General features: G+C 61.8%; 46 protein-coding genes (2 of these 46 cut by a window edge). 33 read left to right on the forward strand and 13 right to left on the reverse strand.

Going from position 1 to position 57,671, the window contains the following annotated elements; translation table 11 throughout:
* Positions 1 to 180, forward strand: the 3' portion of a protein-coding gene (locus HWX48_RS00490) for a chorismate mutase (RefSeq protein WP_175953581.1). It extends 156 nt beyond the left edge of the window; 180 of the gene's 336 nt are visible here — the last part of the coding sequence; the start codon falls outside the window, past its left edge; it ends in the stop codon at positions 178 to 180.
* Between the two features lie 244 nt (positions 181 to 424).
* Here the strand turns inward: HWX48_RS00490 and HWX48_RS00495 are convergent, their stop codons facing one another.
* The 3 genes from HWX48_RS00495 to valS all read right to left on the reverse strand — a co-directional run bounded on the left by HWX48_RS00495 (position 425) and on the right by valS (position 7,545).
* Positions 425 to 2,284, reverse strand: coding sequence for a phosphoenolpyruvate carboxykinase (GTP) (locus HWX48_RS00495; RefSeq protein ID WP_175953583.1), 1,860 nt, complete (start codon positions 2,282 to 2,284; stop codon positions 425 to 427).
* Between the two features lie 231 nt (positions 2,285 to 2,515).
* Positions 2,516 to 4,555 (reverse strand): long-chain fatty acid--CoA ligase, encoded by a 2,040-nt coding sequence (locus tag HWX48_RS00500; protein ID WP_254872887.1) that lies wholly within the window; start codon positions 4,553 to 4,555, stop codon positions 2,516 to 2,518.
* A gap of 263 nt (positions 4,556 to 4,818) precedes the next feature.
* Positions 4,819 to 7,545 (reverse strand): valine--tRNA ligase, encoded by a 2,727-nt coding sequence (gene valS / locus HWX48_RS00505; protein WP_175953585.1) that lies wholly within the window; start codon positions 7,543 to 7,545, stop codon positions 4,819 to 4,821.
* A 930-nt stretch (positions 7,546 to 8,475) separates the two neighbouring features.
* On the opposite strand from valS, the gene HWX48_RS00510 reads away from it, so the two are divergent.
* Positions 8,476 to 9,276, forward strand: a complete 801-nt coding sequence (locus HWX48_RS00510; protein WP_175953587.1) for a sulfite exporter TauE/SafE family protein — start codon at positions 8,476 to 8,478, stop codon at positions 9,274 to 9,276.
* Between the two features lie 362 nt (positions 9,277 to 9,638).
* Here the strand turns inward: HWX48_RS00510 and HWX48_RS00515 are convergent, their stop codons facing one another.
* The 3 genes from HWX48_RS00515 to HWX48_RS00525 all read right to left on the reverse strand — a co-directional run bounded on the left by HWX48_RS00515 (position 9,639) and on the right by HWX48_RS00525 (position 13,971).
* Positions 9,639 to 10,988 carry a Na+/H+ antiporter family protein gene (locus HWX48_RS00515; protein WP_175953589.1) on the reverse strand — a complete coding sequence of 450 codons (1,350 nt, stop codon included), beginning with the start codon at positions 10,986 to 10,988 and terminating at the stop codon, positions 9,639 to 9,641.
* 75 nt (positions 10,989 to 11,063) lie between these two features.
* Positions 11,064 to 11,873 (reverse strand): pyrroline-5-carboxylate reductase, encoded by an 810-nt coding sequence (proC, locus tag HWX48_RS00520; protein WP_175953751.1) that lies wholly within the window; start codon positions 11,871 to 11,873, stop codon positions 11,064 to 11,066.
* A 145-nt stretch (positions 11,874 to 12,018) separates the two neighbouring features.
* Positions 12,019 to 13,971, reverse strand: a complete 1,953-nt coding sequence (locus HWX48_RS00525) for a helicase HerA-like domain-containing protein (RefSeq protein ID WP_175953591.1) — start codon at positions 13,969 to 13,971, stop codon at positions 12,019 to 12,021.
* Positions 13,972 to 14,137: 166 nt separating this feature from the next.
* On the opposite strand from HWX48_RS00525, the gene HWX48_RS00530 reads away from it, so the two are divergent.
* From HWX48_RS00530 to holA, 3 genes are all read left to right on the forward strand, one after another.
* Positions 14,138 to 14,941, forward strand: a complete 804-nt coding sequence (locus tag HWX48_RS00530; RefSeq protein WP_175953593.1) for a helix-hairpin-helix domain-containing protein — start codon at positions 14,138 to 14,140, stop codon at positions 14,939 to 14,941.
* A 108-nt stretch (positions 14,942 to 15,049) separates the two neighbouring features.
* Positions 15,050 to 16,657, forward strand: coding sequence for a ComEC/Rec2 family competence protein (locus tag HWX48_RS00535; RefSeq protein WP_175953595.1), 1,608 nt, complete (start codon positions 15,050 to 15,052; stop codon positions 16,655 to 16,657).
* A 7-nt stretch (positions 16,658 to 16,664) separates the two neighbouring features.
* Positions 16,665 to 17,657 (forward strand): DNA polymerase III subunit delta, encoded by a 993-nt coding sequence (holA, locus tag HWX48_RS00540; RefSeq protein ID WP_175953597.1) that lies wholly within the window; start codon positions 16,665 to 16,667, stop codon positions 17,655 to 17,657.
* Here the strand turns inward: holA and HWX48_RS00545 are convergent.
* Positions 17,654 to 18,799, reverse strand: a complete 1,146-nt coding sequence (locus tag HWX48_RS00545; RefSeq protein ID WP_175953599.1) for a LacI family DNA-binding transcriptional regulator — start codon at positions 18,797 to 18,799, stop codon at positions 17,654 to 17,656. The genes holA and HWX48_RS00545 overlap by 4 nt on opposite strands.
* Positions 18,800 to 19,216: 417 nt before the next feature.
* On the opposite strand from HWX48_RS00545, the gene HWX48_RS00550 reads away from it, so the two are divergent.
* The 7 genes from HWX48_RS00550 to HWX48_RS00580 all read left to right on the forward strand — a co-directional run bounded on the left by HWX48_RS00550 (position 19,217) and on the right by HWX48_RS00580 (position 27,267).
* Positions 19,217 to 20,731: a sugar ABC transporter ATP-binding protein gene (locus HWX48_RS00550; protein WP_175953601.1), complete on the forward strand. Its 1,515-nt coding sequence runs from the start codon at positions 19,217 to 19,219 to the stop codon at positions 20,729 to 20,731.
* Positions 20,728 to 21,810, forward strand: a complete 1,083-nt coding sequence (locus HWX48_RS00555; protein WP_175953603.1) for an ABC transporter permease — start codon at positions 20,728 to 20,730, stop codon at positions 21,808 to 21,810. The genes HWX48_RS00550 and HWX48_RS00555 overlap by 4 nt, the downstream gene beginning before the upstream one ends.
* Positions 21,807 to 22,859 carry an ABC transporter permease gene (locus HWX48_RS00560; RefSeq protein WP_217701562.1) on the forward strand — a complete coding sequence of 351 codons (1,053 nt, stop codon included), beginning with the start codon at positions 21,807 to 21,809 and terminating at the stop codon, positions 22,857 to 22,859. The genes HWX48_RS00555 and HWX48_RS00560 overlap by 4 nt, the downstream gene beginning before the upstream one ends.
* 13 nt (positions 22,860 to 22,872) lie before the next feature.
* Positions 22,873 to 23,955: a rhamnose ABC transporter substrate-binding protein gene (gene rhaS, locus HWX48_RS00565; RefSeq protein ID WP_254872888.1), complete on the forward strand. Its 1,083-nt coding sequence runs from the start codon at positions 22,873 to 22,875 to the stop codon at positions 23,953 to 23,955.
* 127 nt (positions 23,956 to 24,082) lie between these two features.
* Positions 24,083 to 24,451 carry an L-rhamnose mutarotase gene (locus HWX48_RS00570; RefSeq protein ID WP_175953605.1) on the forward strand — a complete coding sequence of 123 codons (369 nt, stop codon included), beginning with the start codon at positions 24,083 to 24,085 and terminating at the stop codon, positions 24,449 to 24,451.
* 44 nt (positions 24,452 to 24,495) lie between these two features.
* Entirely contained in the window at positions 24,496 to 25,674 is a 1,179-nt protein-coding gene (gene rhaI / locus HWX48_RS00575) for an L-rhamnose isomerase (protein ID WP_175953612.1), read from the forward strand.
* Positions 25,675 to 25,773: 99 nt separating this feature from the next.
* On the forward strand, positions 25,774 to 27,267 hold the full coding sequence (locus HWX48_RS00580; protein WP_175953613.1) for a rhamnulokinase family protein: 1,494 nt from the start codon (positions 25,774 to 25,776) through the stop codon (positions 27,265 to 27,267).
* Between the two features lie 19 nt (positions 27,268 to 27,286).
* Here HWX48_RS00580 and HWX48_RS00585 read toward each other — a convergent pair whose 3' ends face one another.
* Complete coding sequence (locus tag HWX48_RS00585) at positions 27,287 to 28,396, reverse strand: class II aldolase/adducin family protein (protein ID WP_254872889.1); 1,110 nt, start codon at positions 28,394 to 28,396, stop codon at positions 27,287 to 27,289.
* A gap of 410 nt (positions 28,397 to 28,806) precedes the next feature.
* The gene (rpsT, locus tag HWX48_RS00590; RefSeq protein ID WP_124872143.1) at positions 28,807 to 29,067 is read right to left on the reverse strand and encodes a 30S ribosomal protein S20; all 261 of its coding nucleotides are present in this window, start codon (positions 29,065 to 29,067) and stop codon (positions 28,807 to 28,809) included.
* 302 nt (positions 29,068 to 29,369) lie between these two features.
* Between rpsT and HWX48_RS00595 the strand changes: the two genes are divergently transcribed.
* From HWX48_RS00595 to HWX48_RS00660, 14 genes are all read left to right on the forward strand, one after another.
* Entirely contained in the window at positions 29,370 to 30,476 is a 1,107-nt protein-coding gene (locus HWX48_RS00595; RefSeq protein ID WP_175953615.1) for a tetratricopeptide repeat protein, read from the forward strand.
* A gap of 304 nt (positions 30,477 to 30,780) precedes the next feature.
* Positions 30,781 to 32,640, forward strand: a complete 1,860-nt coding sequence (lepA, locus tag HWX48_RS00600) for a translation elongation factor 4 (RefSeq protein ID WP_175953617.1) — start codon at positions 30,781 to 30,783, stop codon at positions 32,638 to 32,640.
* 7 nt (positions 32,641 to 32,647) lie between these two features.
* Positions 32,648 to 33,571, forward strand: a complete 924-nt coding sequence (gene trmB / locus HWX48_RS00605) for a tRNA (guanosine(46)-N7)-methyltransferase TrmB (RefSeq protein WP_175953619.1) — start codon at positions 32,648 to 32,650, stop codon at positions 33,569 to 33,571.
* A 5-nt stretch (positions 33,572 to 33,576) separates the two neighbouring features.
* Entirely contained in the window at positions 33,577 to 34,896 is a 1,320-nt protein-coding gene (locus HWX48_RS00610; protein ID WP_175953621.1) for a coproporphyrinogen-III oxidase family protein, read from the forward strand.
* A gap of 162 nt (positions 34,897 to 35,058) precedes the next feature.
* A complete protein-coding gene (locus tag HWX48_RS00615; protein ID WP_175953623.1) occupies positions 35,059 to 35,490 on the forward strand; it encodes a cupin domain-containing protein in 432 nt (143 codons plus the stop codon).
* 315 nt (positions 35,491 to 35,805) lie between these two features.
* Positions 35,806 to 36,891: a LacI family DNA-binding transcriptional regulator gene (locus tag HWX48_RS00620; RefSeq protein ID WP_175953625.1), complete on the forward strand. Its 1,086-nt coding sequence runs from the start codon at positions 35,806 to 35,808 to the stop codon at positions 36,889 to 36,891.
* A gap of 37 nt (positions 36,892 to 36,928) precedes the next feature.
* Entirely contained in the window at positions 36,929 to 38,230 is a 1,302-nt protein-coding gene (locus HWX48_RS00625; protein ID WP_217701563.1) for an extracellular solute-binding protein, read from the forward strand.
* Positions 38,231 to 38,323: 93 nt separating this feature from the next.
* Positions 38,324 to 39,229: a carbohydrate ABC transporter permease gene (locus HWX48_RS00630; protein WP_217701564.1), complete on the forward strand. Its 906-nt coding sequence runs from the start codon at positions 38,324 to 38,326 to the stop codon at positions 39,227 to 39,229.
* A gap of 2 nt (positions 39,230 to 39,231) precedes the next feature.
* Positions 39,232 to 40,158 (forward strand): carbohydrate ABC transporter permease, encoded by a 927-nt coding sequence (locus HWX48_RS00635; RefSeq protein ID WP_175953627.1) that lies wholly within the window; start codon positions 39,232 to 39,234, stop codon positions 40,156 to 40,158.
* 30 nt (positions 40,159 to 40,188) lie between these two features.
* The gene (locus HWX48_RS00640; protein WP_175953629.1) at positions 40,189 to 41,148 is read left to right on the forward strand and encodes a glycosyl hydrolase family 32; all 960 of its coding nucleotides are present in this window, start codon (positions 40,189 to 40,191) and stop codon (positions 41,146 to 41,148) included.
* Between the two features lie 179 nt (positions 41,149 to 41,327).
* A complete protein-coding gene (locus tag HWX48_RS00645) occupies positions 41,328 to 42,221 on the forward strand; it encodes a DUF3097 family protein (protein WP_175953631.1) in 894 nt (297 codons plus the stop codon).
* Between the two features lie 179 nt (positions 42,222 to 42,400).
* Positions 42,401 to 43,417 (forward strand): heat-inducible transcriptional repressor HrcA, encoded by a 1,017-nt coding sequence (gene hrcA, locus HWX48_RS00650; RefSeq protein WP_175953633.1) that lies wholly within the window; start codon positions 42,401 to 42,403, stop codon positions 43,415 to 43,417.
* Between the two features lie 31 nt (positions 43,418 to 43,448).
* Entirely contained in the window at positions 43,449 to 44,561 is a 1,113-nt protein-coding gene (gene dnaJ / locus HWX48_RS00655) for a molecular chaperone DnaJ (RefSeq protein WP_175953634.1), read from the forward strand.
* A 78-nt stretch (positions 44,562 to 44,639) separates the two neighbouring features.
* On the forward strand, positions 44,640 to 45,416 hold the full coding sequence (locus tag HWX48_RS00660; RefSeq protein ID WP_175953636.1) for a 16S rRNA (uracil(1498)-N(3))-methyltransferase: 777 nt from the start codon (positions 44,640 to 44,642) through the stop codon (positions 45,414 to 45,416).
* Between the two features lie 42 nt (positions 45,417 to 45,458).
* Here HWX48_RS00660 and HWX48_RS00665 read toward each other — a convergent pair whose 3' ends face one another.
* Complete coding sequence (locus tag HWX48_RS00665) at positions 45,459 to 45,728, reverse strand: hypothetical protein (protein WP_175953638.1); 270 nt, start codon at positions 45,726 to 45,728, stop codon at positions 45,459 to 45,461.
* Between the two features lie 351 nt (positions 45,729 to 46,079).
* Here HWX48_RS00665 and HWX48_RS00670 point away from each other — a divergent pair, with 351 nt between their 5' ends.
* From HWX48_RS00670 to HWX48_RS00700, 7 genes are all read left to right on the forward strand, one after another.
* On the forward strand, positions 46,080 to 47,453 hold the full coding sequence (locus tag HWX48_RS00670; RefSeq protein WP_175953640.1) for a UTP--glucose-1-phosphate uridylyltransferase: 1,374 nt from the start codon (positions 46,080 to 46,082) through the stop codon (positions 47,451 to 47,453).
* Positions 47,454 to 47,782: 329 nt separating this feature from the next.
* Entirely contained in the window at positions 47,783 to 48,859 is a 1,077-nt protein-coding gene (locus HWX48_RS00675; RefSeq protein WP_175953642.1) for a PhoH family protein, read from the forward strand.
* Positions 48,859 to 49,308, forward strand: a complete 450-nt coding sequence (gene ybeY / locus HWX48_RS00680; RefSeq protein WP_175953643.1) for an rRNA maturation RNase YbeY — start codon at positions 48,859 to 48,861, stop codon at positions 49,306 to 49,308. Before HWX48_RS00675 ends, ybeY begins: the two co-directional genes overlap by 1 nt.
* Positions 49,309 to 49,378: 70 nt before the next feature.
* Positions 49,379 to 50,722: a hemolysin family protein gene (locus HWX48_RS00685; protein ID WP_175953645.1), complete on the forward strand. Its 1,344-nt coding sequence runs from the start codon at positions 49,379 to 49,381 to the stop codon at positions 50,720 to 50,722.
* Positions 50,706 to 51,956 carry a GTPase Era gene (era, locus tag HWX48_RS00690; protein ID WP_175953647.1) on the forward strand — a complete coding sequence of 417 codons (1,251 nt, stop codon included), beginning with the start codon at positions 50,706 to 50,708 and terminating at the stop codon, positions 51,954 to 51,956. The genes HWX48_RS00685 and era overlap by 17 nt, the downstream gene beginning before the upstream one ends.
* Positions 51,957 to 52,036: 80 nt before the next feature.
* Positions 52,037 to 53,092 carry a permease gene (locus HWX48_RS00695; protein WP_217701565.1) on the forward strand — a complete coding sequence of 352 codons (1,056 nt, stop codon included), beginning with the start codon at positions 52,037 to 52,039 and terminating at the stop codon, positions 53,090 to 53,092.
* Positions 53,082 to 53,957, forward strand: a complete 876-nt coding sequence (locus tag HWX48_RS00700) for a TIGR03943 family protein (RefSeq protein ID WP_175953649.1) — start codon at positions 53,082 to 53,084, stop codon at positions 53,955 to 53,957. Before HWX48_RS00695 ends, HWX48_RS00700 begins: the two co-directional genes overlap by 11 nt.
* Positions 53,958 to 54,062: 105 nt before the next feature.
* On the opposite strand, the gene HWX48_RS00705 is transcribed toward HWX48_RS00700, so the two are convergent.
* The 3 genes from HWX48_RS00705 to HWX48_RS00715 form a co-directional block, all read right to left on the reverse strand.
* Positions 54,063 to 54,344, reverse strand: a complete 282-nt coding sequence (locus HWX48_RS00705) for an addiction module antidote protein (RefSeq protein ID WP_175953651.1) — start codon at positions 54,342 to 54,344, stop codon at positions 54,063 to 54,065.
* Positions 54,345 to 54,346: 2 nt separating this feature from the next.
* Complete coding sequence (locus tag HWX48_RS00710) at positions 54,347 to 54,655, reverse strand: type II toxin-antitoxin system RelE/ParE family toxin (protein WP_175953653.1); 309 nt, start codon at positions 54,653 to 54,655, stop codon at positions 54,347 to 54,349.
* Between the two features lie 122 nt (positions 54,656 to 54,777).
* Positions 54,778 to 57,671 carry the 3' portion of an SNF2-related protein gene (locus HWX48_RS00715; protein WP_217701566.1) on the reverse strand. Its footprint extends 13 nt past the window's final position, so the window shows 2,894 of its 2,907 coding nt (coding positions 14-2,907); its start codon lies off the right edge, out of view; the stop codon is at positions 54,778 to 54,780.

Genomic DNA, 57,671 nt, shown 5'->3' on the forward strand with positions numbered 1-57,671 from the left:
ATCCACGACCTACCCCCCGCCGACCCCGCCCGGGAGGCGCAACAAGTGGTGCGCATGCGCGCCCTCGCCGAAGAATCCGGCCTGGACCCCGACTTCGCCGAGAAATTCCTCAGCTTCATGATCACCGAAGTGATCCGCCACCACGAAGCGATTAAAGAGGGCTACCGCAACGCCAATTAACGCCCGCCAGAAGCTGCTAAGCGCCAGCTGCGGCGCTCCACGCATTCAGGGGCGGGACGTGCATCGAAGGGGTGATGCACATCCCGCCCCTGGCCATTGGCGTCCGGGCTGCTCATCCGAATCACCAAACTTAAGGAAAGCCCTGCGCAGAAGGAACAACGCGAAGAGCTCCTCGCCGCGCGCAAGAAAACGGGCTCTCACCGGTCGGATGCCGCAATCCGGCACAGCACCCGACCAGAGTTCGCTACTCGGCAGCCGCCTTGACCGCCTCGCTCACGCGACGATGAGCCTGCCAAATCTCCTCAGGGAGCCCCTCAAACTGGGCGAGGTGCTCCTCCCGATGGGCGCACTCACGCAGCCACTGCTCAGCGTCGAAAGACAAGATCTTGTCCAAATCCTCACGTGAACCCTCAAAACCCTCAAGGTTGAGTTCATCCACCGTAGGGATTACGCCCACCGGCGTCTGCGTGCCGCTGGCGCGGCCCTCCTTGAAGTCAATGAGCCACAACAGGGCTCGCAGGTTATCGCGGTAACCGGGCCAGAGGAAATGCCCATCCTCAGGGTCACGCTGGAACCAGTTGACGTGGGCAAAGACAGGCTGCTCGGTGGCAGCGCCGATCACGCGCAACCAGTGGCGCCCATATTCGCCCTCAGGGTAGGACATGAACGGACGCATGGACATCGGGTCGTAACGCAGTACGCCTTCCTTACCCTCTGCGGCAAAGGTTGCCTCCGCCCCCAAGGTCAGGCCATCGTAAACGCCCTCGGCAAGATCTGTGATTGCACGGATAAGGGGTTCACGGTCGCGCACACGACCGCCAAAGATAACGGCATCAATAGGTACGCCCTGCGGGTCCTCATAGTCGGGAGCGATATTGGGAACATTGGCCAAAGCGGTGGTGAAACGCGAGTTGGGATGCGCCCACTCATCGCCCTTAGCGTCGGAGCGCTGCCGTTCAGGGGCGCGGTCAGAGATCCTCTCCCCCTTCCAATCCAGCCAACCGGTCACATCCTCGGGATGCTCTGGTGTGCGTCCCTCCCACCACAGTTCCTGGGTGTTGGGGTTGTAGGCGACATTCGTAAAGAGCGTGCGTGAGCCGGGCTTAATCGCTTCGATGGCTGTGGGGTTGGAGATCTCGTTGGTGTCCTTGGCGACGCCAAAAGCGCCGAACTCAGGGTTCATGCCGTAGACGCGCCCGTCGCGTGGATCCACGCGTAGCCACACAATATCGTCACCGTAGAAGTAGACCTCGTAGCGGTCCCCAAGGGCGTCGGGCGGGAGCATCATGGCGAGATTGGTCTTGCCTGACGCCGAAGGGAAACCGCCGCAGATATAGTAGGTCCGGTCCTTTTCCTTATCCTTAATGCCGATCAGCATAAATTGTTCGGAGAGGAACTCCTGGGAATCCCAGCCATCGTAGGCGGCCTGGCGTAGGCCGTGGGCGATCTTGCCCAGCAGGGCATTGCCGCCGTAGGAGGAACCGAAGTGGAGGATCGTGCGCTCGTCGGCAACGGTGGCAAAGAGACGCTGATCGTCGTCGGTGCCTTGGCCAAGGTTTTCGAGGTCGCCCGTGACGTGCACGGCCTTGACGAACTCCTCGGGGTTGTCCAGGTCGTTGAGGTAGTCCACGCCAACTCGGGCCATGCGAATCATGTGGAGGACCACGGTGCGGTTGTCGGTGAGTTCCACGCCGCGTGCCCATTTTTCTAGTGGGGAACCGACTGGTGCCATGAGGTAGGGGATAACGTACATGGTCTTCCCCTGAGATGCACCGCGCATGCGCTCGATTTGGCGGGCGGTGACTTCCTCGGCGTCACGCCAGTTGTTGTACGCGCCCTTATCGCTGGGGCGGTGGGTGGCGACGACAGTGCGTTCTTCTGAGCGGGCTGTGTCCTTGAAGTAGGAGCGAGAGTAGTACAGCTGGTCGCCTGCGGGGAAGATCTCGCCAGCGGCGAGGCCTTCTTGGACGAGGCGTTCGTCATCGCTGGCTGATACGACCTCGATCTTCTCGGGCTGTGTGATGGAAGCCCAATGTTCAACGTAAGCGAGGACTGCGGGGTTGTGTAGGCCTGCGTCGTGCAGGATGGCAGCGATGTTCTCCATGAGTCACCTTTTCGGGATGCCGAAATATTGTGCACCTAGCATACAGGAAATAGTGCTTCGATACCATTGTGTAAGGGAACATAATTTTCGGGCACCCGAAATATTCTCTGTCCGGGCGGCTGTGAGCGGCGCGAACCCCACCACAAGCACGGAGGGGAGGTAGGCACCCTACCTCCCCTCACCGCGCTCCAAAGAACGCGGCGACGCCCTCGTCAAACGAGCAACACTCCGTCAGGCGCCAGGCGACGCCTTCTCCAAGGGACCACCATAAATCTCATCAATCACCGCCGAGAAACGCTCCACCACCGCAGAACGCTTCACCTTCAACGACGGGGTAAGCAACCCATTAGCCTCAGTGAAATCGGTGGTTAACACGCGAATCTCACGAATCGACTCCGCCCGAGACACCTTCTGATTCGCCTTCTCCACCGCACGATCCAAGGAGGCCAATACCTCAATATCCGTCGCAGCCTCCGTCACCGACATCGGCGGCAAACCATGGCCCTTGAGCCACAGGGGCAGCATCTCCGAATCCAGCGTCACCAACGCCGAAATGAAAGGACGCCTGTCACCCACCACCACGACCTGACTAATCAGTGGATGGCTGCGCAGCGGATCCTCTAGGGAGGCAGGCGAGACATTCTTCCCGCCAGCAGTGACAATGATTTCCTTCGCGCGGCCCGTAATCCGCAGATAACCATCACGGTCCAGGGAACCAAGATCACCGGTCTTAAACCAGCCATCCTCAGTGAAAGCCTGCTCGGTCGCCTCCGGATGATGATGGTAACCCTGGAATACAGAGGCACCCTTAATGAGGATCTCACCCTCCTCCGAAATCCGCACCGACACCGGCGGCACCGGCGGGCCAACAGTGCCGATCTTATTGAGACGCGGCGTATTCACCGACAACGGGCCAACAGTCTCCGTCAGGCCATAACCTTCCAAAACCGGCAAGCCCATGCCCGTATAGAAGTGAGCAAGATGTTCAGCCAAGGGCGCGCCACCCGAAATAATAAAGCGCGCATTACCGCCCACCAGCTTGTAGATCTTCGAATACACCAGGCGGTCAGCGGCCGCCCTCGCCAAAGAAAGCTTCCGAGATGGCCCCTCCGGTGTCTTCGAAGCCTTCGAATACGCGATCGCCACCTTCGCCGCCCACCGGAAAATCTTCTGCTTTCCGCCAGCCGAGGCCTTCGCGTCAGCTGAATTGTAGATCTTCTCAAGGACGCGCGGGACAACCAGCAGGTAGGAGGGGCGGAAAGTCTCCAGGTCCGCCAACAGATTCCGGGTGTCAGAAGTGTGCCCCAGCACGCCATTACCTGACAGCTGGAACACCTGCAGGAAACGCGCAAAAACATGGGCCAGAGGCAAGAAGAGCAGCAGGCGTGAACCCTTCGCCATAGCAACCTCGGGCATCCACTGGTGAGAGTTCACCGAAATGATCGTGAAATTCCCGTGAGACAACACCACACCCTTAGGCTGGCCCGTCGTGCCGGAGGTGTACACGATGGTGGCGATGGAATCGGTCGTCAGCTTCGCCGTGCGCGCCGTGACCTGAGTGCGCGGCACCGAAGCGCCTGCATCAACAATCGTCCGGATAGCCTCCGAATCTAACGACAGGATCGTCACCTCAGCCTCAGCCTTAGCAGCTGCGGCCTTCGCCAACTCGGCCATCGTGATGGTCTCCGTGACCATCGCCTTCACACCAGTATCCCGAATAATAAAAGCAATCTGGTCAATGGAACTGGTCTCGTAGATCGGCACCGGCACCAGGCCAGCAAACCAGCAGGCGAAGTCCAACAGAGTCCACTCGTAGCGGGTACGCGACATAATGGCGACCATGTCGCCAAACTCCAAACCCATGCCGATCAGGCCCGCAGCCGTTTCCATGACAGCGTCATAAAACTCCGAAGCCGTAATCGCATGCCAGGCATTGCCCATGCCCCGCTTGACCTCAATGAGAGGCAGACGAGCAGAACGTTGAACGCGGCGCTGCAGAAGATAGGGGATGGTGGTGGTCGAGTCAGTCTTGACCATGACAGGAGCATGCCACTCAATAGCCCCCTGGCCTTCAGTATCAAAGGTCGCCTCGCCAGTGGAAAAACCCGTGGGGGAAGGGTAGGCGGCGCCACTAGAGGTCGCCTCGCGAACCCCCATCACGCTGTTCAACGCGGCTGCCAAACGAGGCAGGCGCCGCTGGGTAGCCTCGTCCGAAGCGCCATTGGCGGGGGGTTCAGGGGCAGAAGAGTCCTGTGCGCGAGTGGCGACCATCAGACAAACCTTTCAAGGGACGTTTCGATCCGCAGTCCACTCTAAACCCCTGGAAGAATTTTTTCTCCAAAGTCCGGCGTTGCATGCTCCAATGCAATGACAAGCTCCCAGCCTTCATGTATCGAACGACGAACGCAGCAAGTCCGGAAAATAGTAACGATACACCTGCCCATGAAGTAAAGCTCATGGGATCACTGATACGTGTGGCCCCTCGTGGTTGTTCAACCACGAGGGGCCACACCAGGCAGTTAATGCAGGGACAATCAGCCCTTCTTGCGGGCCGGAGCCTCGCCCAGCTCGAAGGAAGTCACAGCCACAGCAGCATCTTCACCTTCAGCCGCTGCACCAGCCTCAACCGTCATGACACCCTCAATCTTCGTGGCGGCACGCAGATCGGCCTCAACCAGCTTCAAGGTCTCCATCAAAGCCTCAGGAGCAGCCACAGTCACAGCCAGGAAAGGCGTACGCGGCGACACCTTCGCCTCGGACTTCACGCGGCGCAGCACGATCAACGCTGCCGACGCGCCACGCAGCACCTCGGCGTCGCCCTCGACAGACGCAAGCTCCTCAACGGTCGGCCAAACGGCGGTATGCACCGAACCCTCGCGATACCACGACCACACCTCTTCAGTGACGAAAGGCAGGAAGGGAGCGAGCAAGCGCACCACAGTGTTAATGACGATCGCCAGGGCAGCGCGAGCCGAACGAGCCGACTCCTCATCCCACAGACCCTCACGGTTGTACGCGCGCTCCTTAACGAGCTCCAGGTAGTCATCACAGAAGGTCCAGAAGAAGGTCTCGGTCGACTCCAGGGCCTTCACATGATCGTAGGCAGCCAAAGCCTCGGTAGAGATCCGCACAACCTCGCGCAGTTCAGCCAGAACCGAACGATCCAGCGCCTCGGTCACATGCGAAGGATCAAGGTCGAGGTCAGCGCCCTCGCCACCCATCGTCAGGGCAAACTTCGACGCGTTAAGGACCTTAATAGCCAGGCGGCGGCCGATCTTCATCTGCGACTCATCAAAGGCCGCATCCAAGCCCAGGCGAGCCGACGCCGCCCAGTAACGCACGGCGTCCGAACCGTACTGCTCCAGCAGGCCCATGGGCGTGACAACATTGCCCTTGGACTTCGACATCTTCTTATGGTCCGAATCCAGGATCCAGCCCGAAATACCCGCGTGCTTCCACGGCAGAGCACCGAACTCCAGGTTCGCGCGCACCACAGTGGAGAACAGCCACGTGCGGATAATGTCCTGACCCTGCGGGCGCAGATCCATGGGGTAGGTGCGCTCGAAGAGGTCCTCATCCTCCAGCCACCCGCAGGCAATCTGCGGGGAGAGGGACGAGGTCGCCCAGGTATCCATAATGTCGAGCTCGCCAACAAAACCGCCGGGCACGCCGCGCTGATCCTCGGAGTAGCCAGGAGCAGCGTCAGAAGACGGATCGACGGGCAGAGTAGACTCATCGGGGGTAATGATGTCGTCATAATTGACGTCACCGTTTTCATCGACCCGGTACCACAGCGGGAAAGGCACGCCGAAGAAACGCTGACGAGAAATCAGCCAGTCATTGTTCAGACCACGCACCCAGTTCTCGTAGCGCACGCGCATGAAATCGGGGTGGAATTCCAGCTCACGACCGCGCTCAACAAGCTCATCGTTGAGGTTCGTGTTCGAAGCGGGGTTGACCCACTCGCGGCCACCATTGCGGATGTACCACTGGCGAGAAGTCACGATCTCCAGAGGCTTGTCGCCCTTTTCGAAGAAGTTCGTCTGACGGACGGTCTTTTGCGGCTCGCCTCGCATCTCGCCAGTTTCCGCCAGACGCTCCACCAGCCACTCGCGGGCAGAGAACGTCGTCTTACCTGCGATCTGCTCGAAGGCAGCAACGCCCTCGGCGTCGGTAATCCACTCAGGGGTCTCGGTCTGAATACGGCCATCCTTTCGCAGGATTGCACGCAGAGGCAGCTGCAGATCACGCCACCAGTCAATATCAGTGGTGTCACCGAAGGTGCAGCACATGGCAATGCCAGCGCCCTTGTCCTTCTCCGCCTGCGGGTGGGCGAGGACAGGCAGTTCCACACCAAAGATCGGCGAGGTCACCGTGGTGCCAAAGAGAGGCTGGTAACGCTCGTCATCAGGGTGGGCCACCAGAGCCACACAGGCGGCGAGCAGCTCAGGGCGGGTGGTCTCAATGCAGACATCCACGCCGTTTTCTACGGGAGCGCCCTTAGCTTCAGCCTCGGCAGCCTTAGCCGCATCAGTGATGTGGAAAGCCAGACGATGGTAGAAACCCGGGTACTCGCGCGACTCAAGCTCAGCCTGAGCCACAGCAGTCTGGAAGGTGACATCCCACAGGCCGGGAGCCTCAGCCTGGTAGGCCTCACCTCGAGCCAGGTTACGCAGGAAAGCAGCCTGAGCAACCTTACGGGCACGGGCACCAATGGTCTGGTAGTGCTGCTTCCAGTCCACCGACAGACCCAGGTAGCGCCACAAGGCTTCAAACTGGCGCTCGTCCTCGACAGTCAGGCGCTCGCAGAGCTCAACGAAGTTACGACGCGAAATCGGCTTCTGATCGCGAGCCTTAATGGACTTTCCGTCACCGCCCTCGTGCGGGGGAACGAAATCAGGCTCGTAAGGCAGCGTGGCATCCACGCGCACACCAAAGTAGTTCTGCACGCGACGCTCGGTGGGCAGGCCGTTATCGTCCCAACCCATCGGGTAGAACACGGACTTGCCTTTCATGCGTTGGAAGCGAGCAATCAGGTCAGTGTGCGTGTAGGAGAACACGTGGCCGACGTGCAGGGAGCCCGACACAGTTGGCGGGGGAGTATCAATGGAGTAAACCTGCTCACGGGTGGCAGTGCGGTCAAAATCGTAGGTGCCAGCCTCGCGCCAGCTCTCATCCCACTTGTTTTCCAGGCCTTCAGTGCCAACCTTGTCGGGAACGACGGGTGCCGCAGTCGACAAAGGGGTAAGGTTTTCAGCCATTACAGGTTCTCCATCCGAGTCGTGGACATGTACCGTCTAAGCCTACGGCGTGGGGCAGGGGTGGGACTAATTTCTTAGCGAAAATGCGCCTGTTGTGCAGGCCACATCGGACTGCGCTGCGGGCCGCGTCATGGGGGATAGGTGTGGGTGGGTGCTGTGGGTATGTCTCGGCGCTGTGGGATGGGTATGGATCGGCGCCATGGGTGTGTGGCATGCTGCGTACCAGTGGCGCTGTGAGCTACCAATAGAGCTGGGCGATGTAGCTCCCTGCTGGTTCTGGGCGCTTCTCATGGTGGATGGGTATGGATGGGCGCTGCGGGTAGGGTTTGGCGCCATGGGTGTGTGGCATGCTGCGTACCAGTGGTGCTGAGAGCTGCCAATGGCGCTGAGAGCTACCGGTGGCGCCGGAGGCTACCAACGGCGCCTAGGGCTACCAATGGTGCTGAGGGCTACCAATAGAGCTGGGCGATGTAGCTCCCTGCTGGTTCTGGGCGCTTCTCATTGGGGATGGGTATGGATGGGCGCTGTGGGTAGGGTTTGGCGCCATGGGTGTGTGGCATGCTGCGTACCAGTGGTGCTGAGAGCTACCGGTGGCACCGGAGGCTACCAACGGCGCCTAGGGCTACCAGTGGCGCTGTGAGCTACCAATAGAGCTGGGCGATGTAGCTCCCTGCTGGTTCTGGGCGCTTCTCATTGGGGATGGGTATGGATGGGCGCTGTGGGTAGGGTTTGGCGCCATGGGTGTGTGGCATGCCCTGTACCAATGGCGCTGAGAGCTACCGGTGGCGCCGGAGGCTACCAACGGCGCCTAGGGCTACCAATGGTGCTGAGGGCTACCAATAGAGCTGGGCGATGCAGCAAGCGCCTCCAGCGGCCGACGAAGCACCGCCGCATCCCCAGAAATGCGTCCGAAGGGCGTAGGTTTAGAGGGTGACTGATGGACCAACACGCAAAAAACTCACTCCCGGCCGCATCGCAGCAGTGATTGGAATTGGCATCGCAGCGGGCTTCCTCGCCGGGCTCTTTGGCGTGGGCGGAGGAATGATGATCGTCCCCGCCCTCGTACTTATCCTCGATATGAGCCAACGCCAGGCAGCAGCGACCTCGCTTTCCTCCATCGTCATTACCACAGCAGTGGGCTCCATCTCATACGCAACCCAGGGCCAGGTCTCACTGCCCGCAATGCTACTGGTGGCAGGCGGCGCCCTCGTTGGCGCACAGATTGGCACATGGCTGCTGCGGGTCCTCCCCGAACGGATCCTGCCGTGGATCTTCGTGGGTTTTGCCGCCATGATCATCATCATTCACCAGCTCCACGAGTCCGTGCGCACCGCAACCATCGAGGTCACCGTCGCCTCCGCGATCGCCATGATCGGCGTTGGCCTCGTGTCCGGTGTGTTTGCCGGACTCGTCGGCGTCGGGGGAGGCGGGATTATCGTGCCTGGCCTCGAAATTGTTGTTGGCGCAGGCGACCTAATCGCGCGGGGCACCTCGCTGCTGGCCATGATCCCCACCGCCTTGTCCGGAACCTACTCCAACCTCAAGCACGGCCTCGTGGACCTGCCTGTTGGGCTCATCATCGGTGCGGCCGCTGCATCAACCACCCCGCTGGGATTGTGGGCCGCAAATGCGGTGAGCCCCCGGACCGGTAGCTACCTCTTTGGCGTGTTCCTTGTTGCCGTCAGTATCAGCACTGTCCTCAAAGCTCGGGCGAGGCGCGCGCGAGGATAGTGACACCGGGTGCGGGCGCTGGCAGTGGACAGCCGATGAACAGTGTCCGTCCCATGACAGGTGGGTGCCTAAATAGGTGCGGTGTCGACATGCTGGTGGCGCACATGCCCTCGGCACACTCCCTCGCCGCACATACCCCCGGCGCAGACCCCGGCGCAGACCCCTGCGCATACCCCTGCGCTAGCGGAATAACCTTCGAGGGGCATTCCCTCGTTAATGGGAGGGGTGTTGTAGTTTCTGGGGGTTATGCGGTGTGGAAACTGCAACGCGGTGTGTAAAACTGAGGGGCGTCCTCCCCGAAGGGAGGACGCCCCGGTTACCTCGCCAATGACGAGGACGTGCGAACGGAACCTGATCGACGATCAGAGAACCATTGCTGCAACCCAGCCAGCCAGGAGCAGCGGAATATTGAAGTGGATGAAGGTCGGAATCACCGAGTCACGCATGTGGTCGTGCTGACCATCAGCATTCAGACCCGCTGTCGGACCAAGGGTGGAGTCCGATGCCGGAGAACCGGCGTCACCCAGAGCGCCTGCCGTACCAATGAGCGACACAGTAGCCAGAGGGCTAAAACCCATCGCAGCACACAGGGGCACATAAATGGCAGAGATAATCGGCAGGGTCGAGAAGGACGAGCCAATACCCATGGTGACAATCAGACCAACCAGAAGCATGGCAAAGGCTGCGGCGGCCTTGCTACCAGCGAAGAGGGAAGCGGAAGCCTCCACGAGCGGGCCAATCTGCTCAGTCGCCTTCAACACGGACGCGAAGCCCTGAGCGGTGATCATGATCAGGCCAATCAGGGCCATCATCTTCATACCGCCGGTGAAGACTTCATCAGCAGCATTCCACTTCACCACGCCGGTGAGGACGAAGAGCATCAGACCAACCAGAGCACCCACCAGCAGCGGGTCAGCATCGGTGCCAGCCATGGTCATCCACACCTGGATGACGAAGCAGACCACGATAGCAATCAGGGACACTGCGATCTTCATCGGCTGGATCTCCACCTGAGCGATTGCGTCAGCCTGCTTGCCGTCGCCGTAGGTGCGGGGCTTGCGGTAGGTGACGAACACTGCAATGAGCAGACCGATGAGCATGCCCAGGGCTGGGATGCCCATTGCCTTCATGACGGGCACATTGCTGACGTCCATGCCGGCGCTGGTGATATTGCCGTAGAGGATGTCGTTCAGGAAGATGCTACCGAAGCCGATGGGCAGGAACATGTAGGTGGTGACCAGGCCGAAGGTCAGAACCGAGGCAACCGCACGGCGGTCAAGCTGCAGACGATTCATCACCACAAGCAGCGGCGGAATCAACAGCGGAATGAAGGCAATGTGCACGGGAATGAGGTTCTGCGACATTACCGCCATAGCAGCAATACCACCCAGCAGGCCAAACTTCGTCCAGCGCGCCACCTTCTGAGAGGTGGACATGTCACCGGAGTCGAGCTTGGCAATCAGCCAATTTGCCAGAAGCTGGGGCAGACCAGAGTGAGCCACGGCCATAGCGAAGGCGCCGAGCAGGGCGTAGGACAGGGCGATCTTCGCGCCACCGGCAAGGCCATCTTGGAAGGCAACCATGGTGGCCTCCAAGCCCAGGCCTGCCACGAGGCCACCGACGAGGGCGCCGATGAACAGCGAGATCACGACGTGGACGCGAGCCACGGACAGGATCAACATGACAAGAACAGATAGGACGACGGCGTTCATATGTGCTTCTTTCGAGCGTCGTGGGGAAAAGGGCGGAGGGTACACGTGGGCTAAACGCATCCCGAAGGTGAGCGCTCAGCCCAATCGGTGGTCATGGCCGACCGCAGCGTCAACCGCATGCACAATAGCGGTCGACAGGCCGGCTTCCTCCCCTGCAAGAAGGCCCGCGATAGTGGAGCCTCCCGGTGATGTCACCTGGTCAATGAGTGTGGAAGGGTTTGCACCCTTGGAAGCAGCCTCAAGCATGAGCTGGGCTGAGCCAAGGATCGCGGTAGCCGCAATCTCAACGGATTGGGCCTTCTTCAGACCGTACTTCACTCCTGCACGGCCGAAAGCTTCAATCATCTGGAACACCCAGGCGGGCGAGCAGCCTGCCAGGGCCGTGAACACGGGAAAGTCTTTTTCCTCAATGTCTATAACAGAGCCCACCGCTGACAGCAGGGAACGTGCTGCCTCGCGCTGGGCTGGGGTAACAGTGTCATTCGCGCACAGGGCAGTCATTGATGCTCCCACTTGCGCATTGACATTGGGCATTGCCCGCATTAATGGCACTGCGGCGCCGAAATCTTGCGCCATGGTGTCCAGGGAACGGCCTGCGGCGATCGACACGACTGCAACCCCGTCACGCTGGTTGAGGGTTTTACGAATCTGAGCGATGACAGTGCCTTGCGCCTGGGGCTTGACGCCCAGGATAATCAGGTCGGCCTGCTGGGCGAGTTCCTCATTTGACGAGGCCACCGCGCCGCCGACCTCTGCAGCCAGAGCCGGAGCGGACACGCCGCGCGCATCGGTGAACAGGAAGGACGTTCCGTCCATTCCTGCGGCAACAGCACCGCGGGCGATGGCTCCCACCATCGATCCGGCGCCGATAAAGCCGATGCGCATTGCGACCTCCAAATAAAGCATCACGTCTCCACAAGGATGTGTGGAAATGTGTTGCTGTTAACTCTAACCCGCTCTCTACAGGGTGTGAAAAAGTGTCCACATAGTGCTCACTCCTCCACAAAAGAGCAGGTCAGGGCCTATGGGGTCAGCGGCGTCGAGTGCCAAAAATCGTTCGAGAAATCTCCCGACCCAACTGCGAACCAGCCGAACGCAGCATCGAACCCAGTGCCTTCTCCACAGTACTCATGCGCTGCTGGGCGGCCTTCTGTCGTGCTGCCTCTTCCTTCTCGGCGCGCTTTTGAGCCTCGCGAAGTTCGCGCTCCCGCTGCTTCTCCGCTTCACGGATTTCCCGCTCAAGCGCTGCCTCGCGGGCCTTTGCTTCCTTGGCGGCGATAGCTTCGGCCTCCTTGAGGCGACGCAAACGCTCCTGCTCAGCCTCGTAGTCGGCTGAACGCTGGGTGAGGGCCTCCTCTGCAGAGAAGGGATTGATCGCCGAGGAATAGCGCGCCACCAGGGAAGAAGAGGCGTTGATTGAGGAGATCGTCGCCGACGCGGCCGGACCCATCACCGAGGCCGGAGCCCAGATGCTTACCGGAACCACGGCGGTGGGGCGGCCCTTGGGGGACAGGACACTGACGATAGCCTCGCCGGTACCGAGGTTGGTGAGGACCTCAGCGAGGTCCAATTCGGTTGCCGGGAAGGTCTCTACGGTCTGCCGCAGCTTCTTGTGATCATCGGGGGTGACGGCGCGCAGGACGTGCTGCACGCGCGACCCCAGCTGGGCGAGGACGTCGGCGGGAATGTCCTTGGGTGTTTGCGTCACGAAGACCACGCCCACGCCCTTGGATCGGATTAAACGCACGGTCTGGACGACTTGGCGGATGAATTCCTTGGTGGCGTCAGCGAAGAGCAGATGAGCCTCGTCAAAGAAGAACACGAGCTTGGGGGCGTCAACGTCGCCGACTTCGGGCAGGTCCGAGAAGAGGTTGGCAAGCAGCCACATAATGACGGCACTAATGAGGTTTGGACGCTGGCCGATATCCCCCACGCCCAGCAGGGAAATGATGCCGCGCCCGTTGACGGTGCGCATGAGGTCGGTGGTGTCGAAGGCGGGCTCGCCAAAGAAATCTGCACCGCCCTGGGCTTCGAGGGTGGAGAGGGTGCGCAAAATGACGCCTGCGGTTGCTTTGGAGACACCGCCGATGCCGTCGAGTTCTTCCTTGCCTTCATCGCTGGTGAGGAAGGTGATGACGGCCCGCAGGTCACTGAGATCCACCAGGTCAAGGCCCTGCTTGTCTGCCCACAGGAAGATGAGTTGAAGGGATTGTTCCTGCGTGGTGTTGAGGCTGAGGGCGCGTGAGAGAAGGATGGGGCCGAAGTCGGAAATGCGGGTGCGGACGGTGGCGCCGGGGAATTGGGCGTCGGCACCGCCCAGGCTGAGCAATTCGATGGGGAAGGTGTCGCCTGCCCATGCTTGGCCGTTATTCTGCGTGCGGGCGAGGAGTTTTTCCGAGGCGGTACCGGCTTCAGCGAGGCCTGTGAGGTCGCCTTTGACGTCGCAAAGGAGCACGGAGGAGCCTGCTGCGGAGAGGCCTTCGGTGAGGAGTTGGAGGGTGCGGGTCTTGCCTGAGCCGGTGGCGCCGGCGACGAGGAGGTGCCGGTTGAACATGGCGAGGGGGATCTTGGCGGTGACGGCGGGGATGTGTGTGCCCTCGTCGATGAGGGTGCCGATGGTGACGGCGGGGTCGGTGAAGGAGTAGTCGGGGGCGACGGCCGCTGCGAAGGCGGACAGTTCGCTGCCTGTGGCACCGCCCGTTGTGGTGTCTGGCGTTGGGCTGGCGGGTGCGGTGTCAGCGCTTGGCGTCCCGTCTGACGAGGCTCCCGTGGGAGTGGCGTTTGCGGCTTCTGCGGCTGCCCGCGCTTGTGCGGCCTTCTCCTGGGCTTCGGCGGCAACCCTGGCGGCTTCTTCGGCAGCTTCCTGGGCTCGGCGTGCTTCGGCGGCAATGCGTTCTGCCTCTTCGAGGGCAGCGCGGGCGGCTTGGGCCTGGGCTTCTGCGGCGGCTAGTTGGTCACGCAGGGCATCAACATGTTCACTCACCCTTCAAATCCTAGGGGAGAGGAAGCGTTTGCTCACTCCCAATGATGAAACTCTGGTGCCAGGAGGTTTCGCGGCACTTATCCACAGGCGAAGGGGCAAAAAATCGTTATCCACAGCCCCGCTGTCAGGGTTTGGGGCTTTCCGTCACTGCATATAGCGTCGCCTTATGGATCTCTTGCAACGCTACCGACTGCGCCACCTCACGCGGGCTGTGTACGACTCGGCATCCGGTGAGGACCCGGCGCCGTCGTCTCGCGTGCGGAGTCTTGTGGACTACCCGGCTGCCCTTGCCCTCAGCGCCCTGTGTGCCCTACTGCTGGTGGTGATGGTGGTCAGATCTGCCGCGTGGGGTGTGGAGCAGGAGGAAGCAGAACCTCTTCGACCAGCGGACGCGCAGCTCAGTGAGGCGGCGCAATCGGGGCCACTCAAGGCAGTTGGTTATCGTCGGAAAGCCTCCCCAGCACAGTCCTCCCAAAGCGTGCCAGCGCTCTTGACGATTCATGTGGAAGGAGCCGTTGCCCAGCCCGGTATCGTCACCGTGCCAGAGGGTGCGCGCGTCCATGACGCCCTGAAAGCCGCCGGGGGAGTGGAGGGTGACGCAGCAGTGTACGAGGTGAATCTCGCGCGAAAACTTAGCGACGGCGAATACCTCTATGTGCCACGCATCGGCCAGGATCCGGCAAGTATTCCCACTCCCGCGCACTCCTCCCAGCAGGGTGGTGGCGGCGCGCAGGTGAGGTCAGGGAGCTCGGCAGCGGCGGGATCAGGCCCAGGTGCAGGCTGCATCAATATCAATACCGCCACCCTGGAAGAACTCCAAGCGCTCAACGGCGTGGGGCCGGCCCTTTCCCAGCGCATCCTTGAAGCTCGCGAACGAAGCGGGCCATTTCATAGCCGAGATGACGTCGATGCTATCAGCGGTATTGGACCAGCCCTTCTCGCAAGGATCGAGCCTCAGCTGTGCTTTTAAACTCTCCCGGAATGAGCAGCGAGGTGCGCGCCCAGATGGGATACGAGTGCGCAAGCCCAGAAGAGCACGCGCATGAGAGCGGGCCACACTCCGATGGAGGAGGCACCAATGAATGACGAGGCCGAGCACGCGGGGCAGAGGATGCCCACCTTCCTCGACATGCGTCTCCTGCCGCCCACTGTCAGCGCGTGGGCACTGAGCTGGTGGGCAACCGGAGGGAACCTCAGCTGGTCGGGAGTGCTTCTGGGTGCGCTGGGCCTGTGTGCTGCTGCGGCCGCATTCACACTCTGGCAGCGGTGGGAGCAGGGGCGGCGCCCACAGCCTCGCCATAGCCTCCTGCCTTCAGCCTCAGTGCGATTGACCCTGGCTGTCAGCTTCATCGCTGCAGTAGGGGCCCTCCTCCTGTCTCACAACGCCCGCGCTGCCTTTGACGCCGATCCCTTCCGGGCCGCCCTCGCTTCGCATCACACTGTGGACTGCGAGGTCGAAATCACCGGCTACCCGCGCGCTCGCGGGGCGGGATCCTCCACGCAATCCCCTGTGACGCTCCCCGCGCGTACCCTACGCATCTACGACGAGGAGGGGCGGGCGCTGGCCTCGTCGGTGGAGATCCGACTTCGCGGTAAAGGGGTGGGCGCCCTCCAACGCGGCGACCACCTGCGCGTGCGTGTCACAGCCGCCCCACGCCAACGCTTGCCTCCTCCGGTGGCGGCCGAAGTGACCCTCTTGCGCCTCATCAGCAGACACCCCGCCGAGGGGGTGGCCGCCCTCCCCGCGAAGATCCGCAGCCACACCCAGGTCCTGCTGCATGAGACGACGCCTCACACCCGCGGACTCATTCCCGGCCTGGCCATGGGGGACCGCAGCGGACTGACGCCGCGCCTGAACGAGGCGATGCGCGCTGCCTCCCTCAGTCATCTCAGTGCGATCTCTGGGATGCACATTGCTGTTGTCTTGGGAGCAATGACCCTCATTGTTCCTGGTAGGGGTCTTTTGCGGGTGAGTGCCGTCATTGTCACGTTGGGGGTGATAGTGCTTCTTGCCGGGCCCACTGCCTCCGTGTTGCGTTCAGTGACGATGGCTGGCGTGGGCTTGTGGGGCCTCATTGCGCGCCGCCCGGGCCAAGCCCTGACGGGACTATCAGCGGTGAGCCTCGCCCTGCTGTACGGGGACCCGTGGAATGGGCGCTCCTACGCCTTCGCCCTCTCCGTCCTAGCAACCGCCGGAGTGGTCACGCTCGGGCAACGCTGGCAAGCGTGGGCGAGAAAACACCTGCGAGGTGACACCATTCCAGGCTCGATTGCGCGTACGCTTCATGGCCTGCTTGCTGTGCCTCTTGCCGCGCAGCTGTGGGCAACGCCTGTGCTGCTCATGATGGATCCCCACGTGCCCCTGTGGGGAGTGGTCGCGAACGTGCTGGTCGCGCCAGTGCTCGCGCCAGCGACCATCCTCGCTCTCGGAGTGTGCCTGAGTGCGCCTCTCTCACCTGCTTTCGCGCAGGCACTCATTGTTGTGGCCGAACCCCTATGCGCATGGATCGCCGAGGTCGCCTTGCGGGTCGCGGCCCTTCCTAGCGCGCGCCTGCCCTGGCTTGAGGGGATTGATGGGGCTCTGCTGTGGATTGTGTGCGTGCTCAGCTTGTGGGGTGGAATCAAAGTCGTGGCACGTATGGGACACTGGAAGACACGACCCACCCGCCCACGCGAGACACTTTGAGGGGACCATGGCGCAACGTAAAACCGCCCCACGAGGCAAAACCCCATCCGCGCCGATCGCCCTCGCCCCCGTGGTGCTCGTCAAAGGCAGTGAAGGGCTCCTCGCTGACCGCGCTGTCGACCGCCTGCGCGCCCTCGCCTACGAGGCCGACCCGCAAACCGAACGCACGGACGTCAGTGCAGCCTCCTATCAGGCCGGTCAGCTCGACATGCTCACCTCGCCCTCACTCTTTGGAGAGGCCCGCCTTATCATCATCCCCGATCTGGAAACGATGAGCGACGCCCTGCTCAACGATCTGCTCGCCTACGTCCAGCAGCCCGCCGACGATGTGTGGCTGATCCTGCGTCACAATGGTGGGACACGAGGGAAAAAGCTCCTCGACACCATTGCGAAGGCCGGGCTGCCCGTGATTGCCGCCGAGCCTTTAAAGACCGATAAAGACAAGCTTGATCTTGTCTACGCAGATGTGAAGGCGGCGCGACGCCAGATCGACCCTGAAGCAGCTCAAGCCCTTGTTGACGCCCTGGGATCTGATGTGCGTTCCCTCGCCGCCGCCGTTGTGCAGCTCCTTGCCGACGTGGAGGGGCGTATTAGTGCGGCGGAGGTGCGGCGCTACCATGCGGGGCGTGTCGAAGCCTCAGGCTTTGAGGTTGCCGACGCGGCTATCTCAGGCGATTCGGCCAGAGCCCTGATGCTGCTGCGTCACGCCTTCGCTACAGGCACCGATCCGGTGCCCCTGGTTGCGGCCCTGGCGATGAAACTTCGGGGGATGGCGAAGGTGTCGGTGGCGGGGAGTGCCGGGCCCGGCAAGCTGGGAATGGCACCTTGGCAGATTGAACGCGCTCGCCGTGAATTGCGAGGCTGGTCTGATGCGGCGCTCGCGGGAGCGATCCGCGCCGTTGCCACTGCGGATGAGGAAGTGAAGGGCCTGTCGCGTAGCCCCGAACATGCCGTTGAAAAAGCCGTGTTGACGATTTGTCGTCTGAGGGGGGCCGCTTAGGACGTGTGCCTTGGCGCGGCCGTTGAGGCGCGCGTGACAAGGGTGGGGAAGAACTTGAGGTGCTGGATGCGCGGCTTTCCTGTCTTATCGCCTAGAAGAAGATCCGCTGCCGCCCACCCGAGTTCTTCCATGGGCTGACGCACGGTGGTGAGGGGGACTGACATCTGTGCGGCGATGGCGATGTCGTCAAAGCCGACGATGGAGACGTCATCAGGCACTCGAATGCCTGCATCGCGGAGCATTGTCATGGCCCCGAAGGCAATGAGGTCATTCGCGCAGAAGAATGCTGTCGGGAAGGAATCAGGCAGTGCTGGCGGGGTGGTCGGTCGGCCGGGGAGTGAGGCGTTGTCTTGGGCGACGGGGGTGGGGATCCCTTCCTTTTCGAGGAGGGCGCGCATGGTGGTCCGTCCAGCTTCGGCGGTGAAGGCAGGAAGGTTGAGGGTGTGGAGTTGGGGAGCAGGCTCGTCGCCACTGCTCCGATGAGCCTGCATGGCCAGTGCGGCTCCCAGGGCGTCTTCGGCGCCGTGGAGGCGGTCTTGGGCTTGGCGGATACTGGCGGGGCCGTTGAAGAACATGATGTTGGTGTGGCCAAGGCTCATGAGGTGTTGGATGGCCAGTGAGGCCCCTGTCCTGTCGTCGACGCTGATGGAGGACATGTCTTCTGGTTGGGCGGGGGAGTCAAAGAGGACGACGGGGATGCCTCGTTGAACGACCTCGCGCGCTGCGCTGAGCTCTGGGTCTGAGGGGGTGAGGAGGATGCCTCGGACGGCCTGGCCCATGAGGGCTCGCAAGAGGGTGGCTTCGGTGGTGGGGGAGGATTTGGTGGAGGAGAGCGCCATGACGCAGCCGTCGGCTGCTAGGCGGCGTTCCATGCCGGATGCGGCCTCCATGAAGAAGGGGTTGGTCAGGTCGTAGACGGCTACTCCGACGAGGGGGGAGACGCCGCGGCGTAGCGCTTGGGCGGTGGGGTTGGGGACGTATCCGAGGGAGTCGATCGCGGCTTCAACGCGTTGGCGGACTTCGTTGCGGACGAAACCTCGCCCATTGAGGACGTTGGATACCGTGCCTACCGAGACCTGGGCAAGGCGGGCGACGTCTTTGATGGAGGGTGTCTTTGCTGGTGGAGTGGTAGATGGGGGCATTGGTGGCTCCGAAGAAGACGCGACGACGGTAGAAACGGGCTGAAATGGCTAGTGCCAGGATATACACCTTCGCTGCGCAACCCTAGGTCCCGGCCTGAGTGGGGGTGACTACATGGTGTGGTGTGGGGTGGTGGCGAGGTAGGTGCGCGGGGTGTGTGCTGGTTGACGTAGCGATTCTGCTCCGTCACAAAATTATAACGATTCATTTTGTGGGGAGGAAAATCTGGCCAGAGGAGGTGTCCTTCTTTGTCCGGCTATTGAGGAAAAGAGCCGCTCCTGGCGACGAAAGTCTTGAAGGGGTGGGCTTATGTGCGGTTTGGTGCGGGAGAAAAGTATCCCCATTCGCTCTTGACGGAAGAGGTCTGGGGTGTATCATGCTGATAATGAATCGTTTCAACCTCAGTGCGGAGGTGAGTAATGTCAACTGATTCGTCCCAACCCCTCGTATCGCTCCAGCATGCGGTCAAAACCTTCGGCCCAGTCATTGCCTGCGCCGATGGGTGCATCGATCTCTACGCAGGAGAAATCCATGCCCTCGCCGGAGAAAACGGCGCGGGCAAATCCACCCTCGTCAAAATACTCGCAGGCCTTCACCGCAAGGACTCGGGTACGTTCCTCCTTGACGGAAAAGAAGCCGACTTCAATAACGTCGCTGAATCCAAAGAACGCGGCATCTCAGTCATCTACCAAGAACCCACGCTCTTCCCCGACCTCACAGTCGCTGAAAACATCTACATCGGCCGCCAACCCGTTGCCGCCCTCGGCATGATCGACCACGGCCGCATGCGCGACGACGCCCAAGCCCTCTTCGACAGGCTCGGCGTCGACATCGACCCCAGCCGACTCGCTCAGGGCCTTTCGATCGCCGATCAGCAGATCATTGAGATCGCCAAAGCAATCTCCCTTGATGCGCACGTGCTCATTATGGACGAACCCACCGCAGCGCTCTCCGGACGCGAAGTCGATCGCCTCTTCGCCATCGCGCGCTCCCTGCGGGACAGCGGCGCGGCCATCATGTTCATCTCCCACCGCATGGAAGAAATCTTCGACCTTTGTGATCGCATCACCATCATGCGTGACGGCGCCTATGTCTCCACCCGCCTCATACGCGACACCTCCCACGCACAAATCGTCAAAGACATGGTGGGACGCGATATCGACCAGCTCTTCCCCAAGGTTGACTGCCCCATCGGAGAGGTCCTCCTCGACGTCAAAGCCCTCAGCCGCCAAGGCGTTTTCCACGACATTAGCTTCACCGTCCGATCCGGAGAGATCGTCGGCCTGGCAGGGCTTGTCGGGGCAGGACGATCCGAGGTAGCCCGAGCCATTATGGGAATCGACCCCTGCGACTCCGGCAGCGTCACCCTTGACGGGCGTGGCATTCGCGCCGCCCACCCCATGTCCGCCATTAAAGCGGGCCTCGCCTTCGTGCCCGAAGACCGCCGCAAGCAAGGCCTCGTCATGGACCTCTCCGTCCAACGAAATATCACCCTCACCTTGAGGCGACAGCTCGCAAAAATGGGACTCATCAGCTCGACACGCGAGCAGGAAAGCGCCACAGAATGGGCTAAGCGCCTCCAAGTCAAGACAGCAAGCCCCCACTCGCCCGTGGCAACCCTCTCGGGAGGCAACCAACAAAAGGTCGTCCTCGCCAAATGGCTCGCCACCCAACCCCGCGTCCTCATCGTCGACGAACCCACGCGAGGTATCGACGTTGGGACTAAAAGCGAGGTTCACCGCCTTTTGGGAGAACTCGCCAAAAAGGGAGTCGGCATCCTCATGATCTCCTCCGAACTGCCCGAGGTTCTCGGTATGGCCGACCGCGTGCTCGTCATGTGTGAAGGCCGCCTCACCGGCGAATTCACGCGAGCTGAAGCCACCGCAGAACGCGTCATGACCGCAGCAACTGACCACCAGGAGGCAGTGAAATGAGCCCCACGCCCACCACCACTGCCCCCACGAGCACCCAGGCCAGCGGCAAAGAAAGCACGCCACGCACCGGAGGGAGCGCCCCTCGCAGCCGACAGGGAGTCCTTCACTCCCTAACGAGCATGCGGGAAATGCCTGTCATTATCGCCCTCCTCCTTCTGATCGCCGTCACGTGGGCCATTAATCCCCGCTTCCTCAGCGCCCAAGGAGTCAAAGACCTCCTCCTCAACGCCACCATCGCCATGATCATGGCCGCAGGCCAATCCCTCGTCATCACGACCAAGAGCGTGGACCTCTCCGTCGGCTCCATCCTCGGCATGAGCGCCTATATGACAGGTGTCCTCTTCGCCACCTACCCCGCCATCCCCATTCCCCTGGTTTTTCTCGCCTGCACCCTCCTGGGCGCTGCCCTGGGAGCGTTCAACGGTATGCTCGTCACCCAAGCCCGCGTGCCCGCCATGGTCATCACCCTGGGCACCCTCTACGTCTTCCGAGGCAGCCTCAACTGGTGGGCAGGATCAAGCCAATACTTCGCCGGGGACCGCCCCGCAGCCTTTGGAGACCTTGGCGTCGCCACCCTCGCAGGAGTCCCCCTGCTGACTCTCCTTGCCGTCATCGTCATTATCATCGTCTCGATGTACCAGCGCTACGCGCGTTCCGGCCGCGACCTCTACGCCATTGGCTCCGATCCCGCCGCCGCCGAAGTCTACGGCATCCCCGTCGGACGACGAGTCTTTGCCGCCTTCGTCGCCAACGGCGCACTCGTCGGCCTCGCCGGTGTGCTCTACGCCAGCCGCTTCAACTCCGTCGGCGCAACAACCGGTACCGGCATGGAACTCGACATCGTCGCCGCCTGCGTTGTCGGCGGCGTCGCAATCGTCGGCGGCGTCGGTAAAGCCTACGGCGCGGCCCTCGGCGCACTCCTACTCACCACCATCACCTCGGCACTGACCGCCGTGGGACTCGACAAATTCTGGCAGAGGGCGGTCGTTGGCGCACTCATCCTCGTCGCCATCGTCCTGGATCGCATGGTCACCATCGGACGCCTAGGTAAACAACGCAAGACGGGAGGCCACCCATGAGCGCAACCACCACACCCATGCCCACGCGCGTCAACCTCGACAACCCCCTGTCGCGTTTCCTCGCCAGCCGCGACGCAAAAATGACAGGCATCCTCATTGCCGCCATCATCGCCGCCAGCATCCTTGTTCCGCGCTTCGCCCAAGCACGCACCATCTCCTTCCTCACCCTTGATGTTGTTGCCATCTTGCTGATGGCCCTTCCCATGACACTGGTGATGGTGGCCGCAGACATCGACCTCTCCGTCGCCTCAACAGCGGGCCTCGCCAGCGCAGTCCTGGGCGTCAGCGTCGAAGGCGGGATGCCCTTCCCCCTCGCGGTCCCCCTCTGCCTCCTCATCGGAGCTGCATGCGGCCTCTTCAACGGGGTGATGACCGCATACGTTGGCCTGCCCGCACTGGCCGTCACCATCGGCACCCTCGCCCTCTATCGAGGCCTTGCCCTTGTCGTCATCGGGGATCGCGCCGTCGCCTCCTTCCCCGAATACGCCACCTCCTACGTCACCTCTACCTTCGGGAATAGCGGAATTCCCTCCCTCCTCGTCCCCCTCCTGATCCTCATCGTTGTGTTCGCCTTGCTACTGCACACCACCCCCTACGGGCGCTCGATCTTCGCCCTGGGATACTCCCTGGAAGCAGCGCACTTTGTGGGCATCGATACCAAGAGAACACGCATGTCAGCCCTGATCCTGTCAGGAATCATGGCCTCCCTTGCCGGAGTCTTTTGGACTCTGCGCTACTCCAGCGCCCGCTCGGACAACGCTGAAGGACTTGAACTCACCGTCATCGCAGCCGTCGTCTTTGGTGGCGTCTCTGTCTTTGGCGGCAAAGGCTCCATCTGGGGCTCGGTCTGCGGCGTGATGACCGTCGGCGTCATCAACTACGCCCTTCGTCTCAATCGCATCCCTGAAGTCGTCCTCGTGACGGTCACAGGCCTCCTGCTCATCGGCTCGGTCGTCGCACCCTCCGTTGTGACGGCGTGGAAAGAATGGCGCAAAAAACGCCGCAGCCGCAGCAGCACACCCGCACACTCATCACTCACCCCCGCATGAAAGGAATAGCTCAATGAAGAGTCTCATCAGCGGTATGACCGGAAAAGTCACCGCCCTCGTGTTTGCATCCGCACTGGTCCTCACCGCCTGCGGTTCAGGATCAATGGAAGCCAGCTCTGGCGCAGAATCAGGCGATGGTGCAGGCGCTACGCCAGCAGCCTCGGCAAGTATCTCCGACCAGACCATCACCTTTATCCCCAAGCAGCTCAACAACCCCTTCTCTGACGTCATGCTCTCTGGCGGAACGAAGGGCGCCGAGGAGATTGGTTTCGCAGAAGCCAATATCGTCGGCCCGCTTGAGGCCTCAGCATCCAGTCAGGTTTCCTTCCTCAACGCTGAAACACAGGCTGGCACGAACGTCATCGTCCTAGCTGCCAACGACCCCGACGCGGTATGCCCCGCTTTGGAGGATGCGCGCAAGGCAGGCGCGAAGATCGTGACCTTCGATTCTGATACGAATCCAAAGTGTCGCGATATCTTCGTCAACCAGGTTGTCTCCAAGCGCGTGGCGATCACTCTCGTTGAAATGATCGCTGAACAGATCGGCGGTGAAGGCGAGATCGCGATCTTGTCGGCAACGGCCAATGCGACCAACCAGAATGAGTGGATCAAGTACATGGAAGAGGAGCTTGCCTCCAACCCGGCCTACTCCAAGATCACCATTGTGGCTAAGGTCTACGGCGACGATGACGACACGAAGTCCTTCCAGGAAGCTCAGGGCTTGCTGCAAGCACACCCCAACCTCAAGGGCATTGTCTCGCCCACGACCGTGGGTATCGCCGCAACCGCACGCTACCTGTCAACCTCTGAGTACAAGGGCAAGGTCGTGCTGACCGGCCTGGGCCTGCCCAATGAGATGCGCTCCTTCGTTGAGGATGGCACCGTCACCGAGTTCGCCCTGTGGGATCCGGCCCAGCTGGGCTACGTCGCCGCCTACGCCGGTGCTGCACTGGCGTCGGGTGAGATCACCGGCGCTGTGGGGGAGACCTTCACCGCTGGCGAACTGGGCGAACGCACCATTGAGGAGAATGGCTTGGTGATCGTTGGTGATCCCTTGCGCTTCAACAAGGACAATATCGGCAACTACGACTTCTAAGCCTGCCGCGCCTCGCGCGAAGGACGAGGGCGGGTGAGCCCCGCCGTACGCCGCCCGCCCTCGCCCCGCTGCAGGGAGAGATCTCCCTCTAATCTGAAACGATTCACCACCGCTTGTGGAGGCCACAATGACCACCAACTCTCCAGCAGTGCGCGACCTGCTCGACTCCTGCCCCCAACAATCCCCGCGTCGACGCTGTTTCCTCCTGCGCGTCAAACCCAAATACCTCGCTCCCTATATCGAGGACCACCAAAGCGTCTGGGAGGAAATGCGCCAAGCACTCTCCAATGCCGGATGGCGCAACTACTCCCTGTTCCTCGACGCGGAAACAGGCATGATCGTCGGCTACTACGAGGCAGACGACGTCCAAGCCGCACAAGAGGCAATCGGAACCACCGACGTCAACCGTCGCTGGCAAGAAGCAATGGCCCGCTACTTCCTCGAACCCGACGGCGGGCAACCGCAGATTCTCTCTCAATACTTCTATCTGCCCTGAGACGCGCAAGCCCCGCGCTCACCCCTCACAGCAAGGAGAACACCATGGTCTCACTCCATGACCTCAGCGAAGAACGCCGCGCACTCCTTCGGCAACAAACCATTGAACTGCCCAGCTGGGCCTTTGGAAATAGCGGCACCCGCTTCAAGGTATTTAGCACTCCCGGCACTCCCCGAGACGCCTTTGAAAAAGTCGCCGACGCCGCACAAGTCCACCGTTTCACCGGCATCACCCCCCGCGTCTCCCTCCACATCCCCTGGGATCACGTGGATGACTTCGCTGCCCTGTGCGAGCACGCCCACGCCCTGGGAATCACCCTGGGAACCATCAACTCCAATGTCTTCCAAGATGAGGACTACAAATTTGGCTCCCTGACAAACAGCAACGAACAGCAGCGCCGCAAAGCCATCGACGCCCACCTGCGCTGCATTGAGGTCATGCGAGAAACCGGCTCTTCCACCTTGAAGATCTGGCTTGCCGACGGAACAAACTACCCCGGACAAGACTCCATCGCAGAGCGCCAAGCTCGCCTGGCTGACTCCCTCACGACCATCTACGACGCCCTTGATGAGGATCAGCGCCTCCTCCTTGAATACAAGTTCTTTGAACCGGCCTTCTACCACACCGACGTACCCGACTGGGGAACCGCCCTGGCCCACGTTCAGGCTCTTGGCGAGCGCGCTGTTGTCTGCCTCGACACCGGCCACCACGCACCCGGAACGAATATCGAGTTCATTGTCGTGCAATTGCTACGGGCCGGACGCTTGGGAGCCTTCGACTTCAACTCCCGTTTCTATGCCGACGATGACCTGATTGTCGGCTCGGCTGACCCCTTCCAGCTCTTCCGCATCATGCACGAAATCGTGGAATTTGGTGCCCTTGATGCCTCCTCGGGCGTGAACTTCATGCTCGACCAGTGCCATAACCTCGAAGCGAAGATCCCCGGCGAGATCCTCTCAGCCCTCAACGTGCAAGAAGCGACGGCAAAGGCGCTCCTGGTTGACCGAGAGGCCTTAAGGGAAGCTCAGGACAATCACGATGTCATCACTGCCCACCGGGTGCTCATGGATGCCTTCTCCACCGATGTGCGCCCGCTCCTGGCGGAATTGCGAGAAGAGATGGGCATTGACCCTGATCCCCTGGCAGCCTTCGCGCGCAGCGGCTATCTGGCGCAGATCGAGGCCGAACGCGTGGGTGGCGCTCAGGCCAGCTGGGGCGCGTAGGGGCGCCGCTGAGTTCACGAGGGGGCACCTGGCGTATTCCTGCGAGTAACGCCAGTGCCCCCTCCAGCAGACAAAACTCCGACGGGAGAGGGCAGAGCAGTGAGCACGATTGTCGCGATTGATTTAGGCGCCTCCTCCGGGCGCGTTCTTCGAGGCGTTTTCGATGGGAAGTCCATCGAGGTGGAGGAATGTGCGCGTTTTTCCAACGGGCCCATCCGCGTGCCCGACGCTGAGGGCGGAGACTACGAGTGGGATCTGCTGTCACTGTGGCGAGGGATCACCGACGGCCTTGCCGAGGCGGCAAGGCGTGGCCCAGTGGATGCGATCGGTATCGATTCTTGGGCGGTGGATTACGCCCTGCTTGACGAGGCTGGTCGCCTGCTTCGTAACCCCTACAGCTACCGCTCCGGTCGGACCCGCCGCGTCATCGACGAGTTTTTTGAGGCTGTTGACCCCGCAGAACTCTATGAGCATAACGGACTGCAATTCCAGCCTTTCAACTCGATGTTCCAGATCCTGGCTGACCGCAATGACGCCCGCGCTGATCGCGCCTGCACTCTGCTGCTACTGCCTGATCTTCTGGCCTATTGGTTGACCGGCGTGAAAGTGTGCGAGGTGACGAACGCCTCGACGATGGGGCTGGTCGATCCTCGCACGCGGCGGTGGGATCCGTGGGTATTGGAGGCCTGCGGGGACTTCACTGGTAGGAATGTTGAGGCACTCCTCGCGCCCCTCGTTGAGCCGGGGGAGGTTATTGGCACGGTCAACTGTGAGGGGTTGGACCTGCGCACTCATAGCGGCGAGGCAACGCCGGTGATCGCGGTGGGCAGCCACGATACCGCCTCGGCTGTGGTGGCCGTTCCGTCAGTTGACACTGCCAATTTTGCCTTCATTTCCTCGGGCACGTGGTCGTTGGTGGGGATGGAGCTGAATGAGCCGGTGTGTTCGCCACAGTCCTGCGCAGCGAATATCACCAATGAGCTTGGTGTGGATGGCACGGTCCGCTATTTGAAGAACATTATGGGCATGTGGGTCCAGCAAGAATGTCTGCGACAGTGGCGCGAGGAGAGCCCCGAAGGCCAGTGGGATTGGGGGACCCTGGATGCCATGACTGAAGCTGAGGAACCTTTTCAAACGGTGTTCGACATCAACGATCCGGCCTTCTTCACACCGGGGAACATGCCTGAGCGTATCCAGGGATGGTTGGAAGCACGCGGCAGATCAGCGCCGAGTAGTGTCTCGGGTGTCTTGCGAGCGGTGACAGAATCCCTCGTTGTTGCCTACCGGGAGGCGATAGCTGAGCTTCGCGCTCTGAGTGGGCAGGCTATTGAGGTCATTCATATTGTGGGTGGCGGTTCCAAGAATGCCCTGCTGTGCCAGCTTACGGCGGATGCGACGGGCCTTCCCGTTGTGGCCGGGCCGGTGGAGGGGACTGCGCTGGGGAATATGGTTGTTCAACTTCGGGCAATTGGAGCCCTTGAGGGAGGCCTGGACCGGCTGCGCCACGTGGTCGATGCCTCGACTCTGACGCGATGCTATCGGCCACATGCGGGGCAGGATCAGGTGTGGGAACAGGTAGCAGCTGGACTGTAGCCTGCGGCCTATCTTCGCTTTAGGCTTGGGCGGCAATGCTGCGCCGATAGGCTTCAGCCTCCCAGTTTTCAATAAAGCTGCGTTCCTCGTGGGTGAGGGTGCGTACTCGTCCCAGGCGGTTGGCGTCGCGGCTGATGCGCAGGGCGTCAAGGAAGGTGTCGAGGGCGTTGCGCGCGGCCTTCGCATCGGCACCGAGGGCAATGACGCCTCGTTGTGGGAGGACGGCGATAATGGGGAAATGCCCATGTTCCTCGTGGTAGGCGCTAACGGCGCGGGTGATGGCGCTGGGCTCGTAGGGTGGGTGGAGGATGACGGGCAGGGAGGCGGCGTAGACGATTTGGTCGGGGATGAGGGGGCCGGAGCTGACGGGCCCTGCACTGAGGGCGCTTTCTTCAATGGCAATGCCGCTGTTGCTCAGGGCGTGGGCGGCCTTGCCGGTTGCCTCTTGGAGGACGAGGGCGGCGCCGGTGAGTTGGCTGGGGGAGAGGCGCAGTGCCCCGCTGTCGCTGGCTTGGTCGATGGCGTCTTGGATGCGCTGGGTGAGGCTGCGGGTGAGGGAGATGATTTGAGCGTAGCTGTCTCCGGAGACGATAATGCCGTGGTTTCCCAGGAGGGTGATCTGAGGTGCGGGTTTGCCGGTGCGGCGAGTGAATTCGCCTCGAGCTTCTTCGATGCCGCGGGCGAGGGGGATTCCGGGGTCGAGGTAGTCAACCCAGAGGGCGTCGTCGCCGAGGATCTGTTTGGTGAGGTATTCGCCGTGTTCATTGCAGGTGACGGCGTTGCTGGTGAGGGGGTGAAGATGGATGACGAGGGGGTCTGGAATGAGGGCGTGGAAGAGGATTTCGACGCTGGGGCGGCGACCGTTGGCGTCGTGGAGTTGCGCGGCTCGGGCAGCTGCTTGAACGGGGTCGCCGTCGACTTTTTTGTCGCTGTGGAGTGCGTCGAGGAGGGGCGCGATGCGAAGAGGAATGAGGTCGTCTGCGCGGAGGGTGGCAAGGGGGACGCCGCTGGGTTTGATGTAGAGGATTCCGTCGACTTTGACGGAGGCGTTGCCTCCTCCGGCGCGTGAGTATTCTTCGTCGGAGCCGAGTTCGTTTGCGAGTCGGATTAACTCATCAGTGAGGGTCATCAGATACTCCATCAACACGAGTGAATCGTTTCATTGCCAATCTATAAATGAATCGGTTCAAAGTCAATGGGGTGAGGCAAAATAGCTCGAATCTGGGAGCGTGATGAAGGCCGAAGTGTAGTGGCGAAGGTTGAGGAGCAGGAGCTGAAAGCAGAGGGGCGACAGTGCCCTGGACCCTGCTCTATGCGCCCTCTCATCTGCGTTTCTGTGCTCGGTGCTCCTGGCAGCATCGCTGTGAGCGCTTTGTCAGCGATCTGCTGCGAGTAATGTGAGCGCAGGGGTGTCGGCCTCGGCTATTGCGCAGGAAAAACTGGAGGGGTGGTGTGAACCTTTCGGTTCACACCACCCCTCCAGAGCAGTTATTGAGTGAAGTCTCTTGACTCAGTAGTCCTGATAGTCAGGATGCTGTGTCAGAGGGACTGAACGCGCTTAGCAAGCTTGGACTTGCGGTTAGCTGCCTGGTTGCGGTGAATAACACCCTTGGAGACAGCCTTGTCCAGCTTGCGGGAAGCAACGCGGAGAGCCTCAAGGGCTGCTTCCTTGTCGCCAGCCTCAACGGCTTCGCGGGTCTTGCGGACCAGGGTCTTGAGTTCAGACTTCACAGCCTGGTTGCGGATGCGGCGCTTCTCATTGGTGCGGATCCGCTTGATCTGGGACTTAATGTTCGCCACAGTCGGAAACTCCTTGAACGTGTATGTGTACAGGTCGGTGAGGGCTGTGCCTTTGCCGGGACTGGGGCGTGGGGACACCCGCAAACGGCTAGGACCAGACCCCCTGCCCGACCAGGCATGGGAGTCCGACGAACAAGACTACCAGCGTTGCGGGTGGCATCCAAGCCTGCGGGTGGACTGTGAACGTGAATGCGCTCACGCTGAGCAGAGGGTGAGTTATCCACAGGTGAGTGAGAGCATTTCTTTTCCCTGCCAGTTCATGCCAGTCTAATAAAGTCCATATCGTTTTGAAAGGGAAAGCCATGTCACCGCAGCCACCCTCAACCCCCAGCGTCAAGGAACTTCTTACCCGCTTTACGAACGCCCTCCGCGCGGGCGACGAAGGCAACTACGAACACGCCATTGAACTCACCTGTGAACTCCTCCAAGACCAGCGAATCCGCCCCGAAGATCGGGGGCGCTTCTACCGCTACCTCATCCAATGGTCCGTCGCCCTCGACAATCCGACACAAGCCCGCTTCTACGCCAGCCAAGCAGTCCGTGAACTCAAAAAGACCCTCGGCCCCACTCATGAAATGACCCTGGGACTGCGATCTTCTGAACTGTTCTGGATGTGCGAATCCGGCCTGGGCGACATTGCTCACCGTCGTTTCCCCGACCTCATTCGGGACGTTGAAGAAAACCTTGATCCCCACCATGAACTCCGATGGGCCGTGCTTATGAACGCCGTCATCCCCCTCAAACAGCAAGGACACTTTGCTCAGGCCGTCGCGCGCTACGAAAGGATCCTTCGCTCCATGCGTCACCGCCCGCCCCACAACCCCCTGACCCACATCCTCGCACGCGATAATTACGCCGAAGTCCTTGCCTGCGCGGGAAAGTACGAGCGCTCCCTCAACCAGTACCGCGCGCTTCTGGAAGAGGCCACCGCGACCTTCGGGTCAAGCGACCCGCGCACGCTCATGTTGCGCAACCGCATTGCTGCGGTCCACTTCGACGCCGGTGATGACGAACAAGCCTGGGCGCAATGGCAGAGCCTGCTCCCCCAATTCGATGAGGTATTCGGCCCCGCCCACCCTGAAAGCGCGCGTCTGCGCAGCCTGTGCCTCCTACATTGTCTGGAAAAGGGCGACAACGAGGTCGCCCTCGCGCATGCGAAAGCCCTGCTGGCTCACCCCACCGAGGACTCCGATGAGGTGGACGTGAGGATGATCCGCGAACTCATCGCTCATCTGCAGGGCGAAGAAGCAACGGGCGAGGAAGAGTGCGGCGCGGAAGGAGGAAGCGGCACAGACGAAGAAAAGCGCCTCGAAGGGGGAGGCAGAGCATGGGGACGAGGTGAAAGCTTTGCCGCTCCCGAGCACTGTCCCTGCGCCCTATGCGTTGGAGATGAGGAGGCCGCCTGCTGAAGAGGGGCTCTCCGGGCGGGCACCCCCTCGCCAGTCTTGCCCGCGGCGCGCAGAATAGCCTGCGGCAAAGAGTGCAGGGTAGCCCGTGGCAGAGAGTGCAGGAAAACCCGCAGTAATCAGAAGGGCGAGGCGCCCGTTCCTTTGAGCGCAGGCGGTAGTGCTCACTGAGGTGCGGCGAGCTCAGAGCGCTCCGACGGACGCCAAATGCAGCACGCTTCACATGTCCATGTCTAGCGCCAGGTGGAATCTGCGCGGCAAAAAATGGGACGATAAGGGGGTCCATACCATTTGACGGAGGAATTCCTTGTCCCCCATTCCTACGCCTGCTCAGCAGTCGGTAATCCGCCCCGCTGCAACCCCCCAGGAACTGATTCGTAACTTCTGCATCATCGCCCACATCGACCACGGCAAATCCACCCTGGCTGACCGCATGCTGCAGCTCACCGGCATTGTCGAATCTCGCGACATGCGCGACCAGTACCTGGATCGCATGGATATTGAACGCGAGCGCGGCATCACCATTAAGTCCCAGGCAGTGCGCATGCCCTGGGGCGTGGGGGACCAGGCCTACGCGCTCAATATGATCGACACCCCCGGCCACGTGGACTTCACCTACGAGGTCTCCCGCTCCCTGGCAGCCTGCGAGGGTGCGGTCCTGCTGGTGGACGCCGCCCAGGGTATCGAAGCTCAAACCCTGGCCAACCTCTACCTGGCTATGGAAAACGACCTGGCGATCATCCCGGTGCTTAACAAGATTGACCTGCCGGGTGCCCAGCCGGAAAAGTACGCTGCGGAGATTGCCTCGCTCATTGGTGTGGACGAGTCCGAGGTTCTGCGCGTTTCGGGGAAGACGGGCGAGGGCGTACCCGGCCTGCTCGACCGCATTGTCGAGGTCGTTCCCGCTCCTTCGGGCGACCCTGAGGCGGCCACTCGCGCCATGATTTTTGACTCCGTCTATGACACCTACCGTGGTGTGGTTACCTACGTGCGTGTGGTTGACGGCATGCTCTCGACCCGCGCCCGCATCAAGATGCTCTCCACCGGCGCCACCCACGAGCTGCTCGAGATCGGCGTGATCTCGCCCGAGCCGACGCCCTCGCAGGGTATTGGCGCTGGCGAGGTCGGCTACCTCATCACCGGCGTGAAGGACGTGCGCCAGTCCAAGGTGGGCGACACCGTCACCGCCGCCGTGCGCGGCGCCACCGAACCCCTAGCCGGTTACGAGGAACCCAAGCCCATGGTCTTCTCCGGTATCTACCCGGTGGACGGCTCGGACTTCCCGAACCTGCGCGACGCCCTCGAAAGACTCCAACTCAACGACGCAGCCCTGACCTACGAGCCTGAGTCCTCAGCGGCGCTGGGCTTTGGCTTCCGCTGCGGCTTCCTGGGCCTGCTGCACCTGGAGATCGTGCGCGAACGACTCGAACGCGAATTCAACCTCGACCTCATCGCCACCGCCCCGAACGTTATCTACAACGTCAAGAGCGAGGACGGCACCGTCACCCGCGTTGACAACCCCTCCGAATACCCCGAGGGCAAGATCGCCGAGGTGCGTGAGCCCATCGTCGACGCCACCGTCTTGACTCCCACGGAGTTTACGGGTGCGGTGATGGAACTGTGCCAGGAGCGCCGCGGCTCTCTGAAGGGCATGGACTACCTGTCTGAGGACCGCGTGGAGATCCACTACACGCTGCCCCTGGCAGAGATCGTCTTTGACTTCTTCGATCACCTCAAGTCCCGCACCCGCGGATATGCTTCGCTGGATTACCACGAGGCTGGAGAACAGACCGCTGACCTGGTCAAGGTCGACATCCTCCTCAACGGCGAGCGCGTTGACGCGTTCAGTGCGATCGTCCACAAGGATGCGGCATACGCCTACGGCCAGCGCATGACCAAGCGCCTGAAGGAACTCATCCCCAGGCAGCAATTTGAGATTCCCGTGCAGGCCGCAGTGGGCGCTCGCGTCATTGCCCGCGAGACCATTAAGGCTCTGCGTAAGGACATGCTGGCCAAGTGCTACGGTGGCGATATTTCACGTAAGCGCAAGCTGCTGGAAAAGCAGAAGGAAGGCAAGAAGCGAATGAAGTCCATTGGGCGCGTGGACGTGCCCCAAGAGGCTTTCATCGCGGCGTTGACCTCTGATGTGCCTACCGGAAAGAAGTAGGGACGCCATGACAGGTCAGCACAACGACCAGGATCGCGCGCAAGGACAGGTACAGACGCAGGAATCAACACTGGCGCCAGTAGCCGACGAGGGGGCGGAGCTTTCACCTCTGCATCATGTGGAGAGCATCCCCGAAGCAGGGAAGGATGGTGACGTGTTCTTCGCGCGCACGAAATCCTTTACCCGCCGCCAGCGCGCCATCCCGCAAAACCTTGAGCGGACCATGGAAAAGCACGCGGACAGCTACGTCGTGCCCGTGCGTCGTTCGGTGGGGTGGACGACAGTCGCTGCGGATTTCCGTATTGATCCGGTGGAGTTGTTCGGCCGCGAAGCACCCCTGACCATTGAGATTGGTCCGGGGACGGGCGAGCAGGTGGTGGCCGCCGCCAAGCGCTGGCCCGAGCGAGATTTCCTCGCTTTCGAGGTCTACCAGCCGGGCATCGCCAAGCTCGTCTCGCGCGCGGTGGCTGAGGGCGTGACGAATGTGCGCGTTGTCGAGGCCGACGCCCAGCAGGCCTTGCCGATTGTGCTGCCGGATGCCTGCGTGGATGAGGTGTGGACCTTCTTCCCTGACCCGTGGCGTAAGGCCCGCCATCGGAAGCGTCGCCTGGTGAGTGAGGATTTCGCTCTGGAGGTTTCCCGTCTGCTGGTGGATGGGGGAGTGTGGCGCGTTGCGACGGATTGGGATGATTACGCCTGGCAGATGCGTGACGTCATTGAGGCCTGCCCTTTGCTGGAGAATCCTCACGAGGGTGAGCGTCCTGATCCCAATGACCCTGAGGGGGAGCGCGGTGGTTTCGCCCCGCGTTTTGAGGGGCGCATCGTCACCCACTTTGAGACGCGCGGGCATGACGCTGGGCGCGTGGCGCACGATGTGGTGGGCGTTCGCCTGCCGCGCGGCGAGGCTCAGCCCTCAGACGTGAGCGAGTAAGGGGCGTGCCTCCGAGCCTGCCTGAGGGCATTGCCTGGCCCGAGGATGGGCGCCTCGATCCGCAGTATGTCGAGGCTGACGCCGGGCGTCCTTTCAGCGTCTACCTGCACGTTCCCTTCTGTACGGTGCGTTGTGGGTATTGCGACTTCAATACCTACACGACGGGCTTTGGGCCGGGAGCGGACCGCGCAAGCTATGCGGACACGGCGTTGGCGGAGATGCGTCTGGCTGCGAGCATTCTGGATGACGCTGGGGTGGGCGGGCGGCCAGCCTCGACAGTCTTTTTTGGTGGTGGTACCCCGACGCTACTGCCCGCCGCCGACCTTGCGCGCCTCCTTGAGGGCGTGCGCGCGCATTTTGGCTTGGCCGAGGGCGCTGAGGTGACGAGTGAAGCCAACCCTGAAACCGTCACGCCCGAATATCTGCAGACCCTGGCGGAATCGGGCTTTACGCGCGTGTCCATTGGGATGCAGTCTGCTGTCCCTCATGTGCTGGCAACCCTGGATCGCACGCACACCCCTGAGCGCGTGCCTCAGGTCGTGGCCTGGGCGAAGGACGCGGGCCTGGATATCTCCGTTGACCTCATTTATGGCACTCCGGGGGAGAGTCTGGAGGATTGGCGGAACTCTTTGGAAGCGGCCATCGCCATGGCGCCCGACCACATTAGCGCCTACGCCCTCGTTGTTGAGGAGGGGACGAAGATGGGCGCGCAGGTGGCGCGCGGTGAACTGCCCACCCCTGACCCTGACGATGAGGCCGATAAGTACGAGTTGGCTGATGAGCTGCTGGGGGCGGCGGGCTATCGCTGGTATGAGATTTCGAATTTTGCGCGCGTTGAGGCCGAAGAGCGTGGCTCTGGCGAGGCCGTCGCGCCCGTTGGGCTTGGCGCGTCTGGCGAGGCTGGTGCCCGTGGGGAGGGCGTGCGACCAACGCAGCTGCGCCACGCCTCGCAGCACAACTTGGCCTATTGGCGTGACTGGGATTGGTGGGGGATTGGCCCTGGAGCGCACTCGCATGTGGGGGCGCTGCGTTGGTGGAATGTTAAGCATCCTCGTGCCTACGCTGGACGTTTGGGCGCTGGGCACTCTCCGGCTGCAGCCGGAGAAGTACTGGATGCGCAAACGCGTGAACTGGAGCGCGTCATGCTGGCCGTGCGCACGGCTGAGGGGATCGCTATCGACGCCACCGTTGCGAGTGAAACCATTGCTGGACTTATTGCTGATGGGTTAATTGACGGAGCAGCAGCAGTACGCGGCCGGGCAGTGTTAACCCTACGAGGTCGGCTTTTAGTCGATTACGTCACACACCGACTGATGGGGAACTAGGTGCGAAGGGCGCACTGCTCATGTGGCTGCGCTAAAGAAAGGCATAGAGGGTCTAAAGGGTGCACAGTGACCTTTGCACACGTGGGTTCCTTTCTGTCGCAAAAACAGGGTTCTGGGCCTACGCTTGTATGCGTATAAGTCATTGAGAATGAAGGAGAAATCATGACTGATCTGACTGACCACGGCCCCAAGCCTTACGTCGTTGACATTGAGAAGGTAACCCTGGAAAACACTAACTACCGCACGACCATCTGGACGGGCACGAACCTGCAGCTCACCGTCATGTCGATCCTGCCCGGCCATGATATTGGCTTGGAGGTCCACGAGGATCACGACCAGTTCCTTCGCGTTGAAGAAGGCAAGGGTCGCGTGCAGATGGGTCCTGCTGAGGATCAGTTGACCTTCGATGTCGTTGCTGAAGATGACGATGCGATCTTCATTCCCGCCGGCTCTTGGCACAACGTAACCAACGTGGGCGATGAGCCCCTCAAGGTCTACTCCATCTACTCTCCCCCCGAGCACGAGCACGGTACCGTGCATGTGACCTACGAAGAGGCCATGGAGGCTGAGGCCGAACACCACGGTCATCACTGAGCATTGAACTAGTTCTGCAGGAAGGACGCTCCCAACTTCCATCACAGTGACGTATTCGCGCGTAGCTGTGAAACGGAGGTTTGGGGGCGTTCTTTTTGTACGTCGCAGCACACGCGAATAGACCCCCTACTGCCAGAAAAAATCGAGGAAACCGTATCCAAAACGTGACCTATTTGGCTTGCGTGTGCTTTTCCTCTGGGTGACACTAGAAACACCCCGCTGATAAAACGTTTTACCTCGCGTGATTGAGCCGAAAAGGTCAGACAAATTCAGAGAGGGGAACACTCATCACGAGGACGTGAAAGGAGAGGACCAATGGGCGCACGCGTCACAATCGCTGATGTTGCCGCGCGAGCTGGCGTGTCCATCTCCACAGTGTCTCTGGTCCTCAACAACAAGCCCACCCGAATCTCTGAAGAAACACGGGAACGGGTACGCCAAGCGGCCCAAGACATTGGATACAGCCCCAATAAGGTTGCCCAGGGTCTTCGCCGCCGCCTCACTCACACCCTCGGCCTGATCTCTGACTCCATCGCCACGACCCCCTACGCCGGACAGATGCTTGCAGGAGCACAAGATGTCGCCCGCGAAAACGGCTATATGCTCTTTCTTGTTGACACCGGCGCAGACCCTGAGATGGAAGAGGATGCCATCGCACAGATGCGCGCCCAACAGGTCGATGCCCTGATCTTTGCCGCCATGTGGCACCGCGAAGTCAGCCCGCCCTCCAACCTTCCGAAAAAAGCCGTCTACCTCGACTGCTTCTCCCACGAGGCGCCCCGCCCCAGCGTTATCCCCGATGAAGTGGCAGGGGGCCGTGCTGCCGTCCAGCACCTTGTCGACGCCGGACACACCCGCATTGCTTACGTAGACGTTGACGAGGGCGTTCCCCCCGTTGCCTCCGAACTCCGCCACCGCGGATACCTCGCCGTCCACGAAGAACACGATCTTCCCGTCGACCCTGCCCTGCACGTCAAAGGCGCCAGCACCCACGATGGAGGACGGCAGGCCGCAGAACAACTCCTGGCGCTCCCAGCCTCCCAGCGCCCCACCGCAATCTTCTGCTTCAACGACCGCATGGCCGCAGGCCTCTACACCGCCTTGCGTTGTCACGGCCTCAACGTCCCCACGGACATGTCCGTAGTGGGATACGACGACCAGCAACTCGTCGCAGCCGAACTCTACCCACCCCTGACAACCGTAGCGCTCCCGCACTACGAGATGGGGAAATGGGCCGCACAGGTGGCGCTGGGAATCCGCGCACACGCGGCCAGCGACGCACCGTACCTCATGCCGTGCCCGCTGATTACGCGGGAATCGGTAGCCTCGCCGCCAGTAGGAGCGCCAACTCACCCCGGCGGCGAGGCATCAAAGAAACACAAAGGAGATCATTCCTTCTGAACAACGGCCAGCCTCCACTGACCGGAAAGGAACAACCATGAACCCCAGGTTCCTCAAAACCATGGTAGTCGTCTCCGCACTATCCATGATCACCCTGTCCGCCTGCGCCCGCGCCGGAGAATCCGGCAGCAGCGCAGCCTCTGGAGCCACCGAAGGCGCACAAACCATCCAGATGTGGACCCACTCGGCTGGCAATCCTGCTGAAATCGAGGTCTACGACACCATTATCGCTGACTTCAACGCCTCCCAAGACAAGTACGTCGTCGTCCGCGAAGACTTCCCCCAAGCCTCCTACAACGACTCCATCCAGGGCGCAGCCACATCGGGCACCATGCCCTGCCTACTCGACATGGACGGCCCCATTGTCCCCAACTGGGCGTGGTCGGGCTACATCCAACCCATCGGACTGCCCACCTCCGTTACCGACCGCCTACTCCCCACAGCAATCAGCGAATACAAGGGTGAAATCTACGCGGCCGGATACTGGGATGCAGCCCTGGCCATCCTGGCCCGCAAGTCCGTCCTCGAAAAGAACAATATCCGCATCCCCAGCATCGATCAGCCCTGGACCCTGGACGAATTCAACGCCGCCCTTGACACCCTCCAGAAGGCCGGATACGAAACCCCGCTGGATATCGGCGCTGAAGACACCGGTGAATGGTGGGCCTACGCCTACTCACCCATGCTGCAAAGCGCGGGCGGTGACCTCATTAACCGCGACACCATGACCAGCGCTAAGGGTGCCCTCAACGGCCCCGAAGCCGTCAAGTTCTTCACCTGGTTCCAAGAGGCCTTCAAGAAGGGCTGGGCCTCCAACTCCGGTGCTGTCGGCAACGAAGAATTCAACGCCGACAAGGTGGCCCTTGCCTACACCGGCGGCTGGAACGCACAAGCTGCCCTCGAAGCCGTCGGCGATGACCTGCTGATCCTGCCCCCGCCGGACTTCGGCAAGGGTCCCAAGATCGGCGGCGCCTCCTGGCAGTGGGGCATCTCCGCCAACTGCGACAATGTCGAGGGCGCCCGCGCCTACCTGGAGTTCAGCTTCCAAGACAAGTACATCACCGAGTTCGCCGACAAGCAGATCGTCATCCCCGCAACGGCAGAAGCAGCGGCAGCCTCGAAGTACTTCGCCGAAGGCGCCCCCTTCACCCCCTTCGTCGAAAACTCCAAGAACTTCGCCCTTTTACGGCCCCAAACCCCCGCCTACGCGGTGATCTCCTCCGTCTTTGAAAAGGCCGCCAAGGACATCATGAACGGTGCCGACATCCAAACAACCCTGGATGCTGCGGTTGCCGACATTGACGCCAATATCGCTTCCAACGACAACTACGGCTTCTGATACGAGACACGGCCAGCCCGCGCCAAGCGCTTCGTCCCCGCGCGCCGCACGCGCGCGGGCTGGTCACCTCGTAGCGCCTGAACGGAGTTAGCAATGTCGCTCAAACGCTCCGGGCAGCAAAAAAGCCACCGCCGCGAAGCCCTCGTGGGCGCGACGATGGCCAGCCCTGCCCTGATTCTGCTCATCCTTTTCATGCTGATCCCCGTGATCTTGGCATTCGCACTATCCTTCACCAACGCCCGCCTGATCTCCCCCCAACCCCCGCGCTTCGTGGGACTGGACAACTTCATCCGCGCCTTCACCTCCGACCCGGTATTCCTCAAGTCCCTGGTCAACACCTTCATCTTCGCCGCGGTCATCGTGCCCGTGCAGGCAGGATTCGGGTTATTCCTGGCCATCATGGTCAACCAAAAACTCCGAGGCATCACCTGGTTCAGGGTCATCTTCTTTATCCCCGTGGTGACCTCCATCGTCGTCGTGTCGATCCTGTGGAAATTCCTCTACCGCCAAGAGGGCCTCATTAATTCCATGCTCGACACCTTGACCTTCGGCTACTGGAACGGCCCAAACTGGCTCAATGACCCCTCCACGGCCCTGCCCGCCATTATCTTCATGTCCATCTGGCAAGCCGTTGGCTTCCACATGCTCATCTGGCTCTCGGGCCTGCAAACCATCCCCGAAGAACTCTACGAAGCAGCCAAGATGGACGGGGCGACCACCTGGCAACAATTCGTCAACGTCACCTGGCCGGGCCTGAAAACCACCCGCGTCTTCGTGCTCATCCAGATTACGATTGCCGCCCTTGGCCTCTTCGTCCAGCCTGACGTCATGACCCAGGGCGGGCCAGTCAACGCCACCAGCACCCTGGTCTACCACGCCGTCCGCAAGGGCTACCGCGAGCTCGAAACCGGCTACGGCGCCACGATCTCACTCATCTTCTTCATCCTGGTGCTCATCATCGCCCTGATCCAGCACTACCTCACTCGGGAAAAGGACTGACCATGAGCACACTCACCTCTGCGCGCGTCACCGCTCCCACCCGCGACTCCGAACGTGCGGCCCGCCGAAGCAAACGCGTCTTTTCCTACCTGGTCCTTGTTGGCCTCGCCGTATTCTTCCTCTTCCCCCTGATCTTCATGTTCGTCTCCAGCCTGAAGGCCGACACACAGATCGTGTCCGACATGGACTCCCTGCGCGCCTTCTTGCCGGTGGGAGAGATCTCCCTAGACAACTACTACGGGGTCTTCAACCGCGTGCCCGTCGCCCAGTTCCTCATCAACTCCCTGCTGGTGACGATCCTGACGGTGGTGCTGGGCCTGTTTATCAACTCCATGTGCGCTTTTGCCCTGTCGCGCATGGAATGGAAAGGCAAAGGCATGGCCTTCGCCTTCATCATTGCCACCCTCATCGTGCCCTTCGAGACGATCGCCGTGCCCATGGTCTACTGGGTGTCGCGCCTGCCGATCCTCGTGTGGGAGGACGGCATGGTGAAGTACGACTTCGGGTGGATGAACACCTACGGCGTGCAGATTATTCCCTTCATTGCTAACGCCTTCTCCATCTTCCTATTCGCCCAGTACTTCAAGACCATCCCCACCTCGCTTGACGAGGCCGCCCGCATTGACGGGGCAGGATGGTTCACCATCTACCGGCGCATCATCATGCCCCTGTCTGGCCCGGCCTTTGCCACGGTGGCAATCTTGACCTTCCTGCCGGCGTGGAATCAGTACCTGTGGCCGTTGATGGTCGTCCAGCAAGAAAAACTGCGCCCCGTCATGGTCGGTATGCAGTACTTCTTCCAACTCGACACCGCCTGGGGTGAGGTCATGGCGTACACCTCCCTCATTACCTTGCCGGTGCTCATCGTCTTTATGAGCTTCCAGCGCGCCTTCATTCAGTCCGTTGCCGCCTCCGGCGTCAAGGGCTGAATCCGAATCCTCCTGTGAAGAAAGATCATCATGTTTGCTCTTAAAGACTCGTGGGTGTGGGATTTTTGGGTCGCCCACGACGGCGACACCTTCCACCTGTTCTTCCTCTACGCCTCTAAGGCGCTACACGACCCTGAGAGGCGCCACTACCGCGCCTCGATTGGGCACGCTACCTCCACCGACCTTGTCCATTGGACGCGTATCGAGGATGCCCTCGTGCGCTCCGACGCCCCCGCTTTTGATGACCTGGCCACTTGGACAGGGTCCGTGGTGCAGGGCGAGGACGGCCGCTGGAACCTCTTCTACACGGGCGCGACGCTTGACCCCGATGGGAAGAATATCCAGCGGATCGGTCGGGCGGTCTCTGACGACCTCGTGACCTTCACGCGGGTGTCGAATAATCCACTGCTGGCGGCCGACCCGACCCTGCACGAAACCTTAGATGCTGGCCTGTGGCATGACGAGGCCTGCCGCGACCCCTGGGTCTACCGCGACCCGGATGGCAACGGCTGGCACATGCTCGTCACCCTGCGCGCACCCGAGGGTGAAGCCTTCCGGCGGGCCGTCGTTGGCCACGCATGGTCGGCCGACTTGGAAAACTGGGAGTGGCGCGAGTCCTTGTCATCACCGATCTCGGATTTTGGCCAGCTGGAAGTCATCCAGGTTGCCGAGGTTGAAGGCCGCCCGGTGGGAATCTTCTGCTGCCTTGCCGCTGAGATGATTCCCGAACGGCGAGGCGACACCACGGGCGGAGTGTGGGCGATGCCCGCCGACTCCATGGTCGGCCCCTTCCACCCGGAGGACGCCTACCAGCTCACCGATCGGAGCCACTATGCGGGCCGCCTCGTGCAGGACGCTGCCGGGCAGTGGAACCTCATGGCCTTCCTCCACGACGGGCCCGATGGGGAATTCGTCGGGCAGATCTGCGACCCCATGCCCGTGGCATGGGTGGGGGACAAGCTGACGGTGGTAGGCGGATCCCAGCAGTAGCGCTGAGTCTGGCCTGCGCGCAGTGGGGCCGGTACACAGCGTGGTCACCGCCTGGGGCGGCCTGCAGCTAGGCGGGAGCGTGACCCCAGGCGCATCAGCGCCTATCAGAGCTGAGCAAGGGGGTGGTTTGTGGCGCGCCTCAGCGTCACAAACCACCCCACATCTATTAGGGTGAGCCCGTGCACGACCGCTATGGAACCAACATCTTTGCCCACGATCCCCACCGCGACGGACCGAACGCGCGGCGGCCTCGTTCAACGCCAATGCCCGTCGAATACGGGATGGTCCTCGAGGACGTCGCCTCGGGCTGGGTGGGCGCCGTGGTGCGCGTCGAAAAGTCTGGCGGCGTGCACCTGGTTGAACTCGAAGATCGGCGCGGACGGCGCCGCTCCTTCCCGCTTGGCCCAGGCTTTTGGTGGGAAGGCAAGCCGATCGAGGCACTACCGCCGGTCGCTCCCGTGCGTGCGCCCGCCCCCGCTTTGACCACGCCCGGCGGGCGAGCGGTGACAAACTCGGGCTCCATCGCCGGGCCGAAAGGACCTGCTAAGGTCGCGCGTGCCAGCCGCATTTGGGTGGAGGGCCGCCACGACGCTGAACTGGTTCAGCATGTCTGGGGCGATGACCTTGCCGAGGTTGGTGTGGTCGTGCAGCTCCTGGAGGGCGTGGATAACCTCGAGGCGATCCTGGAGGTGTTCGCCCCCTCTGACACGGTGCGCGCGGGGATCCTGCTTGACCACATGGTGCCAGGCTCGAAAGAATCTCGCATCGCGCAGGCCATCGAGGAGCGTTGGGGTGAGGGCGTGCTGATCCTTGGCCACCCCTTCGTCGACATCTGGCAGGCCATCAAACCTGAACGCCTGGGTCTGCGGGCGTGGCCCAATGTGCCTAAGGGCGTGGATATTAAGCATGGAACCCTGGAGGCTTTAGGGTGGCCGCACGCCACACAGGCCGACATCGCCATGGGCTGGAAGAGGATCTTGTCCACGGTGCGCAACTACAAGGATCTGGAGCCTGATCTGCTGGGTCGCGTGGAAGCCCTCATTGATTTCGTGACGGAGCCGGGTACGCGCTGAGCCTGGCCACGCTGAGCTTGCCCGCGCGCGAGGGCACACGGTTTTCGCGTGCCTTCCTCACACTTTGGGCCATGTCATTCGCCCTCAAAAGGAGTAAGATTGGCACTCAAGGATTGCGAGTGCCAGGCCGAGATGTGTCGGCCGCGCACTCACGCAGGCGGCCACTGAGGGGAGGATGAATGTCAAAGGACCGTAAACTCGACGTCCTGCGCGCCATCGTCTCTGAATACGTGCGCACCCGCGAACCTGTCGGATCTAAAGCCATCGCCGCAGGCCACGACCTGGGCGTCTCCTCAGCAACCATCCGCAACGACATGGCACTGCTCGAAGACGCTGGCCTCATCTACCAGCCCCACACCTCCGCCGGCCGCGTCCCCACCGACAAGGGCTACCGCCTCTTCGTCGACCAACTCTCCACCCTCAAACCCATGTCCGTGCCCGAAGTCCGCGCCGTTGAGGCCTTCCTCGCCCAAAGCGTCGACCTCGACGACATCGTGCAGGGCACCGTCCGACTCCTCGCCCAGGTAACCCACCAGGTCGCCGTCGTCCAATACCCCACGACGATCTCCACCCGACTACGCCGCGTTGACCTCGTCGACCTCACGCCCCACCGCGTCCTCGTCGTCGTCATCACCGACGCCGGCGAGGTTGACGAACGTACCATCGAGGTCGCCGCAGGCGTCGAGGACCAGACCGTCGCCGCCCTCAACCTGCGCCTCAACACCGACTACCGAGGCTTCACCCCCGAGCAGATCCGCGCCACCGCACACGAGGTCATCGCCGCCCACGACCCGGCAGACCACGGTTTCGTCACCGAAGTGCTCGGCGCCGTCCTCGAACTCCTCTCCCCGCAGGTTGAATCCAAGCTCGCCGTTGCAGGCCTGTCCAACCTGGCCCGCTCAGGCGTTGACTTCCGCGACCTCGTGCCCGTCCTTGACGCCCTCGAAGAACAGGTCGTCCTCCTGCGCCTCTTCGCTGAGAACGCAGCAGCCGAAAAGGACCTCCACGTCACCATCGGCGCGGAAAACCCGCACGACGCGCTGGCGGAAACCTCGGTGATCACCGGCAGCTACACTCCCGGCGACGGGCCCATCGCCCACCTGGGCGTGGTGGGGCCCACCCGCATGGACTATCCGCGCACCATGTCGACAGTCCGCGCTGTCGCCGCCTACCTTTCACACTATTTGAACCGCTAACTCTCAACCGTATCTAAGGATCGACACCACCTTGAAGGACTACTACGACATTCTGGGCGTCTCACGCGAGGCCACCCCGGAAGAAATCAAGAAGGCCTACCGCAAGAAGGCCCGCCAGCTGCACCCCGACTACGCTGGCCCCGAATCCGAAGAAGCCTTCAAGGACCTCTCCCTGGCCTACGAGACCCTCTCCGACCCCGAAAAGCGCCAGCTCTACGACATTGGCGGCCCCGAGGCCGCACGCAATGGCGGCATGGGCGGAGGCGACCCCTTCGGTGCCTTCGGCGACATTTTCTCCATGTTCACCGGCGGTTTCGGAGCCTCCGGCCCCACACCTCGCGCCCGTCGCGGCCAAGACCAGCTGCTCGGCGTGGAGATCACCCTGGAGGAAGCCACCTTCGGCACCCACAAGGACATCAACGTCAACACCTGGGTGCGCTGTGAAACCTGCGACGGGTCGGCCTGCCAGCCTGGCTCCCACCCTGTCACCTGCTCCGCCTGTGGCGGTAAGGGCTCGGTCAGCCGCATCCAGCGCTCCATTTTGGGCGATATTCGCACGCAGATGCCCTGCGCCACCTGTGAAGGGCACGGCACCACCATTCCCAACCCCTGCCAGGAATGCTCCGGCCAGGGCCGCGTGCGTAGCCGCCGCTCCGTCACCGTCAATATTCCCGCTGGCGTTGAGCACGGTACGCGGATCCGCCTGTCCGGACAGGGCGAGGTTGGTCCCTCGGGCGGTCCTGCCGGCGACCTCTATCTGGAGGTTCGGGAGAAGAAGCACGCGATCTTCACCCGCCGGGGCGATGATCTGCACACCTGGATCACGATTCCGATGACCACTGCCGCGCTGGGCACCGACTTTGACTTGCAAACCTTTGATGGTTCTGAGCGCGTCACCCTTAAGCCCGGCACCCAGCCCAATGATCAGGTGACCTTGAAGGGGCTGGGCGTTGGGCACCTTAACCGTTCTGGGCGGGGCGACCTCTACGTTCACATTAACGTCGAGATCCCGACCAAGCTGGATGCTCGATCCGTGGACCTGCTCAAGGAACTGGCTGATATTCGTGGGGACGTGCGTATCGAGCCAACCCGCAATGAGCAGACCATGTTTGAACGCCTGAGGGATAAGTTCACCGGGCAGTGAGTGTGTTGCAAGGCTGAGCGAATGCCTCGCCTGTCGCTCAGCTGATCTGCCCCGCGCCACCCCGCGAAAGGAGCCCCTATGACCCTCCCGGTTTTCTTGGGACACGAGGCTACGCCCGCTCTCGACACTTTGCGTGTGGGAGACTCCGTGGAGCTCGGCGGGGATGAGGGCCGCCACGCTGCGAAGGTTCGCCGCATGCAGGTGGGGGAGCGTCTTGACCTCGTCAATGGGCGGGGGCTGCGCGTGCGCGGCGTCGTCGACACGCTTGGCGGGGCGGCGCTGACCCTGCGCGTTGAGGCTGTCACCAGCGAGGTTCCGCCCGCCCCGACCCTGATCCTTGTTCAAGCCCTGGCGAAGGGCGGGCGTGATGAGCAGGCCGTGGAGAGCGCCACGGAGATCGGCGTTGACCGGGTGCTGCCCTGGCAGGCGAATCGCTCGATCGTGAAGTGGGTGGGCTCGAAGGCTGAACGTGCCCGCGCCAAGTGGGTGGCGTTGACGGAGGCCGCCGCAAAGCAGTCACGTCGTGCGTGGGTGCCCGTTGTTGAGTCCGCCGCTGATTCGAAGGCGCTGGCGCGCTGGGTGGAGCAGCTTGTGGCAGGTGGGGGCGTGTGCTTCGTCTGCCACGAAGAAGGCAGCGACACGTTGACCGACTATCTGCGCGACAATGCCCAGGTGGGGGAGGCGACCTCGATCGCCGTCGTCATCGGCCCCGAAGGGGGGATTGACGAGGGCGAACTCGCCGCCCTGCGTGAGGCGGGAGCCGCCGTTGTGCTGCTCGGCCCGCACGTCCTGCGATCCTCCAGCGCAGGGGCCGCTGCCTTGACTCTGGTCAGCGCCGCGACCGGGCGGTGGTGAAGGCGGGCGCTTAAGCGGTGAAGCTGGGCGCTTAGGCAGCGATTAAGCCTGGGGATCTTCCGGCGAGGCCACAGCGTCGCTACCTTCGGCGAATTCGCTGCCCTCGGCTGCTTCCTTGGCCGCGATCTTCTTCTTTTCCAGGTGGTAGTCGAAGGCGAAGAGGCCAAAGAAACCCGCAGCAATGAGGAGCAGCAAAGCCCCCGGTGTTGTGAGCCCTCCCTTCATGACACTGGAAACGCCGGAGAACACGAAGTACACACCTGCCATCAGCATGATGACCTGCATGAAACGGAAGGGGCTTTGGGGATTCACGGGGCCTCCTGGCGAGTACAAGTGACGATAAGGGTGGCGTCACGTCTGACACCATTATCCCTGACAAGCGCAGCTGCCCGTCAGTCAGGCTCAAATGCTGTGGAATAAGGCACGCTGGCGCTTTCGCGGGTGAGCCTGCGTGTGAGCCAGTAGGCCTAATGACCTGGAAACAGCGCAGGAATTCACCCGCAGCGAAGCGCAGATGGTTACACCTTGCCGAGGGCCGCAATTTTTGTGCGCTGCATCTCCTAAAATATGCTGTGATCACACGCCAGACACTGCGCGATTACAGCGCAGACTCGTTGAACGCAGACTCATTGAACGCAGACTCATTGAAGAGGGGAAACAACCATGTCTCAGCAAGGTCTTGATGCCGCACGACTGAAGATGCAGCAAGCAGGGGTCGACGCATCAGCCATTGAGGTGTTTTCCCACTATTACACGCTTCTCGAATCCGGAGAAACCGGCCTCATCCGCGAAGACTCCATCACCCCACTGCTCGACGTCCCCATGCTCGACGCCGTCGAAATCAGCGAAGAACAAGCCAAAGAAGCCATCGGCGCCACCGTCATTATCAAGCTCAATGGCGGCCTGGGAACCTCCATGGGCCTCGACAAGGCCAAAAACCTCCTCGAAGTCCGTGATGGCCTGAACTTCCTTGACCTCATTGTGCGCCAGGTCCGCGCAGCCCGACGCGACTACGGCGCGCGCCTTCCCCTCGTGTTCATGAACTCCTTCCGCACCGAGGCCGACACCCTCGAACACCTCGCCCGCTACGACGACCTCGTTGTTGATGACCTGCCGCTGTCCTTCCTGCAAAACCAGGAACCCAAGCTCCGCGCCGACGACCTCACCCCCGTCGAATGGCCCGCCGACCCGACCCTCGAATGGTGCCCTCCCGGCCACGGTGACCTCTACACCGCGCTCTACGGCTCGGGCCTGCTGCAAAAGCTCCTCGACGCGGGCTTCCGCTACGCGTGCATCTCCAACGGCGACAACCTCGGCGCAGCACCCAACGCCCGACTGGCCGGCTGGTTCGCCGCCTCGGGGGCCCCCTACGCCGCGGAACTGTGCCGACGCACCATCAACGACCGTAAGGGTGGGCACCTCGCCATCCGAACACACGATGGCCAGCTCATTTTGCGCGACACTGCGCAGACCGCCCCCGAAGAGATGGACTTCTTCACCGACGAACACCGCCACCCCTACTTCCACACGAACAACCTGTGGTTCGACCTGCGCCGCCTCATGGACACCCTCGTCGAACGCAACGCGGTACTCGGCCTGCCCATGATCCGCAATGAAAAGACCGTCGATCCCGCCGACTCGACCTCCACCCCCGTCATCCAAGTCGAATCAGCGATGGGCGCAGCCATCGAGGTGTTCCCCGGCGCGACCGCCATTTGCGTGGGCCGCGAACGCTTCCAGCCCGTCAAGACCACCAACGAGCTCCTCCTGCTGCGCTCCGACGTCTACACTCTTGATGACGACGGCCACCTCATCGCGCAAACCACCACCCCTGAAGTGAGCCTCGATAAGCACTACAAGACCATCCAGGACTTCGAGGCGCGCATCCCCGCCGTACCCTCCCTGAAGGACGCCACCGCCCTGCGCGTGAAGGGCGACTGGACCTTCGGGCAGAACGTGCGCGTCGTTGGCGAAGCCACCCTGAATGACGAGGGCGGCGCGCAGGTCGTGCCCGACGGAACCGTGCTCGGCCAGTGAGGTTCACTGAGCGCCGTGCCTAACACGCGGCGCTGCCCTGAACTGAGCTGAAGATAGTGCCCTATCAATGAGGAGAACTCCCGGCGCTCACTCGGTGCGAAATCGCAGGCGAGTGAGGCCGGGAGTTCTTGCACCCACGAGGCAGAGCGGGCGAAAGCCTCGGCGGACAGACGAGCACGCAGGAAGGTTACGAACACACACACAAACCGCGCCAGAATATGGCACCGGCAGGGGAATGCGACTACGCTCAGACCTAGCTGTGACCAGAAATCTGAACACTAAAACCAACCGCACGAACCTGCAGCACGAAGGAACCTGATCCCTGGCCTATGAGTGAGCCAATCGCCCCGGTGGTAACAACCAGCCGCCGCATCTCCATCCCCAATACCCTCGAGCCCCTCGCGGTGCTGGGCACCGCCGATCAAGTGCTGCGTGCGATTGAGCGAGGCTTCCCCAGCCTGCGCTTCATCGTCATGGGACGCGACATCACGATCAGCGGCCCCAACACCGACATTGACATGGCCATCGGGCTCATTGAAGAGCTCATCGACCTTGCCCTCAAGGGCACCCACCTGGACGCCGCCGCCGTCGATCACGCGGTATCCCTACTGACCTCGGCCGCCCTCGCCGGGCGCGCACCCGACGAAATCCTCACCTCGCGAGGAAAAGCCATCCGCCCCAAATCCCCCGGACAGCAAGCCTACGTGGAGGCCATTAACCGCGTTCCCGTGGTCTTTGGTATCGGCCCCGCCGGTACGGGCAAGACCTACCTGGCCATGGCCCAGGCCGTTTCGCGTCTTCTCTCAGGCCAAGTACGCCGCATTGTCCTGACCCGTCCGGCCGTCGAGGCCGGGGAAAACCTGGGCTTCCTGCCGGGCTCACTCACCGACAAGATTGACCCCTACCTGCGTCCCCTCTACGACGCCCTGGGCGACATGCTCGACCCTGAGGTCCTGCCCAAGCTCATGGCCGCAGGCACCATTGAGGTCGCCCCCTTGGCCTACATGCGAGGCCGCACCCTCAACGACTCCTTCATCATCCTTGACGAGGCCCAGAACACCACCGTCTCTCAGATGAAGATGTTCCTCACCCGCCTCGGCTTCAACTCCCAGGTGGTCATCACGGGTGATACCTCGCAAATCGACCTTCCGGGCAACCAACGCTCGGGCCTGGCTGTCGTCCAAGAGATCCTGCGCGGCATTGACGACATTGAATTCTGCTACCTGACCAGCGCTGACGTGGTGCGTCACAAGCTCGTGGCCGAGATTATCGACGCCTACTCGCGCTGGGATGAAAAGCAAGCCCGCTACCAGGAGCGCCCCCGCAGTTCCGACCGCGACACCAGCCGGACGGGCAGGCCTCGTCCCCACTACCGCAACCCTGGCGCTTCGAGGAGGAGCCGCTGATGACCGAGGTAATCAACGAAACCGAATACGCCATTGACGAGGCAGAATTCGTCGCCCTGGCCGACTTCGTCCTCACCCAAATGCACGTGTCCACCGCGGCCGAGCTCAATATCCTCTTCATTGAGCCCGCCCCCATGGAAGACCTGCACATCCGCTGGCTCGACCTGCCCGGCCCCACCGACGTCATGAGCTTCCCCATGGACGAGCTGCGCCCCGGCACCGCCGACCACCCCACGCCCGAGGGAACCCTGGGGGATATTTGCATCTGCCCGCAGGTCGCCGAGCAGCAGGCGCGCGAAGCTGGGCACTCCCTGGCTGAAGAGATGCTCATGCTCGCCACCCACGGCATGTTGCACCTGCTGGGCTATGACCATGCGGAGGAAGCGGAGAAGGAAGAAATGTTCTCCCTGCAGCGCAAACTCCTCCTCACCTTCCTCGCCACCCGCTGAGCTTGCCGCCCACCGACTGAATTACCGCCTGAATTGGCCACCCCTTAAAGGAGGCGACCCCACCACCGTCATGACTGACACCCTCATCACCGGCACGCCCGTCGTTGGCCTCGTCATCGTTGCCGCCATCGCCCTGCTCATGGCCGGCGCAGTTTCCGCCGTCGAAGTGGCACTGAGCTACCTTTCGCGTGCCACAGCCCAGGACATGGTTGACGAGGGCGCCCGCCGCGCCGACCTCATCCACGAGCTCATTACCGAACGCAGCCGCACCCTGTTGGTGTTGCGAGGAGCGCGCACAGCCTGGCAGGTAATCGCAGCAGTGTCAGTCACCATCGCATTGGCCGGCCTCCCACTGCCGTGGTGGGCGGTAGGCCTGATCGCTATTTTCACCGTCGGCACTTTGCAATTCCTGACCGTGTCGCTGGTGGCCGTGCGCGTGGGCCGCCGCAAACCCGAACAAGTCGCCCAGTGGGGTGCGGCAATGACCATGCGCGCGGTGAAGATCTCGCGCCTCTTTGACCCTGCCGTTGATAGCGTGCGTGAAAAGCTGCCACAAAGCGCGCAAACCGAGGCCGAAGCGCGCGCTGAGGTCGCTGAAGACCTCCGTGAAATGGTCGACCAGGTGGGTGAAACCGAGGGGCTGGAGGACGAGGACCGCGAGATGCTCCTGTCCGTCTTTGAACTGGGACACACGCTAGTCCGTGAAATCATGGTGCCCCGCACGGATATGGTGACGATCGAGGCAGAAATGAACGCTCGCGAAGCCCTGCGCGTCTTTGTGCGTTCAGGCTTTTCGCGCGTGCCGGTCATTGGAGAATCGGCTGACGACGTGCGCGGCATCCTGTACTTCAAGGACGTCGTCCACCGCCTGGAAACCTACGGGGTGGACACGGATCTGACGGCCGAGCAGATGATGCGCCCCGCCGAGTACACCATTGAGATGAAGGCCGCTGATGACCTTTTACGCATCATGCAAGCCGAACACTTCCATATGGCCCTCGTGGTCGACGAATACGGTGGCATCTCGGGCCTGGTGACAATGGAAGACCTCATTGAAGAACTCGTGGGTGAAGTGACCGACGAGCACGACCGTAATGTCATCGAACCCGAGGAGTTGGCCGAGGGTGTGTGGCGGGTACCCTCGCGTTTCTCTATTGACGACCTGGGCGACCTGCTGGGCATGGAACTTGAAGATGACGATGTGGACTCTGTGGGTGGCCTGCTGGCGAAGGCGATCGGGCAGGTTCCCCTGCCTGGTGCTGAGGGTGAGCTGCTGGGCGTCCATATGATGGCGGAGGAGGCGCGCGGACGCCGCCGACAAGTCGGTACCATTGTGTGTTCACGAATTGACGAGGGCGGAGCCGAAGGCGCGCCGGACCAGGAGCAGGAGACGGGCGATGCACTTTCCAAGTGATGACGAACTGATGGCGGGCCCCAACGCCCTCGACGACTTTGACTTTGACGCGCTGGAAGAGGACGCCCAAGCGCGCCTTTCCGGCGAGGAGGGCGAAGGCGACGACCTCGCCAATCTAGACGCCGACGAAGCCCTCGACGCTGCACTTGATGAGGAACTGGGCGAGGAACTGGGCGAGGACTTTGACGAGGACGCCCTCGCCTCTCAAACCGAGGCTGACCTCGCCGAACTGCGCGCCCTACGAGCCGAAGCCGCAGAATACGCCGAGGCGAAGGCCAGCGGTCACGACGACACTAACGCTGGCGCTGGCCAGGTCATACCTGAATTCCCCGAGGACTTCCGCGCGGGCTTCGTTTCCATCGTGGGCCGCCCCAACGTCGGCAAGTCCACGCTCACCAACGCCCTGGTGGGGCAGAAGGTGGCGATCACCTCGGGCCGACCCGAAACGACCCGCCACAATATTCGCGGCATCGTCCACCGCCCCAACGCCCAGGTTGTCCTCGTCGACACCCCCGGCTACCACCGCCCCCGCACCCTGCTGGGCAAGCGCCTCAACGACATGGTGCGCGAAGCCCTGGCCGAGGTCGACTGCGTGGTGTTCTGCCTGCCCGCCGACCAAAAGATCGGCCCCGGTGACCGCTTCATTGCCCGCGAACTACGCGACGTGCGCCGCCCGATTATTGCCGTGGCCACCAAATGCGACCTCGTCTCACGTGAGCGCCTCATGCGCCACCTCATTGACATTGACAAGCTGGGGGAGTGGGCGGCGATCGTGCCCGTCTCAGCCGTGGCAGGCGAGCGCATCGACATGCTCACCGACGTGCTCATCGACCACCTGCCGCCCTCACCGCCCCTCTACCCCTCCGATGACGTCACCGACGAATCACGCGACACCCTCATCGCCGAGTTCATTCGCGAGGCCGCCCTGGAAGGCGTGCGTGACGAGCTGCCCCACTCCCTGGCCGTCCAGGTTGAAGAGATTATTGAGCGTGAGGCTCGCCCCGGCCAAAAGGGCAAGCCCCTGCTGGATGTACACGTCAATGTCTACGTTGAGCGCGACTCTCAAAAGGCCATCATTATTGGTAAGCGTGGCTCCCGTCTGAAGGAAATCGGGACGAAGGCCCGCGCAGAGATTGAGCAGCTGCTGGGGCGCAGGATCTTCCTGGACCTGCATGTGCGTACCGCGAAAGACTGGCAGTCTGACCCCAAGATGCTGGGACGCCTGGGCTTTTAAGCGCTGGCCCTGCACGCACGTTGCCCCAGTCCCAGCCTTTTGACGGTCCTGATTTCACAGTGAATGGCGGAGTTCCCACCATGATGACTGCACATACGCCTGTTCCCGGTTCTGCCCCTGGGGGCACACCCACCGACCGTGGGCTGCTGAGCCGTGCCCGCCTGCCCTACCTTGGGCTGGCCCTAGGTATTGTTCTGGCACTGCTTTCCCTGCGGGCCATGACAAGCGGAATTGCTTCCCCATCCTGGCAGGCCCTGCGAGACGCCGTTACACTGTCCTCCTCGGTGCTGCTCGAGTCCTTCCCCTTCGTGGTGGTGGGTATTGCCATCTCCGTGCTGGTGCGCGTGTGGGTGTCCTCAGCGCTTTTTGATCGCCTGATCCCCAGCAATCGCGCACTGCGCCGCATCGTCATGTCCCTGGTTGGCACCTTCCTTCCCGTGTGTGAGTGCGGGAACGTGCCCCTGGCTCGCGGCTTCCTCTCACGCGGCATGTCCGTCGGCGACGTCGTGGCCTTCACCCTCGCGGCCCCGCTGCTCAACCCCGTCACCATCATCACCACCTACCAGGCCTTCGGCACCCAAAACGGCATCCTGTGGGGGCGCGTACTCGGAGGATTCATCATCGCTCAGATTGCCGCGATCCTGGTGACCTGGCGGATTCGTCCAGAGGCCCTGCTGGCCCCGCGTTTCGCCCAAGCCTGCCAGACGCAGGGTGCCGAAAATGCTGACGGGGACCGTATTGGGAGGTCTCTTGCGATCTTTGCTCGCGAGAGTGCCACACTGCTGCCCGCCCTCGTCCTGGGGTCCATGCTGGCTGGACTCATCCAGGTGGGAGTGCGCCGCGATGTCCTCACCGCCCTCGGACACGACCCCGTGCTCTCGGTACTGGCCATCCTGGCGCTGGCGTTCATCGTGTCGATCTGCTCCAGCGTGGACGCCTTCTTCGCCTTGGCCTTGGCATCGGTGTTCCTGCCCGGTGCGCTCACAGCCTTCCTGGTCTTTGGCGCGATGGTCGACATTAAGATGATTGCCCTGCTGCGCACCACCCTGAGTGGGCGCGCGGTGGCGCGGATCGTTGCCGTAGTGACGCTGTGCTGCGTGATTCTGGGACTGGGGGTGAACTACCTTGCAGCCTAAGAAGGACGAGAGTGCTGCTTTGGGTGCTGGCGCGGGTGCTGAGGGTGCGCCGGAATGCTGTAGCGAAACTGATGCGCGTCCCTCCCTGTGGGAGCGCGTCAACCAGTGGAGAGGTGTCGCCCTGTCGATGATTCTTGCCGTGGCCACGATCTGGCTGGCATGGGCCGAGATGCTGACCTTCTTCATCCACCCGCGCTACGTGTTCTTCACCGTCGAAATGGCCCTGCTTGCGCTCCTGGCCTCCGTGTGGGCCATTTGGCGAGGCCAGTGCGTGGAAGAAGGAGAGGTCGGTCACGACCATGCGCATGAGGAAGCACGGCGGGAACCTCGTCAATTGCCGACGTGGCTGGCGGGGGCCGCGAGCCTAGCCGTCGTCGTGGCGGTGACGGGCATGGTCCTTGTCGCCCCTCCCGCGCCCCTGAGCGCCACCCTGGCCTCTGAGCGCGCGCTCGCGGGCGGGGGAGTGGGGGAGCGCTCCACCGGCAAGGCTGTCATCACCACCTTGGCGCAACTGCCCGACGAGGCAACCGTGGGCGACTGGGCGCAGCTGCTGGCCAACGCCCCTGCGGAGGAAGTGCTCGGCCAAAAGCCCGCTTTGGAGGGCTTCATCATTGCCCCAGAAGAGATTGCCGAGCACGGCTACTACCTGGTGCGCTTCCAGATCGCCTGCTGCGCCGTGGACGCTTTGCCGGTGGGCATACCCGTTGTGGACCCGGCATGGCGTGACAAGTACGGCGAAGGCCAATGGCTGCGGGTTTCAGGCGAGTTCACGCCAAACCCCGGCATGCCCTTCCCCGAAGAGGCTGTACTGACTTCCAGCAATGTGGAAACAATCGACGAGCCCGAGCAGCCGTACTTGTTCTAGGCGGCATTGCGTTCGTTTTGGTCGCACCTGGTGGTAAAAAGGACCCGAAAAAGCCCTGATTTTTACCACCAGGTGCGATCAAACTGCGCGTGCAGGCCAGAGGGATCAGGAAGCGGCGCGCGCTTCCAGTCTCAGCCCGAGGGCGGAGATGACCTTGCTGAGTGTTTGCCATGACGGATTACCGTCGGCACTGAGCGACTTGTACAGCGATTCACGTCCCACTCCGGCTTCGCGGGCGATCGAGGTCATCCCCCGAGCTTTGGCAATGTCGCCGAGGGCGACTTGTAAAAGAGCCGGATCTTCGGCTTCGAGAGCAGCATTGAGGTAGGCAATGATGTCTTCTTCGCTTTCGAGGTATTCGCTTGCGTCCCACGGTGTAATAGTCATTGTTACCACCTTTCATTCTTCAGCTGTTTGGCAAGTTTCTGTGCTCGTCTAATGTCGCTGTCTTGACTGCCCTTATCTCCTCCGATAAGGAGGAGGACTATCTGCTGTTCCCTTGTCATGTAATACAGGCGATAACCTGGTCCGGTATGAATCCGGAACTCGAAGACACCGTCGCTAAGGGGCTTAATGTCGCCGATTATCTGTCCCTCAAGGCGCCAACGTTGGAGGGCGATATTGATGCGCGCCTTGCCCTTCGGATCCCTTAAGCGGCGAAACCAGCGTTTATAGACCTCAGTCTGAAGTATCTCCACACCCTAAGTGTATCCTCAGGGATACGAAGTGTCGAGGGGAGGCTGCTTCGACGTTGAGAAGCTGAGTCCATCCTCGTTAAGGCTTCAGGTGCCTGAAGGTTCGAGAGTCCGCGCCCTCTGCCTCAGTTCTCTAACCTCCAGCGAATCGTGAAGAGATGCTGGCGCTTGGGCTCTGTGGTCAACGAGGCTTCAGCCAGGCTGAGGAAATCAAGGGAGTGTTCTTTGGCCTGCTCAAGCTTGTGGCGACATTCTTCTTCCAATGCGCGGTACTTTGCGTCAAGATCGCGCTTCTTCTTCATGGACTGGAGGCGATCGCGGGCGTTTGCGGCTGAGCGTGTCGCCCGGTCGTGCTCCTCAATGTTCTTCTTCAAAGCCAGCAGCCGGGCATCATATTCCGCGCGAATATCAGCAATCCGGGCGTCTTGGAGCAGTTCCTGTTCGAGATAGTAGCCCGCTGTCCGGTTTTCAAACTCCTCACGGAGGGCTTCTTGCTGGGCATCCAGCACAGCGCTTTCAACGTGACAAGGACCCGAAAGGGGCTCTACTGCTCTGCAGTGCAGATCCATGAGCGAACGGACAAGTTCACCGTCAAGGGCAATACCCTCGTCGTTGTGACCTGCGGCCAATAGGTAGGACTCTGTGACGTTGTTTCCTTCCAGGGATACCTGGAAGCTCACCTCGTCAACACGCAAAACGCCGCCCGTCCCGACGAAGGGGCGCAATGCCTCTGTTGCTCTTTCCGAGGCGCTGAGGCTAAAGACCAGCTCGGCGGGAGGCGTCTCCTGCTGCTGCGCACTGCTCACGACCCACTGGGCAAGTGGGGAGCTAAATCGGTACTGATGTGCGCCTTTCTCAGGGTGGGTCTTGAAGAAATATCGTCCTGTGGGCGCATCTGGACACGGGGCGGTGTGCAAGGCGAAGTGAGCACCCCCGTGGGTGAATGATGCGTACGGAGCGAGACGGTGCTGGGTGAGGGCGAGTAAGAGTCGCTCGAAGCTATTGAGGACCTGACCGGCCTGTTCATCGTAGTTCCGTAGCTTGTCGCGCACGGCAGGATCAAGGTTGCCGAAAACCTTGGCTCGCGTTTCGCTCATGGCGCTGCTGATTTGCTCGGCATACTCGCGCTCAAGGTCGTCGAAGGCGGCGCTGATTTCTTCAGCGCTCGTGCAGGACGACAAGATCTGATTGATGGACTTTTCAAAATCCATGCCGTCTTCGATGCTGCCCAGCACCTCATCAGAGGCGTCGAAAACGTCGGTGAAGAGCTTAAATTTCTCTGTGAGGAGCGTCAGGATGCGCTCTTCAGCGACGTTGCCTTTGTTCGAGAAGTTCACGACGACGACATTGTGCTTCTGCCCGAAGCGGTGCACGCGGCCAATGCGTTGTTCTACTCGCTGCGGGTTCCACGGCAGGTCGTAGTTGACCAGCATGGAGCAAAACTGTAGGTTAATGCCTTCTGCGGCTGCCTCGGTGGCGATCATGATGGTGCCGCGCTCCCGGAACTCATCAACGAGGGCTTTGCGCCGGTCGGCTGTGGCGACGCCGGTGATGAGGTCGGATCCTGCGTTTTCTTCTAGCCATTGCTGGTAGATGCGTGTGGCGTCGGGTGAGGTGTTGTGTCCGTTAAAGAGGACGATACCGTCGGTATATCCAGCGTCGGCGAGGGCTTGGGCGATGTAGTCCTGGGTGCGTGTGGAGTCGGTGAAGATGATGGCCTTTTCCGGTGCGCCGATCTCGCGGAGTTTTGCGAAGCCTTGTTCCAGGGCGGCGATAAGGGCTGTGGCCTTGGCGTTGACGGTGATGGATCGGGCGAGGGCAGCGTATTGGCGTAGTTCGCGGATTTCTTCGTCAGGACTGACGAGGTCAGCGCTGGGCAGGGCGGCGTCGGCAGTGGCAGTTGGTGAGGGGGTGGGGTTGGCAGAATTGTCGAGGTGTTCGCGTTCTTCGGCGGTGAGGTCTGCGTCGGTATCACCATCAAAAGTGCGCTCGGATGCGGTGAGGGTGGAGGCATCCCCGTAGATTTCCGCCTGGAGGCGATCTGCAATGCCTTCAAGGGTGGAGGCAATGGCATAGGTCGACGAACCCAAGCGTTTACGCAGAATCATGGAGGACAGGTGCCGCTGGGAGCTTGTGAATGCCCACAGAGCAGGCCGCTGGAGATAGGCGTTGACCAACTCGTAGAGGCGTTGCTCTTCGGCGGATGGGGTGAAGCCAATGGTGATGGGGGTGCGTTCGGTGAAGCGGATGTAGGTGCTGGCATCGCGGCGTAGGGTGCGCTTGGCAAGGAGAGAGATGCGCGCGGCGAGATTATCGAGGGTGGAAAGGCCGCCTCTGTCGACGTACTGGGCGCGGAAGGCTTCCTTGCTGCCGAAGAAATCGGGGTCGAACACGCTGACTAGGCCGTAGAGTTCTTCAAGCCGGTTTTGTAGCGGCGTGGCGGTGAGCATCAGGGTTTTCGTGGCGTGTTGGCAGATCTCGTGGACGGCGTGAGCGATCTTGGAGGTGCCCTTCCAGTGGGCGCGTAGCCGGTGGGCTTCATCCATGATAACGAGGTCCCAGTCGCGGCTCAGCGTTGCCTTGTTTCGTAGGGCGAATTCGTAGGAGCAGATGAAGACTTGAGCTGAGGTCCCACCAGGGGGTGAGCTGATGACAGGCTGATGCGCTAAGAGCTCAGCAGCGTTGGAGCCTTCAAGGAGTGCTGCTGGGATGGCGAACTTCTCGTCAAGCTCCTGCTTCCACTGTTGCCGCAGGGAGGAGGGGGCGATGATGAGGATGCGGCGCTTGCGTTCAGCCCAGTACTGACAGATCACAATGCCCGCTTCGATGGTTTTACCCAGGCCGACCTCGTCAGCCAGGATCACTCCCGGCAGGGAGGTGCTCTTCAACGCGAAGAGCGCGGCATCGATCTGGTGGGGCTTGGGTTCGACCTGAGCATCGAAGAGGAGCCCGGCGAGTTTGCCCACGTGATCGGAGGCGTGGGATCGGGCAAGCTCATGGGCGTAGAACTTTGCTTGGT

The sequence above is a fragment of the Schaalia sp. Marseille-Q2122 genome, from assembly GCF_903645355.1.
Classification (GTDB): Bacteria; Actinomycetota; Actinomycetes; order Actinomycetales; family Actinomycetaceae; genus Pauljensenia.

Bases quoted from the DNA above. Each gene is read 5' to 3' on its own strand.
- HWX48_RS00530 (WP_175953593.1), top strand. From the start codon at position 14,138: ATGGATCTCTTGCAACGCTACCGACTGCGCCACCTCACGCGGGCTGTG.
- HWX48_RS00705 (WP_175953651.1), bottom strand. From the start codon at position 54,344: ATGACTATTACACCGTGGGACGCAAGCGAATACCTCGAAAGCGAAGAA.
- HWX48_RS00560 (WP_217701562.1), top strand. From the start codon at position 21,807: ATGAGCGCAACCACCACACCCATGCCCACGCGCGTCAACCTCGACAAC.
- HWX48_RS00495 (WP_175953583.1), bottom strand. From the start codon at position 2,284: ATGGAGAACATCGCTGCCATCCTGCACGACGCAGGCCTACACAACCCC.
- HWX48_RS00515 (WP_175953589.1), bottom strand. From the start codon at position 10,988: ATGAACGCCGTCGTCCTATCTGTTCTTGTCATGTTGATCCTGTCCGTG.
- HWX48_RS00595 (WP_175953615.1), top strand. From the start codon at position 29,370: ATGTCACCGCAGCCACCCTCAACCCCCAGCGTCAAGGAACTTCTTACC.
- HWX48_RS00670 (WP_175953640.1), top strand. From the start codon at position 46,080: ATGTCTCAGCAAGGTCTTGATGCCGCACGACTGAAGATGCAGCAAGCA.
- HWX48_RS00555 (WP_175953603.1), top strand. From the start codon at position 20,728: ATGAGCCCCACGCCCACCACCACTGCCCCCACGAGCACCCAGGCCAGC.
- ybeY (WP_175953643.1), top strand. From the start codon at position 48,859: ATGACCGAGGTAATCAACGAAACCGAATACGCCATTGACGAGGCAGAA.
- HWX48_RS00625 (WP_217701563.1), top strand. From the start codon at position 36,929: ATGAACCCCAGGTTCCTCAAAACCATGGTAGTCGTCTCCGCACTATCC.
- era (WP_175953647.1), top strand. From the start codon at position 50,706: ATGCACTTTCCAAGTGATGACGAACTGATGGCGGGCCCCAACGCCCTC.
- HWX48_RS00630 (WP_217701564.1), top strand. From the start codon at position 38,324: ATGTCGCTCAAACGCTCCGGGCAGCAAAAAAGCCACCGCCGCGAAGCC.
- HWX48_RS00570 (WP_175953605.1), top strand. From the start codon at position 24,083: ATGACCACCAACTCTCCAGCAGTGCGCGACCTGCTCGACTCCTGCCCC.
- valS (WP_175953585.1), bottom strand. From the start codon at position 7,545: ATGGCTGAAAACCTTACCCCTTTGTCGACTGCGGCACCCGTCGTTCCC.
- HWX48_RS00640 (WP_175953629.1), top strand. From the start codon at position 40,189: ATGTTTGCTCTTAAAGACTCGTGGGTGTGGGATTTTTGGGTCGCCCAC.
- hrcA (WP_175953633.1), top strand. From the start codon at position 42,401: ATGTCAAAGGACCGTAAACTCGACGTCCTGCGCGCCATCGTCTCTGAA.
- HWX48_RS00660 (WP_175953636.1), top strand. From the start codon at position 44,640: ATGACCCTCCCGGTTTTCTTGGGACACGAGGCTACGCCCGCTCTCGAC.
- HWX48_RS00695 (WP_217701565.1), top strand. From the start codon at position 52,037: ATGATGACTGCACATACGCCTGTTCCCGGTTCTGCCCCTGGGGGCACA.
- HWX48_RS00635 (WP_175953627.1), top strand. From the start codon at position 39,232: ATGAGCACACTCACCTCTGCGCGCGTCACCGCTCCCACCCGCGACTCC.
- HWX48_RS00550 (WP_175953601.1), top strand. From the start codon at position 19,217: ATGTCAACTGATTCGTCCCAACCCCTCGTATCGCTCCAGCATGCGGTC.
- HWX48_RS00675 (WP_175953642.1), top strand. From the start codon at position 47,783: ATGAGTGAGCCAATCGCCCCGGTGGTAACAACCAGCCGCCGCATCTCC.
- rhaS (WP_254872888.1), top strand. From the start codon at position 22,873: ATGAAGAGTCTCATCAGCGGTATGACCGGAAAAGTCACCGCCCTCGTG.
- HWX48_RS00585 (WP_254872889.1), bottom strand. From the start codon at position 28,396: ATGACCCTCACTGATGAGTTAATCCGACTCGCAAACGAACTCGGCTCC.
- HWX48_RS00685 (WP_175953645.1), top strand. From the start codon at position 49,379: ATGACTGACACCCTCATCACCGGCACGCCCGTCGTTGGCCTCGTCATC.
- HWX48_RS00620 (WP_175953625.1), top strand. From the start codon at position 35,806: ATGGGCGCACGCGTCACAATCGCTGATGTTGCCGCGCGAGCTGGCGTG.
- HWX48_RS00500 (WP_254872887.1), bottom strand. From the start codon at position 4,555: ATGGTCGCCACTCGCGCACAGGACTCTTCTGCCCCTGAACCCCCCGCC.
- HWX48_RS00535 (WP_175953595.1), top strand. From the start codon at position 15,050: ATGAATGACGAGGCCGAGCACGCGGGGCAGAGGATGCCCACCTTCCTC.
- proC (WP_175953751.1), bottom strand. From the start codon at position 11,873: ATGCGCATCGGCTTTATCGGCGCCGGATCGATGGTGGGAGCCATCGCC.
- holA (WP_175953597.1), top strand. From the start codon at position 16,665: ATGGCGCAACGTAAAACCGCCCCACGAGGCAAAACCCCATCCGCGCCG.
- HWX48_RS00545 (WP_175953599.1), bottom strand. From the start codon at position 18,799: ATGCCCCCATCTACCACTCCACCAGCAAAGACACCCTCCATCAAAGAC.
- trmB (WP_175953619.1), top strand. From the start codon at position 32,648: ATGACAGGTCAGCACAACGACCAGGATCGCGCGCAAGGACAGGTACAG.
- HWX48_RS00615 (WP_175953623.1), top strand. From the start codon at position 35,059: ATGACTGATCTGACTGACCACGGCCCCAAGCCTTACGTCGTTGACATT.
- rhaI (WP_175953612.1), top strand. From the start codon at position 24,496: ATGGTCTCACTCCATGACCTCAGCGAAGAACGCCGCGCACTCCTTCGG.